Below are 53,415 nucleotides of genomic sequence, written 5' to 3' on the forward strand. Positions count from 1 at the left end.
TACCGGCTGTCCAAACAGGACGCCGCTGCGATCATGGAGCAAGTCCGGGCCGGGGTGCGCAGCTGGAAAGCTGAGGCCAAGCGGGTCGGCGCTTCCGGACATGATATGGGGATCATGGAGTCCGTCATCGACCCGGATCGCTAATCAAGGCTCCGCCCGTTAGCCCTGGACCACATCTGCTCCAAGCAAGCGCCTTTCGACCTCGCTGCGCACCTGGTCCGTCAATGCGACTGGTCCGGGATCCCGCGCTGCGGGGATCGTCGACCATATCCGCAAGGAGCTCCTCGAAATTGACGGGGACCCGGGCGACCTGCGCGGGTGGATCGACGTTGCCATCCTTTCATAGACGCTCTGGCCTCCAAGCAGGTCAAGAGCGAGGGTCGGATCTGACCGGATTGGCGAACCATGCCGGCAGACAAAGCCATTGAACACGATCGCAGCACTGCAGGGAGCAGCATTTCAGCATCGCCGGGAAAGTTGCAACGTTCCAAATTCATTCCGCGCGCCGAGATGCGATCATCAGTGCCCCAGCTCCTGATTCACGCGCCCAACCGAGATTTCAGAAACGTCCTCGCGCCCCCTATTCCTGCCGATTGACGCCAGGATGACCAACCCTTTCTTCCGTGATGGGCAGCTCCCCCCGTCCAGCATCGAGGGCGCAGCATTGATGGGCGCCATGACCCAGCTAGTCAGCCCCATGTCCCATGTGGCCCTTGAGCACATGATTGCCGCGGCTGCGCACCAATTCGCCGCGGAGCCAACATCCGGAGAGCATTACCTTGCCCAGCTGCGGGAGGTGGTCGAGCTAGTGCAGCCCCGGGAGGTCTTTGCGGGATTGGCAAAGTCAGGGATGACCTACGCGCCGGCAGACCTGATGGATCCACAGGCGTGGCGTGGGCCGAACGGTAGTTACGACTTCGGGTTTCAGGCCGCCTGCCGCGCGCAGATGCAGGACCGGGAGGCCCTGTTCGAGACGCTCTGAGCAACACAGGCCACCTTGGACGACGATGAGCCAGCCCGTAGCGGGTACAGGGCGTGGCCGCCAGCCTCACTGCCAGCGAATCGCAGGCGGCCGCCTGGAACAGCCTTTGTCGCACCCGGCCGACGCAACATCCTATGTCGAAATGTGTACTTATGAGCACTCAACGGCCAAATATTACCGATAAGTGTACTTTTCCGCGCTTAATGTGCAGTGAAGCCAAGGTGTGTATAATTGCACCCACCGAGCAGAATTGTCGCTTGTGGCTGGAAATACGCACATATGGACATAATGCCAATTCGAAGCCCCGATGAGATCCTTGCCGACCTTGGGGGGCGGATCAAGCAGCGCCGCCTTGCCGGTGGGCTGACCCAAAAAACCTTGGCCGATAAGGCCGGCGTATCGCGTCGCGCGTTGATCGAACTTGAAGCCGGCACCGGCTCCAGCCTGCAGACCCTGGCACGGGTACTGAAGGCGATGGGCTTGGGCGACAGCCTGTCCGCGCTAGTCCCAGTGCCACGCGTGAGCCCCATGGCAATGCTGCGCGAGAACCGCACCCGCAAGAGAGGGATCCGCTGATGGCGCAATTCAAACATGTGGATGTGATCGAAGTGACCATCTGGGGCCAGCGCATCGGCGCGGTCGCGGCCGATCCCAGCGTCGGCGCTTACGTGTTCGAGTACGACCCCAAGTGGCTGTCCAAGATGGTCGACCTAGCTCCGTTCACGATGTCGATCGACAGCTCAAGCCCGGCTTTCGTGTTTCCGGGGCTGCCGAAGGAAACGTTCATGGGGCTGCCAGGGATGCTGTCTGATGCCCTGCCCGACCGTTTCGGCAACCAGTTGATCGATACGTGGATGGCCCAGCGCGGCTATACCCCGGAGCAGATCACCACCATGGATCGGTTGGCATACATGGGTAAACGAGGCATGGGGGCGCTGGAGTTTCGTCCATCCCGCGGCAGCAACACGGCATCATCTGCACTGCTGCAGATGGCAAGCCTTGTCGAGATGGCGCGGCAGGCCGTTGAGGGCACGCTCGGCGATGACCACACCTCCGCCAATGCCCTGAACAGCATCATCTCCGTGGGAACCTCTGCAGGTGGCGCCCGGGCCAAAGCCGTCATCGGCTGGAACGAGGAGACCGGCGAGCTGGTTTCCGGGCAGTTCAATCTGCCCACAGGCTTTGAGCACTGGCTCCTGAAGTTCGATGGCATGGGTCTGGATCGTGCCCTGGGACCGAGCCAGCAGTACGGACGGATCGAATACGCCTATTCCCTCATGGCCGGTGCCGCCGGCGTCACCATGAGTCCTTGCCGCTTGCTGCAAGAAAGCGGGCGGGCGCATTTCATGACCAAGCGGTTCGACCGCGTGGGCAATGAGAAGGTGCACGTGCAATCGCTCTGCGCCCTTCGCCACATGGACTACAACGCCCGCCAGACGCACGCCTACGAATCACTGTTCCTGACCGCGGTGGAACTGAAGCTCGATGATGAGGCGATGACGCAGCTCTTCCGGCGCATGGCCTTCAACGTCGCGGCCCGCAATCACGACGACCACACGAAGAACTTCGCCTTTCTGCTCGCCCAAGGAGGGCAGTGGGAGTTGTCACCGGCCTACGACGTGACGTTCGCCTATGACCCAACCAATGCCTGGCTGTCGCACCACCTGATGTCCGTCAATGGGAAGAACGATGACATCAATCGAGCCGATCTGATGACTGTCGCTGCTCGGTTCTCGATCCCCGGCGCGAGTGCCGCTATCGATGACGTTAACCAGGCGGTAGACAACTGGCAGATATACGCCAACGAGGCCGGCGTTGGTGACGACGAAGCAAGGCGCATCGCCGAAGTGCATTTGGAGCTGTAGCCGCCCGCCCCTGCCACCCCGTCACTCACCGCAGATAGGACGAATTTGAATGTTGAGTGTGCGAGCCCCTGAACCGGATGCTTCCACCAAGGGCCCTGGCAATTCCCCGCTGCGAAGCCCTGCCGATCCGCCACACGCTGCGTCATGGTTGCGATGCGCCGATCCGCAGCCTTGGAAGCGCGCCTGACCGCCGGCCTCGCAACGGCACTCATCTTGGCAGGCTGTCACGCCCACGCCTCTCACAAGCCGCCCGTTGACCTCGCAACGCCGCAGCCCGTCATCCCCGCGCCGCCACCTACCGTCAAGATAAAGCCTCAGCCGGCCACTCCTGCCCCCGAACGCACCGGCAATGCACACGAACCAGCCGCGCCGGCTCACCCTGACTCACCAACACCTTCGCCTGCCCCAGGCAGCGCCCAATAATTCGATTCGGGCAATCAGCCGACGCACGGCTCACGCGCCGGCCCCCATGGGACAGCAGCCATTGTTCCGCAGCACCGCCTGCATTCCCGCCGCCAAGCGCCTCAGCTCCGGGAAAGTACGCAACCAATGCCGAAATACCTTGAGTTGGGGCGAAGGCCGGAGCGCCGCCGCCGATAGGCTCCACATCACACCTCAACGATAGGACGTGCCTGGCGGCTTTCTTCCACCTGCCACCCCTACCGTAAAGGCGCTAAATGAGCGGTCGGCATGAGCAAAAGCTAGAAACTTTGCGCAAGCAGCCGGCAGCTAGTTTCAATCATCGCTTCCAAGGCCAAAGTTGATGACCAACCTCCACCCGTCCGATACAGCCCGCCCCGGAGTGCTGCGCCTCACGTTGAGTCGCTTGCGCTCAGTTGTGTGGCCAACGCCGGCACGGCGGCCACGACCTCCCCAGATCCGCAGCTCCGCAGCTCCGCCAATATCAAATCCGAGCTTGAGCGCGTGCGCCATTGCCTTCGTCGGCCTGCAAAAGCACATGGCAGATAGAGCTTGCCATGTGCTTCGCTCCACTACGCGTCTCGGCTTTACTCGGGCGTTGGGCTTCACAAACAGGGCGTATAGTGGGTGAGTCTCAACCAGAGGAGACGTGCCATGGTCAAAGTCGCACTGTTCGTTCGCTTGGAAGCAAAGCCCGGAAAAGAGAAAGAAGTAGAGCAGTTTCTGCTGGGCGGGCTTCCGCTAGTCCAAGCGGAGCCTGCCACTACTGCATGGTTTGGCATTCGTTTGGGGCCATCCACGTTCGGCATTTTTGACGCCTTTCCCGATGAGGCAGGCCGTCAGGCTCATCTTGCCGGCAAGGTTGCCGCCGCCCTCATGGCCCAGGCAGGCGACCTTTTTTCTACACCGCCGTCTATCGAGAAAGTTGACGTTCTAGCGGCCAAGCTGCCTGGTTAGTGAAGCCCGACAAGGCACTCCAGCCGACCGTTTTGCCTTCGCTTCGCTACGGCAAAAAGGCGGCTGATTTTGAGCGTTAGGTCTATCATGAAATTATCTTGGCTATTGCTTGCAATCACTCCCGCACTTTGCGCAGAGGCTGGCGATTTGTGTGAAGACCCGATTACCACAGTTGAAATCAACCAATGTGGGCAATCCGCTTTTCTGGCGGCAGATAAAAAAATGAATGTCGCCTATCAAGCCGCACTTCAGCGCGTTTCGTCTGATCTACAAAATAAGCAGCAGCAAGATGAAATACGGCGTGAGCTGATAGATGCACAGAGACTCTGGGTCAAATTTCGCGATAAAGACTGCGGCGCTGTCTACGATCTTTGGCGTTACGGCGCAAAAGCAGAAATCCGCGACTCCATGTATCAGAATTGCTTGTTTGAACGTACGGAACAGAGAACTCAAGAGCTTGAAGATTTCGGACTTCAAGGGTGACAGACCTAACAATTCGTTCAAGCCGAGCCCGCTTCGTGGCTCCAGGAAAGACCGGTTCGTCTTGGGCGGGCCGGCTTAACTCAAGCGTTAGGCCTTTGGTTCCCGGCGCTGTTGTAGCTAGGTTCTGAGCGAACTTTTGCATTTCGCTCATCCGCTGCGTTTGCACATCGCACGCGCGGGAGCGGCATCGGCGATCACTCGTGGCGCAGCTCGGCTTCGGACAGACGCAGCTTCTGCACAAGTACGATCATCCTGAATCGGCCGCGTGCAGGTCGGCGGTGTGGGTTCTTGGCCGCGCAAGGGTGTAATGACCCACTGAAAACCTGCTCGAGTGTTACAACCCTCCAAAGGAGACACCGATGAGCGAAATGATGGAAGAAGAGATCAAGCGCTGGACCGCCCGGCGCAAGTCGGCGCTGGTCTTTTAGATCATCCAGGGCAAGACGACGGTCGCCGCCACCAGCCGGCAGTGGACCGCCCCGCCTTTCGTAGACACCCGCAAGCCAGGATTCTAGTCGTGGAGCGCGAGGGCAGTGTCTGATATTCCTTTCAAGCTGGAGCCGTTCCGGCTCTTGGCTTGATTTTGACGTTAGCGACTCTGAGGGTTGAATCATGACTTTGCCAACGCACAAGCAGATCATCGGTTTCGTTGCTTGGCTCGCGGTCAGCTTCACTGCCGCGGCCGTCGGTAGTGCCGCGTCCATACAGGCTGGCCCGTTCTATACGCAACTCATGCGCCCGGAGTGGGCGCCGCCGCCCGGGCTGTTCGGACCTGTGTGGACAATCCTTTACACGCTGATGGGGATTGCGGCATGGCTGGTCTGGCGTGTAGGAGGGTTTCGCGCTGCACGTACAGCCCTGACTCTGTTTCTGGTGCAACTGGCAGTCAACGCACTCTGGAGCTGGCTGTTCTTCGGGTGGCACCGCGGTGGACTGGCATTTGCGGACATCATCCTGCTTTGGACGCTTATTGTTGCGACATTTATTTTATTCTGGCGCATCCGGCCATTGGCATCCGTGCTGCTTATCCCGTATCTGCTTTGGGTTAGTTTCGCCTCCGCGCTCAACTATTCCGTGTGGCGACTCAACCCGCAGATTCTGGGTTGACAGGGTGGGCGCCCAACAGGTCGTCCAGGCCGATGCCGCTTCGCGGCGCTGCTTGACCAGGCAACTGTCTTGAGAAGCCGTCGCCCACGGCTCGGCTGGTTCCTCAGCACGCAGCCCATCTCGTCGCTGGACCTGATGAACCCCTGCCGCTTGGGTTGCATGCACGCTGCGTGGCCCTGCCCGGCTCCCCGTGCCCGCGCACGGTACGCTTCCACCAATGGATTCCATGCGTGCAGCCACCGGTGTTCTCATAGCGGGCCGCCGCCGTAACCGGTGGATCACAAGCCGACGGAACCCGGCGTCCGCCCCTCTCCGACCTCCACAGTGACGCGATGAAGCCCGATATTTCTTTCCGCCAGGACACGGTTCCCGGTTCCCTGCCCGCACGGTTGCTGGAGCTGGCCTACACACTGCTGCGCGGCATCAGCCAGGTGATGTTGCAGGACAACCGCCTTGCCGGCGCGCTGTTCCTCGCCGGCATTTTCTACAACTCGTGGCTGTTCGGTTGCGGCGTGCTGCTGGGAACCGCTGCCAGTACCGCCACCGCGGGGGTGCTGGGGGCGGATCGCACGCAGGTACGTGCCGGACTGTTCGGCTTCAATGGCGCACTGGTCGCCATCGCGCTGCTGTACTTCCTTGAACCCGGTGCGCTCACCTGGCTCTATGTGCTGTTGGCCGCGGCCTGCAGCACGGTGCTGATGGCGGCGTTGATGAACCTGCTGGCGCACTGGAAGTTGCCGGTGCTGACCGCGCCTTTCGTGTTCATCACGCTGCTGTTCGTGCTGGCTGGCGCGCGTTTTGGCCGCTTGCAGATCACCGGCCAGTTGCCCACCGCCGGACTGCCAAAGGCGACCGTGGTGGAAGGCGTGGTCGGCTTTTCCACAATTGCCGAGGGCCTGTTCAACGGCATCGCGCAGGTGTTCCTCCAGGGCAATGTGATCACTGGCGTGCTGTTCGCCACCGGTCTGCTGGTGGCATCGCGCAGCGCCTTCGCGGCCGCACTGGCCGGATCGCTGACTGGCGTGCTGGTGGCGTGGGGCATGGGCGCGGCGGAACCGGCGATCCGCGCCGGCGCCTTCGGCTTCAATCCGGTGCTGACCGCCATCGCGCTGTATGGCGTGTTCTTCAGCGCCAGTGCCCGCGCCGCTGCTTATGCGCTGCTGGGTACGGTCGGCACGGCGGTGGTGTATGCCGGCGTGTCGGCGGCGCTGGAGCCGCTGGGCATGCCGACACTGACCTTGCCGTTCGTGCTGGTGACCTGGTGCTTTGTCGCTGCCGGCCCGTTGTTTCCGCGACTGCGGATGGCGCAAGGCCGCTGAGCGACGCGGGGCATAGTCGCAAACCTCCGCTTCCGTCCTGCGCCTGCGTACCGCGCAGGGTCGGCTCTTACAGCCCGAGTTCGGCGAGCACCGCCGCGGTGGATTGACCCAGGTCGTCGATATGCGGGTTGATCCGCCCCGGTTCGTTGGCGAACTTGATCGGGATGCCCAGGTGGGTACCGCCGGTTTGATCGGTCCACACCATCTCGCGGGCGCGGGTGTGCGGATCGTTGAACGCTTCGGTCAGGGTTTTCACCGGCGCCCAGCAGACATCGAGGTCGTGCAGGAACAGCGTCCACTCCACCAGCGAACGGCGCGAGAAGGTTTCGGCGAGGAAGGATTTGACCGGGTCCTGTCCGAGGCCGGGCGGCAGATGGCACAGGTGGATCAGGTCCGGGCGGCCCAGTGCCATCAGCAGGTTCTCGGCGAACTTGTGTTCGGCACCGCCCAGCGCGATCCAGCGATCATCCGAACAGCGGTACAGCTGGTACAGGGCGTTGCCACCCCAGCTGCGCTCCTCCCGGATCACCGGGTCACGGCCCAGCGCGAACGGCGGGCCGAGCACATTCGGCAGCCATGCCATCAGCGCGTCCTGCATCGACAGGTCGATGTAGTCGCCCTCACCGGTGCGCTCGCGGCGGAACAAGGCCATCAGGATGCCGTTGAGTGCCATCAGCGAACCGGCCATGTCGGCCACCGGCATGTGCGGCATCGCCGGGGTGCCATCCGGTGCACGGTTAAGGCTGACCACGCCGCTGTCAGCCTGCATCGCCAGGTCGTGGGCGGGACGGTTGACCTTGGGTCCGGTCTGGCCGAAGGCGCTGATCGAGCAGTACACCAGCTTCGGGTTGATCGCCTTGCAGCGCTCGTAATCGATGCCCAGGCGCTTGGCCACGCCGGGGCGGAAGGCTTCCACCACCACATCGGCCCATTCCACAAGTTTGGCGAAGGCGGTCTTGCCGGTCTCGCTCTTGAGGTCGAGCACGATGCAGCGCTTGCCGCGATGGGTGTTGCGGAACCAGGTGGAGACACCGGCCTGCTTCAGCCCGACCTCACGCACCGGCTCGCCCGTGGGCGGTTCGATCTTGATCACGTCGGCGCCGTGGTCGGCCATCACCATGGTCAGGTGCGGGCCGGGCAGGAACAGCGACAGATCGAGAACGCGTACACCTTCCAGTTTCATCGTCGTACTCCTCCGCCGTTATGCGCCCAGCAGCCGTGCGCAGTCTGCATCGCTGTAGCCGAGCTCGCGCAGCAGCGCACCGGCATCGGCATTGAGCGGCGGGCAGACGTCACCGGACAGGCGCTGGCCGTCGAGCTTGATCGGGTTGCGCAGCAGGCGCTGGCTGCCTTGCGGATGGCTGACATCCTGCAGCATGTCCACTTCGCGCACATAGGGGTTGTCCAGCGCCTGGGCGATGTCCAGCACCGGCGCGATCGGAATGCGGCCGGCGAACAGCTGCGTCCAGTAAGCCGTGGGCTGTGTGCTGAGGATGTCGTCGACCAGTACGGTGAGTTCCTCCCGCACCTTGCGGCGTTCGGCGAAGTTGGCAAACCGCGGCTCGACGGCCCAGGCCGGATTGCCGATGCCTTCGACGAAAGTCTGCCAGAACTTCTCCAGCATGCACATCACCATCACCCAGCCATCAGCGGTCCTGTAGACCTGGCACGGCACGGTGGACGGATGCGCACTGCGCGACAGGCGCTCGGTGCGGTGGCCTTCGTTGAGATACCAGGTGGCCGGGTAGCTGAGCTGGTGCAGGGCCACGTCGAACAGGCTGACATCGACATCGCGGCCGATGCCGGTACGCATGGCGCCGATGATCGCGGCCAGCAGGCCCATCGACATCGTGGTGCCGGTCATGAAGTCGACCATCGACAGGCCGAAGCGCGCCGGCGGGGCGTCCGGTTCCCCGGTCAGCGCCATGAAACCGGCCTCGGCCTGCATCAGGTAGTCGTAGCCCGGCCACGCGGCGCGCGCGTTGTCGCGGCCATAGGCGGACAGATGCGCGCAGACGATCTTCGGATTGAGTTTTGACAGCGTGGCGTAGTCCAGGCCGAGCTTGCCCGGCTGGTCGCCGCGCAGGTTGTTGAGCACCGCATCGGCGCTGGCGACGAGCTTCTCGAAGACTTCGCGGCCTTCGGCGGCCTTCAGGTCCAGCCGCAGCGAGCGCTTGTTGAGGTTGAAGGTCTGGAAGAACAGGCTGTCGCCTTCGCCCAGGAAATACGGACCGGTAGCGCGCGAAACATCGCCGCCCGGCGGGGATTCGATCTTGATGACTTCGGCGCCGAGGTCGGCCAGGTGCATCGAGCCATAGGGGCCAGCACCGTACTGTTCGACGGCAAGGATGCGCAGTCCCTGCAGGGGAAGGTCTTTCATGTGTGGCCTCTGTTCTGTAAAAAACACCGCGGCTGGTTGAGGACCGCGGTGAAGGGATGCCGCCTTCCTTCTCCCGAGGGGAGAAGGTGCCCCGATGGGCGGGATGAGAGTGGACTCGCGGGTACCGCCGGTGCTTCGCCCTGCCCTCACTCCTCTCCCGGCGGGAGAGGGGCTTCAAGGCCTTAGATCTTGTTACGCGCCACCAGCTGCTTGGCGATGATGATGCGCTGCATCTCGTTGGTGCCTTCACCGATGCACATCAGCATGGCGTCGCGGTAGAAACGCTCGATGTCGTATTCCACCGAATAGCTGTAGCCGCCGAAGATGCGCATGCCTTCCTGCGCGCAGTACGCGCCGGTTTCGGTGGCGAAGTACTTGGCCATGCCCGCTTCCATGTCGCAGCGCTCGCCCTTGTCATAGGCGTTGGCGGCGCTTTCGATCAGCAGCTTGGAGGCCTCGACCTTGGCCGCCATCTCGCCCAGCTTGAGCTGGATGGCCTGGTGCTCGGCGATCGGCTTGCCGAAGGTCATGCGCTCCTGCGCGTAGCGTACCGACAGGCGCAGCGCGCCTTCGGCAATGCCACAGCCGCGCGCGGCGACGTTGATGCGGCCCAGCTCCAGGCCACCGACCGCGTGCTGGAAGCCCTTGCCTTCCTCTCCACCGAGCAGGCAGTCGGCCGGCACCTTGTAATCCTGGAATACCAGTTCGCAGGTATCGATGGAGCGGTAACCGGACTTCTTCAGCTTCTTGGCGACGATGAAGCCTTCGCCCTTCTCGGCGATGAACATGCTCATGCCCTTGTGGCGCGGCTGCGCCTCCGGGTCGGTCTTGACCAGCAGCAGCACCATGTCGCCGTGCAGCGAGTTGGTGATCCAGGTCTTGGCGCCGTTGATGACGTAGTGGTCACCCTCGCGCCTGGCCACGGTGCGGATCGCCTGCAGGTCGGTGCCGGCGTTGGGCTCGGTCAGGCCCAGCGAACCGCGCAGCTCGCCGGTCGCCATGCGCGGCAGGTACCTGGCCTTCTGCTCCTCGGTGCCGCAGCGCTCGATGGCCGCGGCCATGATCAGGTGCGAGTTGAAGATGCCGGTCGGTGCCATCCATACCGCCGAGACCTTGGTGACGATCTTGGCGTAGATGCGCGCCGGCAGGCCGAGGCCGCCGTATTCGGGCGAGATGGTGGCACCGAACAGGCCCAGGTCCTTCATCTCCTCGACGAGGTGATGCGGGTACTTGTCCTCGAGGTCATACTCCTGCGCGATCGGCGCGACGGATTTCTCCACCCAGTTGTCGATCGAGTCGAGCAGCGCCTGCTCCTCGTCCGGGCCCCACATCTGTTCCAGTTCGGTGCTCATCATCGGCTTCCTCAGTAGTTGACCTTGTCTTCCACCGAGTGGCCGCGCTTGGCGATCAGCATGGTGCGGCTGAAGCTGCAGACCAGCTTGCCGTCCTGGTTGAAACCGTCGGTCTGCACGGTGACGATGCCGGCGCCCGGGCGCGATTTGGATTCACGCTTGTCCAGCACCTTGGATTCGGCCACCAGGGTGTCGCCGACATACAGCGGGTGGGTCATCTTGATGTCGCTCCAGCCGAGGTTGGCCACGGCCTTCTGGCTGACGTCGGTGACGCTCATGCCGACCATCAACGCCACGGTGAACGGCGAGCAGACGATCACCTTGCCGAACTCCGAGGCCTTGGCGTACTCCTTGTCGAAGTGCATCGGATGGGTGTTCATCGTCAGCAGGGTGAACCAGGTGTTGTCGGTTTCGGTGATGGAGCGGCCGGGGCGGTGCTCGTAGATGTCGCCGACGTTGAACTCTTCGTAGTAGCGGCCGAAGGTTTCGCGGAAGCGGTTCTCGGAGATCTGCTTGACGTTCTGGACCATGGTTGGGTGTCCTTTTCGTGTGGATGGGGCTGGCGCCGGGCGCAGCTTGGTCAAAGAGGGTGGGAAATCAGCTTTGCGGAAGCGTGGTACTCAGCCGGCGCGGACGCCGAGTGCACCGAGCGCGATGGCACGCTCGGCTGCGATTTCGATGGGACGGTCCACCAGCTTGCCGTCGAGCTGGATGGCCTCGCCGCCGCTGGCCGCCAGTGCGGCCACGACGCGCTGCGCGCGGTCGTACTCGGCGGCGGTGGGCAGATAGGCGTTCTGGATGGGATCGACCTGGGCCGGATGGATCGCCGCCTTGGCGGTGAAGCCGAGGTCGATCACACGGTTGGTTTCAGCCACCAGTCCGGCTTCGTCCTTGATGTCCAGGTACGGCACATCCATGCAGCCGACGCCGGCCTCGGCGGCAATCGTTGCCAGCTGCACACGCGGATGGAAGAAACTCTCCCAGCCGGCACGGCCGCGCAGCGCGACGATGTAGTCGAACCCCCCGAACATCAGTGCCTGCAGGCGCGTGATGGCAGTGGCAAGCGCGCGTGCATCCAGCAGCCCCTTGGGCGTTTCGATCTGGGCGATGAACACGGTGTCGATCGCCGACAGCGCGGCGTCGGCCTGCTGCAGCTCGGCCACGGTTTCTACCTTGGGCAGCATCACGAACGCGGGCTTCAGGCCGGAGGCGGCCAATGCCTTCAGGTCAGCCTGGCCCAGTTCGGTGGACAGCGGGTTGATGCGCAGGCCGATCTCGCTGCGGGTTTGCGGCAGCTCGGCAAGAAAGGCGAACAGCGAGGCGCGCGCGCTTTCCTTGTCCGCCGGGGCGACGGCGTCTTCCAGATCGATGCAGACCTGGTCGGCACCGGTGGCCACGGCCTTGGCATACCGCTCAGGGCGCGAACCCGGCACAAACAGCAGGCAGCGGCGCGGATTGCTCGACGGCATGCTCATGGGGCGGCCACCTGCGCGGCGAAGTGCTCGGCGATCTGCCGGCGCGTCGCATACCAGGTGCCCGGCTTCTGCGCCACGTACTGCAGGAATTTCTCGAACGCGCGGATGCGGCCGGGGCGGCCGATGATGCGCAGGTGCAGGCCCAGCGACATCACCTTGGGGCTGTGCCCGCCCTCGGCGTACAGCGTGTCGAAGCTGTCGATGGCGTAGTCCAACCAGTCTTTTGGCAGGTAGGACGGTGCCACCCACATCTTCATGTCGTTGGTATCGAGCTGGTACGGCACCACGATCATCGGCTGTTCGCTGCCCTCGACCTCGCCCCAGAACGGCGCATCGGCCGAGTAGTCGTCCATGTGGTACAGGAAGCCTTCCTCCTGCAGCAGGCGACGGGTGGACGCGGTATGCAGGTAGCGCGACAGCCAGCCCACCGGACGCACGCCGGTGGTCTTCTCGATGCTGTCGGCGGCATCGCGGATGAACTGCCGTTCCTGTTCCTCGTTGAAGCGGAACTGGTGGATCCAGCGGTGCCCGTGCGAACAGGTTTCATGGCGGCTGCCACGCAGGTAGGCGGCGATTTCCGGCGCCCGCTCCAGCGACACCGCCGCGGCGGTATAGGTGGAGGTGACGTTGTACTTGTCCAGCAACGCGGCCACGCGCGCATGGCCTTCGTTGACGCCATAGCGGTAGTTGGACTCGTTGCCGTAGTTGCGCACCGGCTTGGACAGCGTCACATGCAGCTCGTCCACCGGCTCGGTGATCTTGTCACCCTGGCCGACGTTGTATTCGGACAGCTCCTCGACATTGACCACCACCGACAGGGCCAGGCGGGCGTTGTTGGGCCAGGTGTAGGCAGGCTTGCTCATTGCATGATCTCGATGAAAAGGGAGCCGGTGTCAGTGGTTTTCTTCGCCACCGGAGACGTTGATCGCCTCACCGGTGATGTAGACCGCATCGTCCGAACACAGGAAAGCGGTGGCCGCGGCGGTATCGGAGGGCAGGCCCGGGCGACCCAGCGGGATGCGGCCGCGCATCTCGGCCAGGTACTGCTCCACGCTCTTGCCCTGCTTTGCGGCGAAGTATTCGTTCTGCCACGCGCCCAGACCGGTGGTCACATGGTTCGGGCAGACCGCGTTGACGTTGATGCCATGCGCGCCCAGCTCCATCGCCGCCACCCGGGTCAGGCCGACCAGCCCGTGCTTGGACGAGCAGTACGCGGCGGCGTGCGGGAACGCCGACTTGGCCGCCTGCGAGGCGATGTTGACGATGCGGCCGCCGCCCTGGGCGATCATCTGCCGGCCGGCGTGCTTGATGGTCAGGAACGCGCCGCGCAGGTTCACGCCGAGCACGGCGTCCCATTCGTTGGCGTCGATATCGACCAGCGACTTCATCAGGTAGCCGATGCCGGCGTTGTTGACCAGGATGTCGAGCCGGCCGAAACGCTCGACGGTGGCCTTGACCACGGCTTCGACCTGCGACTCCTCCAGCACGTCCAGCGCCATCGCCACGCACTGCCCGCCGGTGCTGGCGGCCAGCTCGGCGGCAACCTGCGCCATTTCCTCATCGGTGCCCACGGCGGTGACCGGCATCTCGGCGCCACGCACGGTGCCGATATCGGTCAGCACCACCTTGCAGCCTTCCTCAAGCAGGCGGCGGGCAATGCCCTCGCCCAGCCCGGCACGGCGACCGGCGCCGGTGATGAGGGCGACCTTGCCCTGCAGTTCGGGAAATCGAGCCATGACCAAAGTTCCTTGTGCGTTTACAGCGCGCTGGTGAGGATGAACAGCGGATTGTCGGCGTACTGCTGGAACTGCGCCGCCCCGGCCTGCACCGTCGGGTCGGACAGGTCCTTGCCGAACGCGGCCATGTCAGGAACACGGATGAGCTCGACGTACTCGTACGGCGGATTGCCCTCGCCCATCAGCAGGCCACTGGCCTTGAGCACCTCGAACCGGTCCACCGACGGCAGCGCGTTGACTACCGGCAGGTCGCTGGCGCGCGCCCAGGCCTCGTATTCCTCACGGCTGACACCGGCTTTGAGGTTGAACAGGACGACGACGGTTTGCATGGCTTCCTCCCGGGTAAAAGACTGTGGCACACTTTGTCCGGACAAAGTGTAGGCATGCCATCCGTCCCCGGTCAACGCCGGCGGCGAAATCCCCCACCGGCGTATCTACCTGCCATAACCCAAACAAGCGAGGTCTCTGGATGAAGCGTTATTACCCGTGGTTGATGGCGGTGATGGGGATGCTGGTGTTGCTGGTCTCCAACGGCCTGATCGTGACCGGCCTGACCGCCTTCGACGAATCGCTGCTCAAGGAATTCGGTTGGACCCGCAGCGAGCTCAAGCTGCGCGACCTCATCACCCTGGTGCTGGCCGGCTGGCTGGCGCCGTTCCTGGGCGTGGTGATCGACAAGGTCGGCCCGCGCAAGCTGATCCTGGCCGGTGTCGCGCTGCTGGCCGCGCTGTACTACGCCTATGCGCACGTGCATTCGCTGGCGCACCTGTACCTGATCCATGTCGGCTTTGCCGCGGTGCTGGTCGCCGCCGGCCTGAATGTGGCGGTGATCTTCGTCTCGCAGTGGTTCGTCACCCAGCGCGGCACCGCCATCGGCATCGCCCTGGTGGGCACCAGCCTGAGCGGCATGTTGTTCCCCAAGCTGGGCGTGCAGCTGATGCAGAGCATGGACTGGCGTGCGGCGTTCCTGTGGGAAACCGCGATTCCGGTGCTGTTCCTGGTGCTGGCCTTCCTGTTCATGCGCAGCCCGCGTGCCGGCGGCATCCAGCCATGGGGTGCCGACAAGCTGGCTGCACAGGCGGCCGGCGGCAACGCCGCGGCAGCCAGCCACGGCGACCTGAGCTACGCCCAGGCCCTGCGCACGCGCACCTTCTGGGCGCTGGCGGTGGTGGCGATGACCACCTTCTTCTCGATCATGGCGGCCTCGGCCAACCTGTTCCTGCACATGCGCGATCTCGGCTTCGAGCCCGCCCAGGCCGGCAATGGGCTGGGGCTGATGTTCGGCCTGGCGATGGTCGGCAAGTTCGTGTTCGGCCTGCTCGCAGACCTGTTCCAGGCCAAGTACGTGTTCCTGTTCAACATCGCGCTGATGGCGGCCGGCGGCTTCTGCATGACCACCATGAACGCGGAACTGATCTGGTTCGCGCTGATCCTGTTCGGACTGGGTTGGGGCGGCCTGTACACCATGGTCCAGCTGCTGGCGGTCAATGCTTTCGGCCTGACCTCAGCCGGCAAGATCCTCGGCACCATCACCCTGCTCGATGCCACCACCGCCGGCCTGGGCGTGTGGCTGGCCGCCAAGATCTCGGACCTGACCGGCAGCTACGCCCCGGCCTTCCAGCTGATCTGCGCACTGCTGCTGGTCGCCCTGGTCGCGGCCTGCTTTGTGCGCGACGAACGCCGCGTCGCGGCCTGACTTCCACCTTCTGCCAGACGGAACAACCCTCATGCCTGTGATGGAAACCTCCAATCTCACCGCCCGCCAGTACTGGGAACAGGTCAAGGCCAACCCGAACCGCGCCAAATTCGGTTTCGGCACGCGCCCGGCCATCGTCAACATCGACGTGCAGCGCGCCTATACCGACCTGGCCGCGTTCAAGACCGCCTATGAGACCGACCCGCGCCAGATCGAACACATCAATGCGCTGTCGGCGCAGGTGCGTGCGCTCGGCCTGCCGGTGGTGTGGACCTATGTGGCCTATCTGGAATCGGGCGAGGACGCCGGTACCTGGGGCACCCGCACCAACACCCCGGACTCGCTGCAGAACATCAAGCACGGCTCCGCGCGGGCCCAGCTCGACCCGCGCGCCGATGTGCAGCCCGGCGACATCGTCATGCACAAGCGCATGGCCAGCCCGTTCTTCGAAACCAACCTGTGGTCGCTGCTGACCTTCCACAGGATCGACACGCTGATCATCACCGGCGGCTCCACCTCCGGCTGCGTGCGCGCCTGCGCCATCGACAGCCTCTCGCGCGGCTACCGCAGCATCGTTCCGGAAGAGTGTGTGGCCGACAAGCACGAGATCCCGCACTTCGCCAACCTTGCCGACATCATGCTCAAGTACGGTGACGTGGAATCCGTCGATTACGTGGCCGCGCAGTTGCAGGCGCTGCGCGCATGAGTACCGCAAGCAAGTCCGATCCGGGCCTGTTCGACTACTGGCCCTACGACAGCCGGCCGAAGATCCAGTGGCCCGGCGGTGCCCGCGTGGCGCTGTGGATCGCGCCCAATATCGAGTTCTACGAGTACGCGCCGCCGGCCAACCCGGCGCGCAAGCCGTGGCCGCGGCCGCTGCCCGACGTCCTCGGCTACGGCACCCGTGACTACGGCAACCGCGTCGGCCACCAGCGCATGATGCGGGTGCTGGACCAGTACGGCCTGCGCGGCTCGGTGTCGCTGTCCACGGCGATGCTCGAGCACCATCCGGAAGTGATCCAGATGGCGGCCGAGCGCGACTGGGAATTCTTCAGCCACGGCATCTACAACACCCGCTACACCTACGGTCTGGACGAGGCGCAGGAGCGGGAGATGATCGAGCACTCGATGGCGCTGATCGCGCAGCACACCGGCCAGCACTGCGACGGCTACCTGGCGCCGGCGCTGTCGCATTCGGAGGCCACCATCGACCTGTTCGCCGAGGCCGGCGGCCTGTACACCTGCGACCTGTTCCACGACGACCAGCCAACGCCGGTGAAGACCCGCTCCGGCAAGCGTTTCGTGTCGGTGCCGTACTCGCTGGAACTCAACGACACCATCGTCTACGTCACCAACAAGATCGAGCCGCGCCGCTACGGGCAGATGATCAAGGACGCCTTCGACCGCCTGTACGCCGAGGGCGAGCACTCCGGCACGGTGATGTGCGTGCCGCTGCACGCCTACCAGGTCAGCCACCCGCACCGGCTGGCGGCTTTCCACGACGCGATGGACTACATCTGCAGCCACAACAAGGTGTGGAAGGCCACCGGCCGCGAGATCGCCCGGCACTATCTGGACAACCATTACGACGACGCGCTGGCTTCGATGGCGGCGGTCAACGCGGAGGACGCCGCATGAGCCTGGACCGCAGCTTCCTGGAATACCCGCACCTGCGCCACGGCATGGACCATGACCGCTATGCGTGGTCGATGCTGGCGCAGCGCCCGGCCGTGCGCTGGCCCGACGGCAAGCCGCTGGCGGTGTGGATCAACCTGACGCTGGAGCACTTCCCGCTCAACCCGACCGGTGAGGGTTTCAAGCCGCACGGTTCGATGGTGATGCCCTACCCGGACCTGCGCCATTACACCCTGCGCGACTATGGCAACCGCGTGGGCGTATTCCGCGTGCTGGATGCGCTGGAAAAGTACGGCCTGCGTGCCAGCGCCGCGGTCAATGGCGAGCTGGCGCAGCGCTACCCGGCACTGCTGCGGCGGCTGAAGGCGCGCAGCGCCGAGCTGGTGGCGCACGGCTGGAACATGGACAGCGTGCACCACGGCGGGCTGTCGCCGGAGCGCGAAAGCGACTACATCCAGCGTACCCTCGATGCACTGGCGCCGTATGCGGAAGGTCCGATCCAGGGCTGGCTGTCACCGGCCCGCTCGCAGTCGGAAAACACCCCGGAACTGCTGCGGCAGAAGGGTCTTGCGTGGTTTGCCGACTGGGTCAACGACGAGCTCCCCTACCCGTTCCAGACCGCGCACGGCCCGCTGACCGCGCTGCCGCTGTCGCTGGAATTGGAAGATCGCTTCATCGTCGGCGAAAATCTGCACGCCGAGGCCGAGTATGCGGACCAGATGGTCGATGCCTGCGAATTCCTGCTGGAGGAAGCGCAGCGCAGCGGACACGGTCGCCTGCTCGCGCTCAACATCCATCCGTGGGTGATGGGCCAGCCGCACCGCATCAGGCATCTGGAACGCGTGTTCGCCCACCTGGCCGGCCGCGCCGGGCTGATCTGGAACGCGGCGCCTTCGCAGATCATCGCCGCCTCGTGTTGAGGTGGCGGTTCCAGGCAACCGTCGTCGCGCCCGCGCCGACCTTCACCCAAGAGCCCTTGCATGAACACTGAAGCCAATACCGCCCTGCCGCCGCGCGAAGCGATGGAGTTCGACGTCGTCATCGTCGGTGCCGGCCCCGCCGGCCTGGCCACCGCCATCCGCCTGCGCCAGCTGGCCGTGGAGAAGGGCCAGGAGCTGAGTGTGTGCGTGCTGGAGAAAGGCTCCGAGCCGGGCGCGCACATCCTCTCCGGCGCGATCATGGATCCGCGTGCGCTCACCGAGCTGTTCCCGGACTGGGCGCAGCGCGGCGCGCCGCTGAAGCAGGCCGTCACCCGCGACGAATTCCTGTTCCTGGACGAGACCGGCGCCAAGGCCACCCCGCACGCGCTGTTGCCGGAGTGCTTCCACAACGACGGCAACTACATCGTCTCGCTGGGCGAGGTGACGCGCTGGCTGGCGCAGCAGGCCGAGGCGCTGGAGGTGGCGATCTTCCCGGGCTTTGCCGCCGCCGAAGTGCTGTACGACGACACCGGCGCGGTGATGGGCGTGGCCACCGGCGACATGGGCATCCGCAAGGACGGCTCGCACGGTCCCAACTACGAACGCGGCATGGAACTGCACGCCAAGTACACCGTGTTCGCCGAAGGCTCGCGCGGGCATCTGGGCCGCCAGCTGATCAGCCGCTTCAAGCTGGATGAAGGCAAGGACCCGCAGTCCTACGGCATCGGCATCAAGGAACTGTGGCAGATCGATCCGGCCAAGCATGAGCCGGGCCTGGTAGTGCATGCCGCCGGCTGGCCGCTGGACAGCGACACCTACGGCGGTGCGTTCCTGTATCACGCCGACGGCGGCAAGGTGTCGATCGGCTACGTGGTCGGGCTGGACTACAAGAACCCGTGGCTGAGCCCGTTCGAGGAGTTCCAGCGCTTCAAGACCCATCCGGCGATCCGCAAGCATCTGGAAGGCGGCAAGCGCATCGCCTACGGCGCGCGGGCGCTGACCGCCGGCGGCATCCTGTCGCTGCCCAAGACCGTGTTCCCGGGCGGCGCGCTGGTCGGCTGCGAAGCCGGCTACCTCAATGCCAGCCGCATCAAGGGCAGCCACGCCGCGATCAAGACCGGCATGCTCGCCGCCGAAGCGGCGTTCGATGCGCTGGTCGCCGGCCGTTCGCGCGATGAGCTGACGGCCTATCCGGAAGCCTTCGAGGCCAGCTGGCTGAAGACCGAGCTGCTGCAGTCGAAGAACTTCAAGCAGTGGTTCAAGAAGGGCCGCACCCTGGCCACGCTGATGACCGGCATCGAACAGTGGCTGCTGCCCAAGCTGGGCATCCGCAATGCGCCGTGGACGATCCACCGCACCAAGGCCGACCACGAATGTCTGGAGCCGGCCGCCCAGCACGCGAAGATCGACTACCCGAAGCCGGACAACGTGCTGACCTTCGACCGGCTGAGCTCGGTGTTCCTGTCCTCGACCAATCACGAGGAAGACCAGCCCAGCCATCTGACGCTGAAGGATGCATCGATCCCGGTGAGCGTGAACCTGGCCGAATACGCTGGGCCGGAAGCACGCTACTGCCCGGCCGGGGTGTACGAGTTTGTCGGCGAAGGCGCCGACACGCGCCTGCAGATCAACGCGCAGAACTGCGTGCACTGCAAGACCTGCGACATCAAGGACCCGACCCAGAACATCGTGTGGGTGACGCCGCAAGGTGGTGGCGGACCCAATTACCCGGCGATGTGAGCATCGCCTTCAACCTGTAGGAGTTTCGATGAGCATTGCCAGTCCAGGCGCCCGCTTCCGCGCGGCGCTGAAGGAAGAACGTCCGCTGCAGATCCCGGGCGCGATCAACGCCAACCACGCACTGCTGGCCAAGCGTGCCGGCTTCCGCGCCATCTACCTGTCCGGTGGCGGCGTCTCCGCCGGCTCGCTGGGGCTGCCGGATCTGGGCCTGCTGACCATGGATGACGTGCTCACCGATATCCGCCGCATCACCGATGTCTGCGATCTGCCGCTGATCTCGGACATCGATACCGGCTTCGGGCCGAGCGCGTTCAACATCAGCCGCACCATCAGGTCGCTGATCAAGGCGGGCGCGGCCGGCTGTCACATCGAGGACCAGGTCGGCGCCAAGCGCTGCGGCCACCGCCCTAACAAGGAAATCGTGTCGCAGGGCGAGATGGTGGACCGGGTCAAGGCCGCTGCCGATGGCAAGACCGATCCGGATTTCTTCCTGATCGCGCGTACCGATGCCATCGCCGTGGACGGCGTGGATGCGGCGATCGAGCGCGCCATCGCCTGCGTGGAAGCCGGTGCCGATGCGATCTTCGCCGAGGCCTCCTACGACCTGGCCACCTACCAGCGCTTCCGCGATGCGGTCGATGTGCCGCTGCTGGCCAACCTGACCGAGTTCGGCCAGACCCCGCTGTTCTCCACCGAGGAGCTGGCCTCGGTCGGCGTGGACATGTGCATCTATCCGCTGTCGGCGTTCCGGGCGATGAACAAGGCCGCCGAAGCCGTGTTCACCGCGATCCGCCGCGACGGCCACCAGCGCAACGTGGTGGACACCATGCAGACCCGCGAGGAACTGTACGAGCGCATCGGTTACCACACCTTCGAGCAGAGCCTGGACAGGACGTTCGCGGCGAAGAAGTAACCGCGCAGGTGACTCGGTCACGTCTGCGCGACAGGCGTGACCGTACTGCCGGACAGGCCGGGCGCGTGACGCAACAGGCTCAGCCCTTCCGTCCGTCACGCAGCAGCCGCGCCGTGGCCTGCGCACGCCAGACGCCCAGCACGGCGACCGCGAACAGCAGCGCCTGGGCCGGCAGCGGCAGGCGGTAGAGCCCGAACAACGCCGGCATGATCAGCCCCAGTGCCGCAAACGGCAGCAGCAGCCAGCGCGAATTGGCAGCGGTACTGGCCACCCGGCCATCACAGTGCGGACACGCCAGTGCCGCGGCGGGGGTAAGCTGGTACCAGCGCATCGGCGCACGCGCTGGAACACGCAGAAGATCCCCCTGGCGCAATGGCAACGCACACCACGGGCAACGCTGCCGCAACCTGCCGTCGTGACGATGCCGCATCCGCTTCTCCCTGGAATCCCGGCCGGCGAGCATACCCTGCGACCGGGCCAGGATTCCGCGGCGATGCGTCCTTCCTTCTTCCTCCGCCCGCTGTTCCCGACCATGCCGTACCGCTTCATCCTGCTGTCCAGCCTTGCCCTGCTCACCGCCTGTGGCCAGCGCGACGCGTTCAACCACAACGCCGATGCCAGCCCGCACCAGCGCGAGCTGGAACGCGCCTTCGCCATCTGTGCCGGTTGCCACGACACCCGTCCCGGCCTCGGCCACCGCGTCGGTCCCAACCTGCACGGGGTGATCGGCCGCAAGGCCGGCACCGCACCGGGCTACCACTACTCCGAGGCGATGAAAAACAGCGGCATCGTCTGGGATGCGCAGACGCTGGACGCCTTCATCAAATCACCGACCCGGCAGGTGCCCTCCAGCAAGATGGTCAACGCCACCGCCGACCCGGCCCGCCGCCAGGCGGTGATCGAATACCTGTCCAGCCTGCCTGACTGAACCTGCATCAATCCAGTGCCTGCACACCGCTATCCTTGAGCAAGGTCTGCCCACTGACCCAGCTGTATATCCATGCCGCGAAGCATCGCATCGCATCGCATCGGCAATATGCTCGGCCTCGCCACGCGTTTGACCAGCATATGCAGCAGCATCCGTACCTCGATCTCCGGCACGAAAACTGTCGCCAACGGGTCCTTGTTGATCGTGCTCATCTACGACATGTGATGATCGAGCCGTAAACCACCTTCTACATGTGCAGCGCGTACAGCTTTGGCAAACGCGATGCACTGGATGCATTGACCTGGCGCGGCTACTAGAACTGCGCAAAGCTGATGGCGCACAGACTCTCATCGCTGGCACCGTCGCCGGTACTTTGACCAGAATGTGGTGCCACCAAGCTCATCGACCATGCGCTCCACCACCCGCATCAGATCCTCGGCCTTCATCTCGTTGCACAGCGCCGCCGGCCTTGCCGCCAGCATCAGCGATGCTCACGCAACCGTTGCCACCACCACTGGTAACGATGGCCACGTTTCAAGCCAGGTCGAAATACGCCTGCTGGTTCATGACAGAGTTTCTGCGGAGCCGATATCCGTCTGGTGCTCACCTGCACAGGCGACGCCGAAATGAAGATGCGCTACGGATAGGTCCTGCCGAATCCGCCTCCTTGCCAGAACCATGAAGAATTAGGTTGAGACCACACGATGCAACCTTGCAGCTTTTCTTATGGCGTCCGTTCTGATATTCCTTTGTCCGGACAAACATAGGCGCCACCATGCGGGCGAGGGACGGGACGGAACGTGGCTGCACTGCAGTATCCAATCCTGGTGTTCGGGCACCTGCTGCTGTTCGTGCTGTGGCTGGGCGCCGATGTCGGTGTATTCCTGCTTGGGCAGCACTTCCGCCGTCGCCAGGCCTACTCGCTGGAGCAGCGTATCGCGCTGCTGAAGCTGCTGGTTGAAGTGGACATGGTGCCACGCAGTGCCTGGGCGCTGATGGTGCCGGTGAGTCTGAGCGTGGTGCATATGGGCGGCTACTGGACGCTGCCGGGCTGGTCTTTGCTGCTGGCGTGGCTGGTCGGCGCGTTGTGGCTGTGGCTGGTATGGGACGCACATCGGCACGACCAGACTCCACGGGCAGCCCGCAACCGCCGCATCGAATCCGTACTGCGCTGGCTGTTGGCCCTGTTCTACCTGTGGTTGGGGCTTGCCTCGCTGCTGCAGGGCGCCCCTCTGGCCCCACTGTGGTTGGCCAGCAAGGCGCTGATGTTCGGCGTGATCTTTGCCGCCGCCATCATGATCGACATCACCTTCAAGCCGGTGGGTGTGCAACTGGGCGCGCTGCTAAGGCAAGGCAGCAGCGACACCACCGAGCTGCCGTTGCTGCGCACCATGAACCGCACCCGCATCTGGGTGTGGCTTGTCTATCTGATGTTGCTGACCACGGCCTTCCTCGGCGTGGTCAAGCCCTTCTGATACTCCACCAGAGACCTGTCATGCGCTCTTTGTCGATCATTGCGGTTTCACTGCTGGCCGCAGCCTGCAGCCAGCAGTCCGACCCGCTCCCCGCCGTTGCCGGTGCCGCTACCGCCTCGACCCCGGCAGCACCTGTCGCTACGGCACAGGCTGCAGCCCCAGGACCAAAGGTCAGCGGCGAGCAGGCCTTCACCATGTGTGTGGCCTGCCACAGTCGCGATGCCGGTGGACCACAACGCATGGGCCCCAACCTTCACGACGTTGTCGGCCGCAAGGCTGGCAGCAATCCCGGCTTTAACTACTCTCCGGCCTTGAAGGCCAGCAACATCACCTGGGATGCCGCACAGCTGGACGCCTATCTGGCCGCGCCAGCCAAGCACGTCCCCGGCACCCGCATGGTGATCGCGGTACCCGACCCGGCAAGACGCCAGGCACTGATCGAGTACCTGTCGGCACCCTGATCTTTCTCTCCATGGCAGTGCGGCTGCGGATACCGCTGCCGTTGCTGCCTACTGCGGCAACGAGGAGTGGCATGGAACTTCAGTTCGAGCGTTTCACCCTGTTCTGTCGTGACCTTGAGGCATCGTTGCGGTTCTACCGCGACGCCCTGGGTCTTGTGGTGGTGGAAGAAAAAACCCTGGAAGGCGCAATGGCCGGCGGACTGCTGCAGCTGCCGGCCTGCCGCATGCGCATCGCACTGTTGGCTGCCGGCGCGGATGCGCCGGTCATCCTGGGCCTGTTCGAGATCAGCCAGACCGTGCTGGAGACGCTCGCGCCACCGCTGGACAAGCCTGCCTACGGGCAGAGCGCGCTGGTCCTGTCCACCCGACGGTTCGATGCCCTGCACAGCGCCTTGCAAGCCGCCGGCCATCGTTTCCTGACCCCACCGCTGGCCTACCCGAAGCGTACCGCCAGTGCGCGCTCACCGGTCGGCCTGTACCGCGAAATGATCGTCTACGATCCGGACAACGTGCCGGTGAGCATCCTGCAGATCGACCCGCTTCCCGAGGAGACCACGGCATGACCGGCATCACCCGTTCCATCACCGGCAGCATCCAGTACACCAGCAAGCAGAGTCACCGTATGGATGCAGAGCGTGGCCGCGAGAGCTTCCGGCTGGATGTGCACCGAGACGGCTCGCGGGTATTGGCCGCGCATTGCGAGATCGATGACGCGCCGGCTGTGGTCCGCGACGTCAACCTGCGCCTGGACGCGGACAACCTGCCACAGGAGTGCTTCGTGCGGATCGCCGTAGGTGGGCAGTTCCGTGGTTCGGGTTGGTTCGTCTTCAATGCCAACGAAGCCCAGTGCGAATCCACCACCACGGTGGAAGGCCGCGTGTCGCAGCGCTTCCCGCTGCAGGCACCGCTGCTGGCCTTCGGCAACCACGCCATCATCAACGACGCTTACGCGATGTCGCTGTACGACCTGGCCCAGGGGCCCGGCAAGCAGACTTTTTCCATGCTGCTGTCCTCGCCGGATCACCGTGGCGCCACCGGGCCGATGATCTTCCCGGTGCAGTTGGCCATCGAGTACGTGGGCGAGGAGGACATCGAGGTCATTGCGGGGCGCTTCAAGGCCCGCCACTTCCGCATCCTCGACGTCGGTATGCCCGAGGAACACCCCGACTACGACCTGTGGGTCACCGCCGACGAGCACTACATCCTGCTGCGCGCTGCGGTCACCGGCTACATGCAGACCGCCTACGAGTTGAGCAGCTACAACGTGGTGGAGCACTGAGATGCTGCTGCAGATGCTGTTGGTGGCACATATCGCCGTGCTGGGCTACTGGCTGGGCTCGGAACTGGTTATCAACAGTACCTACCGCTATGTCTCCTACGGCAGCCACATCCCCTTCGCCGAGCGCAGCCGGTTGATGGAACACGTCATGCACGTGGACCAACATGTGCGCTATGCGCTGGTGCTGCAGGCCGGGTTGGGCTTCTCGCTGGCCGCGCTGTACGGCCTGATCCCCGGTGCCGAAACCACAGCGATGGTCGCCGGCGTGTTGTGCGTGCTGTGGCTGGCCTTTGTCGAAGCCGTGCACCGGCTGCGCCACAGCCGCATCGGCGCCACCCTGGGCGCGATTGATCGTGGCTCGCGCTATGTCTTCATGGCGTTGCTGCTCGCGCTGGCGACCGGCTTGCTTGGCGGCAGCTGGGAGATGCCGCTGTGGCTGCGCCTGAAGCTGGCGCTGTACGCAGGCGTGATGGCCTCCGGTGTCGGCATCCGCCTGGCACTGATCAGCCACTTCCGCACCTGGAAGATGATGGCCCAGGAAGGACCGAACGAAGTCACCAACGACATCATCCGCCGGACCTATGTGAAGGCAACCTCTGTTCTGGGTGTGCTGTGGCTGTTCATTGCGGCGATCGTTGTCGTCAGCGTCTTCAAGCCGACATGAGCATGACCGATCACGCCACACTGCTGGCCGATCTTCGTGCAGTACTGGGCGAAGACGCGGTACTGCGCGATGCAGCCACCCTGCGGCTGATGGCCGGTGATCTTTACAGCAGTGGACCACTGCCAGTTGCGGTCATCCGTCCCGGCGACAGCGCCGCGCTGGCACAGGCGGTCGCACGGATCACCGTTGCCGGCCTGTCGGTGGTGCCGCGCGGCGGTGGCCTGAGCTATACCGGCGGCTACCTGTGCGAAGACAACGGCAGCGTGCTGGTTGACCTGTCCGCGCTGAACCGCATCGAGCACATCAGCACCGAGGACATGTACGTGGTAGCCCAGGCCGGGGTGACCTGGAAACAGCTGCATGACGCACTCACGCCGCTGGGCCTGCGCCTGCCCTACTTCGGGACCTTCTCCGGTGCCGGTGCCAGCATCGGTGGAGGGCTCAGTCATGGGGCATTGTTCTTTGGCAGCGCGCGTTACGGCTCGGCTGCCGACAACGTGCTGGGTGTCGAGCTCGTCACCGCAGATGGCAGACTGCTGCGTACCGGGCAATGGGCCTTGAAGGTGGAGGCCGAGCCGGTCTTCCGCAATTTCGGACCGGACACTACCGGCTTGTTCATGCATGACGGCGGCGCCTTTGGCATCAAGACCCGCGCCGCCTTCCGCCTGATTCCCCTGCCGGCACACAATGGCTATGCCTCATTCGCCTTTGCCGATTTCGAGCGCGCCGCATTGGCCTTGTCGGCAATTGCACGTACAGGCATCGCCGAAGAAGCCTATGTACTGGATGCCGGTGCCGTGGCTGCCAATGTCGAACGCGATCGCAGCCTGGGCGCTGCACTGCGTGCGGTGCGCCAGGTGCTGCACACGGCTACCGGCATCGGCGGCAAATGCCGAGCCCTGCTGGGGATGGCGCGGGCCGGACGCCAGGTGGTGCCAGCCGATGCATTCACCCTGCATCTTGTGGCGGCGGGCAACAGCCAGGCTGCGGTGGCACATGACCTGGCCAGCGCACAGCGACTTGCCAGTGAGCACGGCGGTATTGCCATTGCCGCCACGGTGCCCCGCATCGCGCGTGCAGATCCTTTCCCCGGGCTCAATGCGGTACTGGGTGCCACCGGCAGTCGCTGGGCGGCGTTGAACGTGAAAGTGGCGCACTCACGCGCCAGCGCGCTGATCCGCGCGCACCAGCAGCTGATCGCAGCACAACGCGCCGCAATGGAGGCCTGCGGCGTGCGGGTGACCTACCTGTGTTCGGCACTGTGCAACTACAGCTTCAGCTTCGAAGCGGTCTTTCATTGGCAGGACAACTGGCAACCACTGCATGCCGCCAAGGTGGCGCCGGAAGTAGCGGCGAAGCTGGCCTGCGGCCCGGACAATCCCGCCGCGCGTGTGCTGGTGGCGGACCTGCGGCAACAGACCTGCAACTTGTTCGTGCAACTGGGCGGCGCCTCCAACCAGATTGGCCGCACCTATCCTTTTCTTTCAGTGATGGACGATGCGCCGAGCACACTGCTGCGCGGCATCAAGCAGCAGTTGGACCCGCAGGCAAAGATGAACCCAGGCGTTTTGGGGTTTTGACACAGAAGTTGCGGCAGGTTCCGCTTCCGGCGTCTCTTGTGAAAGAGCCGTCTTGACGCTGTATCACTCGGCACCTGTTTGCCACCGGGCTCTACGTACTGTCACCGTCAGCGCTGGCCATGGCTCAATGCCCGGAAGAGTCCGAGCTGAAATCCTCGGTGGCTTGGTGCTGTCATTCCTGACGTTCCGCATCATCCGCGTGGCCGCGCACGGCCACACCGGGAGCTGCGCATCGTCAGCATCCCGGCGATATGACTGCTTGGTGCCAACATTTTTCGGCCAGTTCATGCTGGCCTGCTGAGCCTCAGGCCGCCGGAAACCACCAGGGTGAAGCGATGCCGGTGTTGATCAGCAGCGCGCGGGCGCGCACGAAGCGGCGGATCGAGGCGGTGCCCATGCGCGAGCCACCCATGCCCGACAGCTTGAAGCTCTGCTTCTCGGCGGTCTGCACCATGCCGGTCAGGCAGGCATCGTTGATGGAGATGCCACCGGCCTGCAGCTGGCGCGCCACGCGTTGCGCGCGCTCCGGGCTCTGCGTGAACACGGCCGCGGACAAACCGAATTCGGTGGCGTTGGCGCGGGCGATGGCCTCGGCCTCGTCGGCCACTACCATCACCGGCAGCACGCTGGCAAAGCTTTCCTCGGCGACCACCGCCATGTCGTCGGTGACATCGACCAGCACCGTCGGCGGGCACCAGACGCCGCCGTGGTCGACCAGCTCGCCACCGGTCAGCGCGCGCGCGCCCTTGGCCTTGGCATCGGCCAGCTGGGCACGTACCAGTTCCACCTGCGAGGCGGCGATCACCGGCCCGATCTGGCCCTGCTTCGGGTCCGGCCAGGCCAGTTCCAGTGCGGAAGCTTCCTCCACCAGGGCGGCGATGAAGGCCTCGGCCACCGGCGCCTCCACGTAGACGCGTTCGATCGACATGCAGCTCTGGCCGCCGTTGACAAAGCTGCCCCAGGCCAGTGCACGCGCGGCATGTTCGATGTTGGCGTCGGACAGCACCAGCGCCGGGTCCTTGCCGCCCAGTTCCAGCGAGGCCGGAATGAAGCGGCGCGCACAGGCTTCCCCGACCTTGCGGCCGGTGGCGACCGAGCCGGTGAAACAGATCTGGTCGGCCGCCTCGATCACCGCCTGGCCGGTGCCGCCGGCACCGGTGACCAGCTTGAACACCTCGCCCAGGCCGGCCGTGTCCAGCGCTTCACGCAGCAGCGGCACGAAGCGCGAGGTGACCTCGCTGGGCTTGGCCAGGATCGTGCAGCCGGCGGCCAGTGCCGGCACCGCATCGATCAGGGTCAGCATCAGCGGGAAATTCCACGGGCTGATCACGCCCACCACCGCGTACGGCACCCAGGTCTGCTGGCTGTGGATGAAGGTAATGGCCTCCTCCACCGGCGCGGCATCCTCCAGGCAGGCCGGCGCCTGCTGTGCCCAGCGGCGGATCGCGCCAATGGTGCCGTCCACTTCGATCACCGATTCATGCCAACGGCCGGTATCGGCCAGCAACGCATCGAGGAACCCGTCGCGACGGGCGGCCAGCGCATCGGCCAGTGCATCCAGGCGCGTGCAGCGTTCCTCGATACTGCGTTCGGCCCAAGTCGATTGAGCCTGGCGCAAGCCCGCGCCGAGCGCGGCGACCTCGGCGGCGGCGGTGATCGGCAGCTGCCCGTCGGATTGGCCGGTGCGCGGGTTGCGCAGCGGCAGCGTGGTGGCGTCAGTCATTGCCCAGTACTCCAGCGCTCAACAGAGCTTCAAGGGTGGCTTTCTGGCGGGCGGCGAAGTCGGCCCGCTGCGGAATCTTCAAGCTGTCGCCCTGCAGCAGGGCGTTGGGCTTCAAGGCGGTGCTGGCCAGGCCGGCGTTGATCGCCGCCTGCGGCAGGCGCGAGAGGAAATTGCCCATGCCCGGGCGCAGCCGGCGGCGGCGCAGGCCGGCGATATCCAGGTCGGCATAGGCGGCCATCGACTCGCCGGTGCCGGCGGCGGACAGCACCCGGCCCTGGTCATCGACGATCTTGCTCATGCCATCGGCACTGCCCAGCGGGATGTCCACGCCGCTGATGCCGGCGGTATTGGCCGACACCACATAGGCCATGTTTTCCAGCGCGCGGGCGCGTTTGGCGATGTCCTTGGGGGTCAGCTCGGGGCTGCCGACTTCGCTGGTCGAGTGCAGGATCACCTCGGCGCCGCGCAGGCCCAGCGCGCGGGCGATTTCCGGATACAGGATTTCTTCCGAGGCGATGCAGGCCAGCCGCCCGATCGGCGTGCGCGCAACCGGAAACACGCCCTCGATGCCGTACACATCCAGATACTTGTCCCACACGTCGTGCGGGCTGGGCGCGTACAGCGAGATCAGCCGGCGGTAGCGCAGGATCTGGTTGCCGCTGTCATCCAGGATCACCGAGGACTGGAAGTACAGCCCCGGGAAGTTCGGGTCGCGCTCGTAGGCGTTGGCGCACAGGTACACGCCGTTGTCCTGGGCGATGCGGCCCAGCTGTTCGTACTCGGCACCGTCCATCGCGAAGCAGCCCTTGGCCGCCCAGCCGGGGATGGTGTCGCCCAGCGGGTAGCTGGTGGCGAAGTATTCCGGCAGCACCACCAGCTTCAGGTCGGCGCCGATGAACGCCTTGGACGCGCGGATCTGGCGGCCGATGCGGGTGATGTTGTCGGCCACCGCGGCGGCGGCGTCTTCGGGAGTGGCGCAGCTGTTGACCGCGCGGCAGGTGGTCTGCAGCGCAAGCGCGCGATAGGACTCGATCATGGGTCGTCGCCTCCGGTGGCGGTATCGGTGAGCGGATGGGTGGTCACGCCGTCGGCCAGCAGCACGCGGAAGCTGCCGGTGCCGTCGCGCAACGGTTTGAGTGCCGCATATTCGGGCGACTGCCAGAACGCCAGCGCGGCGGCGCGATCCGGCCATTGGGAAATCACGGTGCGGGCCGGGGCGTGCTCGCCCTCCAGGCTATGTTGCTCGCCGCCCATCACCAGGTAGCGGCCCACTTCGGGCGTTGCCCGAGCATAGGTGGCAAATCGCCGCGGATCGGTGATGTGGGCTTCGATGATCAGATAGGCGGACATCACGGCCTCAGCAGAAGCGCGGCGCGCGTTTTTCGAGGAAGGCGGCGGCACCTTCGACAAAGTCGCTGCTGTGGAAGGCATTGTTGAAGGCGGCATCGGCCTGCGCCACGCTGATGCCGGCATCGCCGCCGAGATAGCCGAGCACGGTCTTGATCGCCCGGCGGGCCTGTCCGGAGGTCCCCAGCAGCTGCTGCACCTGTGCCTGCGCCAGTGCCTCCAGCCCGTCTTCGGCGACCAGCTGGTTGACCAGCCCCCAGTCCAGCGCGGTGGCCGCATCCAGCAGGCGGCCTGTCATCAGCATCTCGCGGGCGCGGGCCATGCCCACGGCATTTATCAATCGGCGACTGTCATCGGCGCTGTAGACTAGGCCGAGTTTGGCCGGGGTGATGGCGAAACGGCTGCGGGCACTGGCCAGGCGCAGGTCGCAGGCCAACGCCAGACCCAGTCCGCCGCCGACACAGACACCGTCGATTACGGCCAGCGTGGTCTGTGGCAGGCGTTGCAGTTTCAGCTGGGTGCGCTGTACCTGGGCGTTGTTGGCGGCAAAGGCGTCCGGTGCGGTGAGCAGCTGCCCCAACTCGTCGATGTCGGCGCCGGCGCTGAATGCCCCGGGCACCCCGGAAACCACCACGATCTGCGCTTCACTGGCGGCGATGGCATCCAGTGCGGTTTCGATCGCGGCCCAGTGGGCGGTGGCCAGCGCGTTGCGCTTGTCCGGACGGTGGATGCCGATGCGGGCGAGCGCCCCGTCGCGGCGCCAGGAAACTACAGTGTCGTCAGTGCTCATGTTCTGCCCCATTTGTTCTATCGTTATAGCATTAAGCCAAAAAAGGGTGAAGCGACCATGTCCGAGGACACACTTGCCACACTGCTGAGTGCCAACGCGCACAAACTGCTGCGCAACGATCTGCCGACGCCGCTTTACCACCAGATGTTCAGCCTGCTGCGCGACCGCATCCTCAATGGCGAGATCCCGCGCGGGGCGCGCATACCGACCGAGTTCGACCTGGCCGACGGCTTCGGCGTCTCGCGCATCACCGCCAAGCGAGCGCTGGACGAGCTGGCCGCCGAGGGCCTGGTCGAGCGCCGCCGCGGCAAGGGCACCCACGTCATCCACCGCTCGCGGCCCAAGCCGCTGCACAGCCCGCTGACCGGGCTGCTGGAAAGCCTGGAAGTGCTGGCCGAGCATACCCGCGTGCAGTTGCTGCAGTTCCGCCGCGCGGTACCGCCGGAGCCGATCCGCGCCCTGTTCGATACCGGCCCGCGCGACCAGCTGGCCCACGCGATCCGCCTGCGCCTGCGCGGCGAAACCCCGTTCGGCCACTACAACAGCTGGACCCTCACCGACCACCAGGAGTTCAACGAGGCGCGGCTGGCCAGCACTTCGCGCTTGAAGCTGTTCCAGGCCGTCGGCATCCAGATCCGCCAGGTCGAGCAGGTGCTGTCGGCGGTCAATGCCGACGCCATCGCCGCGATGCACCTGAAGGTGGAGCCCGGCACCGCGCTGCTGGCACTGGAGCGCCGCTCCTACGACGGCGCCGGCCAGCTGGTGGACCTGTTGCAGGTGCAGTACCGCCCGGACCAGTTCACCTACCAGATGACGCTGGACGTGGACGCCAGCGGGCACGACTGATCGATCGTGCCCGCCCGGCACGATGCGTGCCCCGCGGATGACCAGGACGGCTGGACGCAATGTCCGGACATGCAGCAGGATCGGGGTGCCCCCACGCACCTTGCCACCTGTCACCGGAGTCCGCTGCATGTTGTCAGAAGTGAAACTGGTCACCCTGGGCGTCAGCGATCTGGAGCGCGCCCTGTCTTTCTACTCCCAGGCCCTGGGCTACCGCCTGCAGGCGCGTGGCGAGGTCGATCCGGCACTGGCGCCACTGTGGCGCTTCGATCCGACCCTGCGCGGGCGCTGGGCAGTCATTGCTGCCGATGACAGCGGCCTGGGCCGGATCCGCCTGCTGCAGTTCGATGCGCCCGGCCAGCGCCTGTGGCATGCCGGCAACCTGTACAACGGCAGCGGCTATTACGCACTGAACTTCCGTTGCCGCGATGCGCTGGCAACGATGCAGGCGGTCACCGCCGCCGGCGGCAGCAGCGCGCACGAACCCAGCTACTGGGAGGTCAGCGAGCAGGTCGCGGTGCGCGACTCGATCAACGACGACCCCGATGGCATCCGCCTGGACGTGTTCTCGTACGAGCGCGGCGGCGAGCTGCGTGGCGCGCTGGAGACCGAGGTCAGCGTGGTGCAGACCATCGCCATCGCCACCCGCGATGTCGCCCGCTCGGTCGCCTTCTACCAGGCACTGGGCTTTGAAACGCTGTTTGACCGGGTGCTGGATTTCCCCGAACTGCAGGCGCTGCTGGGCACCGACCGCCCGGTCAAGATCCACAACGTCAACCTGATCAAGGACGGCCATATCGTCCCGGGCCGGGTCGAGATGTTTGCCTACCTGGAAATGGAGCACCTGCCCGATGCGCCGCTGCGTGATGCGGCGGTACCGCCGAACATCGGCATCCTCTCCGCCTCGCTGCGCAGCGATGACCTGGACGCCGACGTGGCACGGGTGCTGACGCTGGGCGGGCAGCTGATTGCCCGCCAGACGCTGGACCTGCCCGGGCTGGGGCCCTGCGCGGTGGCCACGCTGTTCGGCCCGGATGGCGAGCAGCTGGAGCTGTACCAGCCGCAATAAACCCCTGCCCCTGCCCAGCATCACGCACGGGCAGGGGCAGATCGCTGAGTCTCAGCCGGCCAGGCGCTGGGCCAGCGCCGCCATGCGCTGGCGGTAGTCATCCTGCTCGGTGTAGACCAGCCGCACCGGTACCGGCAACGCGGCCACCGCCTCGGCCAGGCCGGGCACCGCCACATCGGCAAATAGCGCGTGCAGCTGGCGGCCCAGGCGCAGCAGCTCGACCACGTTGGCATGCACCTGCGCGGTCGGCGGGCCGGCGACCCGGCGGCGGGCCTCCATGCTCGGCGCCAGCCACGGCCAGAGCAGGTGACGCTCGCGCTCCCACTGCCAGGCCTCGGCCATGTGGCCACCGGCGCGGTGCACCTGCGGATCGGGCAACTGCTGCAGGAAGGTCTGGCACTCGGCCGCATCGAGCAACCACGGCCGGTGCAGCACCACCCCGCTGACCTGCGTCCCCAGCGCCGCCACCAGTGCCGGCACATAGCTGCAGGCGCCCTCGTGGGCATGGATTTCCAAAGGCTTGCCGGCGAGCAGCTGGGTGCAGATGGCCTGCAGCGCGGCCTGCATGGTGGCCGCATCGGGCAGCGCGCTGACCTCGCTGGAAGCACCGTGGCCGGGCAGCTCGACCAGCACCGTGGTGCGTGCATCGGCAGCGACCTGGTCCGGCTGCAGCGGGTGCTGCCCGGGGGCATGCACCTGCAGCACCGCCCCGCCCTCACCGGGGCACAGCCAGACGGCGATCTCGCCCACCGCGGTGGCCAGGATCCGCCGCTGCCAGCCCTCGACCTGGCGCGCCGCCAGGGTGGCCGTGCAGGCGCCCAGCACATCGGTGGTCTGCGCCAGGATCGCATCCATGCGCCGGTGCAGGCCGTCCACATCCTCGTGCTCGATCACGCAGGCCACGTTGTCCGGCAGCGCCGGCAGGCGCTCGTGGTGCGGCAGCAGCACATCGGTGATGCGGTAGACCAGCCAGGCCGGGCAACGCAGTTCGGCCACGCGCTGGCGCTGGGTATAGGCAAAGGCGGCGCCATAACCGATGCGGTAGTTGTCACCGACATCCAGGATGTCCATCGCCGCGTCATGCGTGCCTGCGGGCGTGTACGGCGGCAGCACGATCGCGCATTCGGCCGACGGGTCGCACCACGGGAAGAAGTACAGCTGCTCGCGCATGCGCGACCACAGCCAGCGCAGGTGGCCACCATCCCAGCTGGGCACGAACGGCGGCAGGTACTTGTCGGTGTAGCGCGCGCGCTCGGCATCGTTGAACAGTGCATAGCCGTCGATCACCAGCGCACTCAGCCGCTCCGGCGCGATCCAGCCCAGGTGCATGCCGATCAGGCCACCGGTGTGCATGCCGAACAGCGCGAACTTCCCGATGCCCAGCGCATCGGCAAAGGCCAGGGTGGCACGCGCAAAGCCATCGATGTCCTGCTCCCCCGGCAACGGGTCCGAATAGCCAAAACCCGGGGTATCGGGTGCGATCACCGTATAGCGGGTGGCGAAGCGCTCGATCATCGACAGCCACATCCGCGAGTTCTGTGGCGACTGGTGCAACAGGATCAACACCGGGCCGCCGCCGGCGTACCGGTAGTGCACATGCCGGTTGCCGATGCGTACGAATTGCCGCTGGATCATGCCTGCTCCTGGAGATGTGGGCGGTGGCGGAAGGTATTAGTCACGCTTTGACTATTGACATACCAATATGTCAATAAGGCAGACACCGCCAGCCCGGCATGTGACCTGCGCTGGCGGCTTCCTTCACTACGGAGAGTGCCGTGGAACACCACATGTACCTGGTTTATGCCCACCTGCTGCTGTTTGCGTACTGGCTGGCTCCGGACTGGGGCGTATATGTGACCTCGGCCTATGTCGCACGCGCAGACCTGCCGCTGGCCGAGCGCCGGCGCTTCCTGCAGGCGGCACTGCGCATCGACCTGGTGCCGCGCTCGTGCCTGATCCTGCTGCTGCCACTGGGCCTGCAGCTGGCCAGCAACCTGCAGCTGCTGGCGCTGCCGGCCGGCTCGATGGCGTGGATCTGGGCTGCCGGGATCGCCTGGCTGCTGCTGTCGTGGACGGTCTACCGCCATCCGGCCGATGCGCTGGGCCAGCGCCTGAAGCGGATCGACCATGGCATCCGCGTGGTGCTGGCGCTGGGCCTGATCGGCAGCGGCAGCTGGGCCCTGCTCACCGGCCAGGGCGTGTATGTCGGCTGGCTGGCGGCCAAGCTGGTCGGCTTCGGCCTGCTGCTGATCCTGGGCCTGGTGCTGCGCCGGATCATGGGCGGCTGGGCCAGCGGCTTTGCCCGGCTCGAAGCGGAAGGCTCGACCCCGGCCACCGAGGCGATCTTCCGCGACAGCCTGCGCCGCGCGCGGCCCATTGTCTGGGTGTTCTGGACCACCAGCGCGCTGATGGCCTTTGCCGGCCTGCTCAAACCCTTCTGAGGAAACCTGCCATGCATACAGCCAATCCCGCCAGCATCGTGCTGCCACCGCGGATGCACCTGGTCGTCGTCGGCGGCTGCGGTGGCATCGGCCATGCCATCGTCCAGGCCGCGCATGCCCAGCAGGCGCAGATCAGCGTGGTCGACCTGGCCCAGTCGCTGCAGCAGCGCCCACTGCCGGACGGCGTGCACGGCGTGGCTGCCGACATCCGCGACCCGGCCGCGGTCAGCGCCGCATTCGCGCAGGTGGCCGCGCACCACCCGCAGATCGACGGCCTGGTCAATGTCGCCGGCTACACCGGTGGCCTGCAGACCCTGGACGGGCTGGAGGCGGCAGTGTTCGAGGACATCCACCAGGGCAACCTGCGCGGCGCCCTGCACTGCTGCCAGCAGGCGCTGCCGTTGCTGCGCCAGGCGCCGCACCCGGCCATCGTCAATGTCTCCACCGGGATCGCCAGCATCGGCGCGGCCGGCTATGGCGCCTATGCCATCGCCAAGGCCGGCTTGAATGCACTCACCCGCGTGCTCGCCGCCGAGGCCGCGCCGCAGGTGCGGGTCAATGCGGTGGCACCGGGCGGGGTGGATACCGCCTTCCTGCGCGGCGGCTACGGCCGTGGCGGGCGCGAGGACGGTGCACCGCTGCGGCTGGACATCGATGCCTATGCGGCCAGGGTGCCGCTGGGCCGGATCGGCGTGGCCGCCGACATCGCCGCGCCGGTGCTGTTCCTGCTCAGCGATGCGGCCGCCTACATCAGCGGCCAGGTGCTGCACGTCAACGGCGGCGCGCTGATGCGTGACTGAAAACCCACATGTACTAATGACATGCCTTTAAAACCAATAGGTCATTGATGCACCACCCCGGTGCATCTTTTTTGCCCCAAAACAGGGAGAAACCATCAAATACCAATACAAATCATAAAGTTGCATCTGGCGCACACCTGCTGCAATGCAATGAAAATTTTGTCAATAGTCATGTTGCACGCAGCGCCGGCCGCGCCAATACTCAATTCACATATTGATATACCAATGTGACAGCCGTCCCCCGCGCAGTACCCCGGCTTTATGTTCATCCACCCCCTGTTCTGGAGCGTGTCATGAAGGAAGTTCTGTACCGCAGTGCACTGGCAACCGCCGTCCTGGTTGCCCTCGGAAATGGTAATGCCCTGGCCCATGGCAACGAAGGCACCGGGACCGAAAGCAATGACCCGCCCGTGCAGCTGGACCAGATCAGCGTGACGGCCCAGCGTCGCGAAGAGGCTGTACAGAAGACCCCGCTCAGCCTGAGCGTGATCGCCGGTCCGGAATTGGACCGTATGCAGGTGAAGCGCGTCGACGACGTCAAGTTCATGACGCCAAACGTCGTCATCGAGCAGAACACCGGTACCAGCTCGGGCGCGAAGATCATCATGCGCGGCGTCGGCGTCGAAGATTCGATGTTCACCAACGATCCCACCGTTGCGATGTACATCGACGATGTCTACATCGCCCGCCAGAACGGTGCGATGTTCGACCTGCTCGACGTCGAACGCATCGAAGTCCTTCGCGGCCCCCAGGGGACGCTCTACGGTCGCAACGCAACCGGTGGTGCGATCCGCTATATCACCCGCAAGCCAACGGGCGAGGATCGCCTGGATCTCGATCTGAACGTCGGCAACTTCGGCCGCCGCGACGCGCGGGTGATGGGCACCACCCGCCTCGGCGAAACCCTGGACGTATCTGCAGCGGTCCTGACCAGGAACCGCGACGGTTTCCTCTACGACCGCACCAACGACCGAAAGGTCAATGATCAGGACGTGCTGGCCGGGCGGCTCTCCCTCGCGTCGACCTGGGGGGAAGCCTCGTACGCGACACTGACCATCGACCGCTTGGCCGAACGGTCGACACCCGGCTGGGCAACACCAGTCGCGTTCGATGGCGACGAGGTCATTCCGCGTACCGGGAGCTTCTACGTCACAGAAACCGACATCCTCGGCTTCAGCGATCTCGACCAGTTCGGCGTGGCCCTGACCAACGAGACCGACTACGGTTCGTTCGGCCTCCGCCAGATCCTGCACTACCGCACGCTCGACCATCACGTCTACATGGACCTCGACGGCACCCGCAACCTGCTCTACCACGTCGAGCAGGACCAGAAACAGCGACAGCGCGGCTACGAGGCGCAGTTCACCTCGTACAACGAAGGCCCGTTCAACTGGGTCGCCGGGGTATTCGCTTTCCAGGAAAGCAACGACCAGCCCACGCGCGGCGATATCTTCGCCCGAGGCACGACCTACGATATCGAACAGGACACCACGGCCTATGCCATCTACGCACAGGGCAGCTACGACTTCACTGACCGTCTGGCCCTGACCCTGGGCGGCCGCTACAGCCGGGAAAACAAGGATTTCGACGTGCGCGCGGTACGCACCGATGGCTCGGTCGCCTTCACCAAGTCGATGGACAAGACCTGGAGCCGGCCCGACTGGAAGGTGCTGCTTGACTATGATTTCAGCGACAACGTGATGGGCTACGCCTCCGTGACCACCGGCTTCAAGAGCGGCGGCTTCAACGGCCGCGGAACGACCTACGAAACCATCACACCGGTCGACGAAGAAACGATGATCGCCTACGAGGTCGGCGTGAAATCCTCGCTCTGGCACAACCGGGTCCACCTCAATGCCAACTACTACCGGCTCGATTACGATGGCATCCAGCTCACTGCAGTCAATCCGCAAGGCGTCTTCGTGCTCGCCAATGCCACCGGCGCGCTGATCCAGGGCATCGAGGTCGACCTGCAGGCCCAGGTCACCCAGAAGCTGCGCGTGAACGCCAGCCTGGGCACCATCGACAGCGAGTACCAGAACTTCAGCGAGGCCAACGCCGCGACCTTCAGTGATCTCCCGATGAAGAACGCACCCGACCTGCAATGGACCCTGGGAGCCAGCTATACACAGCCGGTGGGCGACGCAGACCTGGTATTCAGCGGCAGCGCCCGCTACACCGACGACTATTTCCAGAACCAGGACGCCTCGCGCCTGATCATGACCCGGGCCAACACCGAAGTGAACGCCCGCATCGCCTATGAGCCGCGCAACGCCAACTGGTCGGTCGCTCTCTGGGGTCGCAACCTCACCGACAAGTACGCCTCTGCCGGCGGCTTCGACATCGCCGGCCTGGGCATCGGTGTGATCTACCCCAACGTGCCGCGTACCTACGGCCTCGAGTTCAAGTACCGCTTCTGGTAAGCACGGCCACATTGCCACACACATCGCTCCCGCACGGGAGCGATGTCTTTTTGAGACCACGATGGATTACCAATTGCTGTTGTTGTTGCACCTGTTGATCGCCGGCTACTGGCTGGGCGGCGACCTGGGCGTGTTCTACATCGCCGGCAAGATCGCCGACCCGGCGCAGCCGCTGCCGGTGCGCCTGTTCTCGGCCAAGGCGATGATGCTGTTGGACATGGTTCCGCGCACCTGCCTGATCATGGCACTTGGCACCGGCCTGACCGTGGCCACGCAGGCCGGCCTGCTGCCGCTGAAGGGCTGGCTGTGGCTGGTATGGCTGGGCACGCTGGCTTGGCTCGGCCTCGCTTGGGCAGCCTTCCTGAAGGAACACTCGGCTGCCGGCCTGCGCATCGCGCGTGTGGATTTCTACCTGCGCCTGCTGGTGCTGGTGGGCTGCGTGGCCGCCGGCATCGACGCGCTGGGCGACGGCGGCTATGTGCTGCAGAGCCGTTGGCTGGGTGCCAAGCTGATCCTGTTGGCCGGCATCATCAGCATGGGGCTGCTGGTACGCATCCAGCTGCGGCCGTTTGGCCCGCTGTTCGGCAAGGTGGTCACCGGCACCGCCAGCGATGCCGACCAGCAGGCGCTCAAGCAGCTGATAGCGCGGGTGAAGATCCCGGTACTGTGCATCTGGTTGATCATCCTGACCATCATGGTGCTGGGCAAACTCAAGCCGTTCTGAATCCTGCACTGTGACGTATACGACGAAGGCCCGCTTGCGCGGGCCTTCGTCGTATCAACTCTCCACCCAAGGCTCAGACCTTCAAAGTCCGGGCCTGTGCAGGGCACCCGGCAGCACTGGCTGACTTCGCAGGCGCGGGATGACGATGAAACAAGCGTGATCTTCACATGGCAGGGCTACCATCACGCCGGCACCATCGGCTTCGCGGTTTGCGCCACGCGTGCAGGCGTGAATGGCGGCTGCCGCCAGCAAGCGGCTCAGGCCACGCCGCGTACCGCCGCCGAATCCACGCCCGGCTCGCCTCCCTCGCCTGCCGTCGTCGCAAACGCCAAGCGCCGCTCATCACGGACGAAGAACGAAGCCAGCAGACCAATCGCTATCAGCACCGCGATTACGGTGAATGCCAGATGGTAGTTGCCAAAGTGATCAAACATCACCGCCGTCAGCCAGATGCCCAAGCCCGCCGAGGTGGCATCCAACAGCGAGATCGTGCCAAGGATCTTGCCCGCCGCGCTGAGCCCGAAGGCTTCGACAATCTGCAGCTGCAAGATCGCGTACAGCCCGCCCCAGCCCAAACCCATCACGATCAGGCCAGTCCACAACAGGCTGGCCTGCTGCAGCGCGATGATCACCGCACCCACCGCCATCAGCGCCACATTGCAGACAAATACCTTCTTGGACGTGGTCACATCAGCCAGAAAGCCGAACAGGAACTTGCCGGCCATGCCCAACCCGAACAGCAGGAACATGCCATCGGCCGCCTGCTTGCCGCTGAAACCCAGATCCTTCATGTTGAGGATCAGGTGCGAAGACAGCGACATGATTCCCCAGAACGTGGTCACTGCTACCAATGCCAACGCCCAGAAGGTGCGCGTGCGCAGGGCCTGGCGATAACTCAGGTCCGGCAGCAGGCTGCAGCGTCCCGGGCTGCTGGTGGCCACGGCCTGGCCCTCGCCCCAACGCCTCAGGCCCTTGCCATCGGGCGAACGCACCAGTGCCAGGCACAGCACGAACAGTGCCATCGGTATCACCGCCATCAGCAGGAAACTGCCGCGCCAGCCATGCTCGGGTAACAAGGCGACGATGATCTTCGGCACCAGCATGCCGCCCAGGCTGCTGCCCACCAGCGCGATGCCCAGCGCGGTACCACGGCGGGTCTGGAACCACTGCGAGACCATGATCACCGCAACGCTCAGGCCGCTGCTCACGACCACCGCGGCAAAGCCAACATGGATCAGGTAGACATGGGCGATGGAGTGCACCTGCGAGTAGGCCGCGTACAGAACCGCCAGCAGCACACTGCCGAACAAGGCCAGGCTGCGTACCCCGACGCGATCGATCAGGGCGCCGACGAACGGCGACATCAGCGCAGCCAGCAGCAGGTTGAACATGTCGCGGAACTTTAGCTGGCCTCGGCTCCAGCCGAACTCTTCCAGCAGCGAGGGATCGAAGGCGGTGATCCCGGTCATGGTCATGCCATTGGAAATCGCCAGCATCAGCATGGCCACGATGCAGATCAGCCACGGGTAGAAACGTTTCATCGGCACACCTGTTGCGAAAGGGTGAACGGGAACGCATGCCACTACAACAATGTCCGGACAAAGAATGGCACAGAGCGGATGCCGGATGTAGCCCACAGCGATGATTGCAGTGCCGGTCAAATATAGATATATAGATATAACATTAAGATCAAAGGTCTGGCCGACACCATCGTGAATCCGTTCACCACCCAATCCCTGGAGGGCATCCTCCGCCGCGACGTGCACACGCCGCTCTATCACCAGCTGCAGGGCTTCCTGCGCGGACTGATCGAGCGCGGCGAGGTCGCCGATGGCGAGCAGCTGCCGCGTGAGGAGGAGCTGGCCCGGCGCCTGCGCATCTCGCGGGTGACGGTGCGTCAGGCCCTGCAGATCCTGGCCGACGACGGCCTGCTGGTGCGCCAGCGGGGCCGCGGCACCCGCGTGGTCGGTGGCAAGGGACGCAGTTCGGCGATCCCGATGCCGCTGAAGACGCCGCTGGGCGAGCTGATCCACAGCCTCGACACGCTGGCCGGCAATACCCAGGTGCGCCTGCTCGGCTGGGAGCGTGTTGTGCCGCCGGAACCGGTCCGCGTGCAGTTCGGCAGCGGCCCGGACGAGCCGCTGGTGCGCTGCGTGCGCGTGCGTTCGCGTCATGGCCATCCGTTCGGCTACTACGCCAGCTGGACCCGCACTGCGCATCCGGACTTCAACGCCGAGAACCTGGCCTATGGCTCGCGGATCGCGCTGTTCCGCCGCTGCGGCATCCGCTTCGTCCAGGTCCGGCAGACCGTGTCGGCGTTGCGGGTGGGCGCGCTGACCGCGCTGCACCTGCAGATGTCACCCGGACAGGCGGTGATGACGCTGGAACGCCGCTCCTACGGCGATGAGCAGCAACTGCTGGACCTGCTGGAAATCCAGTACCGCCCCGACCAGCTGCGCTACCAGATGCGCCTGGACTATGAAGCCAACCCGGAGACTTCTGTTTGAGCGCAACACTTGCCGAAAAGATCCTCGCCCGCGCCTGCGGACGTGAAGCCGTGCGCGCCGGTGAGATCCTCACCGCGAAACTCGACCTGCTGATGATGCATGACTCCGGTGGGCCGCGGCGGGTGGCGTCACGGCTGGAAAAGCTCGGCGCCAGGGTGTGGGATCCGGACAAGGTGGTGGTGGTCTCGGACCACTTCGTGCCCGCGGTGGATATGGAAAGCGCGGACATCCTGGCGCTCACCCGCCGCTGGGCGCAGGCCCATGGCATCACCCATTACGACATGCTCGGCATCTGCCACGTGGTGCTGCAGGAACACGGCCACGTGCAGCCGGGCATGTTCTGCGTCGGTGGTGATTCGCACTCGCCCAGCGGTGGCGCGTTCGGCGCGTTCATGGTCGGCATGGGCGCCACCGACATCACCGGCGCACTGGTCACCGGCGAAGTCTGGCTGCGCGTGCCGCAGACCACCCGCGTGCAGCTGGACGGCACCCTCGCCACCGGCGTCAGCGCCAAGGACGTGATGTTGATGCTGTGCGCCGCGCACGGCATGGGCAACGAAGGCCAGGTGTTCGAGTACGGCGGCAGCGCGGTGCAGGCCATGCCGATGCACGAGCGCCTGACCCTGTGCAACATGGCTGCCGAACTGGGCGCGGAAACCGGCATCGTCGAGCCGGATGCGACAACGCTGGCGGCACTGGAGGCGGCCGGCAAGCCGTTCCACGGCGATCTGGCGCACTGGCGCAGCGATACCGACGCCCGTTACCTGCATCACTACCGCTACGACGCCGCGCACATCGCGCCGCACGTGGCCGCCCCGCACAGCCCGGCCAACAGCCGGCCGGTCGATGAGCACGGCAAGGTCCACATCGATCAGGCCTATATCGGCGCCTGCACCGGCGCCAAGCTGACCGACCTGCGCATGGCCGCCGAAGTGCTCAAGGGCCGCAAGGTCGCCAAGGGCACGCGCCTGCTGATCGCCCCGGCCTCGGTGGCGATGACCGCGCAGGCCGCCGCCGAAGGCACGCTGGCCACGCTGACCGAGGCCGGTGCCATCCTGCTGCCGTCTGGCTGCGGCGCCTGCGCCGGCATGGGCGCGGGCATGCTCAGCAGCGGCGAGGTGTGCATGTCCACCACGGCGCGCAACTTCAAGGGCCGCATGGGCTCGGCCGAGGCGCAGGTCTATCTCGGCTCGCCGTACTCGGTGGCCGCCGCGGCGGTGAAGGGCGAAATCTGCGATCCGCGCGAACTGCTGGGAGAAAGCGCATGAATGTCCGTGGCAAGGCCTTCGTCTTCGGCGACCGCATCGATACCGATGTGCTCGCGCCCGGCCCGTACATGCGCGAACCGCTGTCCGTGCTGGCCAGCCACTGCCTGGAAGCGGTCGACCCGGACTTCGCCGGGGAAGTGCAGCGCGGTGATATTGTCGTCGGCGGCGAATCGTTCGGCATCGGCTCCTCGCGCGAGCAGGCGGTGCAGGCGCTGGCCGAACTGGGCGTCGGCGCCATCGTCGCGCGCTCGTTCGCGCGCATCTTCTACCGCAACGCGCTCAACCTCGGCGTACCGGCGCTGGTCTGTACGGATCTGGAAGTGTCGCGCGGCGATGCGCTGGAAGTGCGACCGGTCGAAGGCCGCATCCTCAACCACACCACCGGCCGCGAATTTTCCTGCGAGAAGATTCCCGCCGAGCTGATGGACATCGTCGCCGGCGGCGGGTTGATGCCATGGCTGGAACGCAAACTCGCCACGGAAAGACGCACATGAAATCCGGAATCCTCCACGCCACCCTGATCGCCCCGCAGCTGCCGCCGGTGGTCGAGGCCTATGCCGCGCAGCTGTCGATGCGCGAACACGCCCGCAGCAGTCTCGCTGCCGACGATGCCGCCGCGCTGGACCTGCCCGAGCTGGCCGGTGCCCCATTCGTGTGGCTGGCCAACAGCCTCGGCGAACCGGTGCTGCGCGTCATCGAGGATCCGCAGGCGGTGATCGGCGAACCGATGTTCCGCCACGGCTGGCTGTCGCTGGAAGTGCTGGTCGGCGATGTCGACGCGCTGGCCGCCGGCCTGCAACCGCCGTTCACCGTGCTCGGCCCCGCCGCCAACCTCGAACTCAGCGACGCCATCCGCGCCGCGCAGGTGCTCGGTCCCTGCGGCGAGCTGCTCTACCTCACCCAGATCAAAGCACCGGTACCGCCGTTCGACCTGCCGATGACCGACACCACCGTCGCGGCCACCTTCATCGGGGTGATGACCACACCCGATCGCGACGCCTCGCAACGCGCCTGGTCGGCATTGCTCGGCGCCCCGGGCTGGGCCTTCGACACCAAGATCACCGTGCTCAACCGCGCCTATGGCCGGCCGCTGGAAGGGCGCTACCCGGTGGCGGTGGTGCCGATGCCCGGGCAGTGCATGGTCGAGATCGACCAGGTGGAACTGCCAGCTGCCCCCACCCGGCGCGCGGCCGGCACCCACAGCCTGTGCCTGCGCCTGCCGGCGGTGGACGACTCCGTCCTGCGTGCGGCCGGCTGGCAGCTGGCCGCCATCGGCAATCGCCGCAGCCTGCGCGGCCCGGCCGGCGAGCATGTGGAACTGCTCGGCGCGTAGCCACCGGTTGCCCGCGGTCCGCTATCACCCGGACCGCGGGCCGTTCGCGCTCAGCCGCCCAGCGTGGCGGTGTCGATGACGAAGCGGTATTTCACATCGCCCTTGAGCATGCGCTCGTAGGCGTCGTTGATGCCGTCGGCGCGGATCAGCTCGATGTCGGCCACCACGCCGTGTTCGGCACAGAAATCCAGCATTTCCTGGGTTTCCGGAATACCGCCGATCAGCGAGCCGGCCAGCGTCCGGCGCTTCATGATCAGGTTGAACACCGCCGGTGACGGATGCGGCGTGGCCGGTGCACCGACCAGCACCATCGCCCCATCGCGCTTGAGCAGCTGCAGGAACGCATCCAGGTTGTGCGGCGCCGCCACGGTGTTGAGGATCAGTTCGAAACTGGTGCCATGGGCCGCCATTTCCCCGGCGTTGCGGGATACCACCACCTCGTCGGCCCCCAGCGCCAGCGCCGCCTCACGCTTGGAATCGGAGGTGGTGAAGGCCACCACGTGCGCGCCCAGCGCATGCGCCAGCTTCACCGCCATGTGCCCCAGTCCGCCGATGCCGACCACGCCCACCTTCTTGCCCGGGCCGGCCTTCCAGTGCCGCAGCGGCGACCAGGTGGTGACACCGGCACACAGCAGCGGCGCCACTGCGGCCAGCTGCGCCTCGTCGTGGCGTACCCGCAGCACGTAACGCTGGTCGACCACGATCTGTTGCGAATAGCCGCCCAGCGTGTGGCCGGGTGCATCGGCGGTCGGCCCGTTGTAGGTACCGACCATGCCGTCGCAGTAGTTCTCCAGCCCGTCATCGCACTCGGCGCACTGGCGGCAGCTGTCGACGATGCAGCCGACCCCGACCAGATCACCCGGCTGGAAGCCGCTGACCTCGGCCCCGACCGCCGCCACCTTGCCGACGATCTCGTGCCCGGGCACGCACGGAAACCGGGTACCGGCCCATTCGGCACGGACCTGGTGCAGGTCGGAATGGCACACGCCGCAATAGGCGATGGCGATCTGCACATCGCGCGGGCCGGGCGTGCGGCGCTGGATCTGCATCGCCACCAGCGGCTGGTCGCCGGCATGGGCGCCGTAGGCATGGACAGTCATGGGAGGGTTCCTCGACGGATGGGATCGTCCCATTGTCCCGCACCGCCGTGGCCTGCGCGCAACCGCCCCGCATTTCGGCGCAATTGACCCTCGTCACAGGGCCGCCAAATAGCAAGCCGGGAAGTTCCCGCGAGCCACCTCTAATTCATGTACTGGTCAGTTTGATATTCAGGGCAGGTTGCATCGGCTAACGGATAATTCACATCAGTCGACCGGCAGACGATTCGTGCCAGGCCGATCAAACCAATAAAAAGGATCACTGTTATGAAGACCTCCCTGATCACCCTGGGCCTGCTGGCCGCCCTGCCGTTCGCCGCCTCGGCCACCGACGGCCTGTCCTACAACTACGTGGAAGGTGGTTACGTGAACACCGACGCCAAGGGTGGCGATGCCGATGGCTGGGCACTGAAGGGCTCGGTGGCCGTGCATCCGAACTTCCATGTCTTCGCCGACTACAGCGCGCAGGAAACCGACAAGCACAAGGTCGACGTCGACCAGTGGCGCTTGGGCGTGGGCTACAACTACGGCATCGCCCCGAACACCGACCTGGTGGCCCGTCTGGCCTACCAGAAGTTTGACCCGCAGTACGGCGGCGACTTCAACGGCTACAGCACCGAAGTCGGCGTGCGCACCGCGTTCACTCCGATGGTCGAAGGCTACGCGCTGGCCGGCTATGAGGATTACAGCAAGAAGCACGGCATCAACCCGGACGGCGAGTTCTACGGCCGTGTCGGCGCCACCGCCAAGTTCACCCCGAACTGGGGCCTGAGCGGCGAAGTGAAGCTGGCCAAGGCCGGTGACCGCGAGTGGTTCGTCGGTCCGCGCTTCACCTGGTAAGCAATCGCAACACCGTTTCAAAGGCGCGTGCTCTCTCTCCCCCGCGCCCCGGAGCCCGGTCTTACGACCGGGCTTTTTTCTTGTCCGGGCCCCAGCCTCCCCGATTTGCGGTCATCCGCTCCGATCGGGCACCCGTACTTTTGAGGTGTCGGCGGCATCCAAGGCTGGCGGGCAGTCCCGCCGCACTGCACGGGCGCATCCTGCCGGGCGGAATCATGCATGAAAAAGCCCGGCATCGCCGGGCTTTTTCTTGGAACGTCTTCGATAGTTACTTGAACAGCGTGTCGGGATATTCCGGCTTCTGCTCACGCGCCAGCAGCTGCTGCAGGCCATCACGCGGGCTCAGCTCGCCATGCAATACCGACTGCACCGCCTTGGAGATCGGCAGATCGATGCCGTGGCGGTCGGCCTGGCGCATGACTTCATCGGCGGTCTGCACCGATTCCACCACCTGGCCGATTTCCTTCACTGCGTCCTGCAGACTCTGGCCCCGACCCAGCGCCAGACCCAGCCGCCGGTTGCGCGACAGATCACCGGTGCTGGTCAGCACCAGATCGCCGAGACCGGCCAGGCCCATCAGGGTCTCGGGTTTCCCGCCGATCGCCGCGGCCAGCCGCAGCATCTCGTTGAGGCCGCGGGTGATCAGGCCGGCACGGGCGTTCAAACCCAGCTGCATGCCATCGGCCACGCCAGTGGCCACCGCCAGCACGTTCTTCATCGCCCCGCCCAGTTCGGCGCCGACCATGTCGTCACCGGTATAGGCACGGAACGCCGGGCCGTGCATGGCATCGGCCACCTGCTGGGAAAACGCCTCGTCATCACCGTGCACGGTGATCGCGGTGGGCAGGCCCAGGGTCACTTCCTTGGCGAAGGACGGGCCGGTGACCACCGCCAGCGGCACGTCCGGGCCCAGCACCTCGCGTGCGACCTCGTGCAGGAAACGGCCCGAGCCGGGCTGGAAGCCCTTGGTCGCCCAGGCCACGCCGGTCCCGGCCGGCCGCAACGGCGCCAACGCGCGTACGGTTTCGGCGAAGGCATGCGAGGGCACCACCACCAGGATCCACGACGCACCGTCAACGGTGGCCGCCAGATCGGTGCTGGCACGCAGGGATTCGGGCAAGGGAATCCCCGGCAGGTACCGGGGATTCTCATGACGCTGGTCGATCGCCTCGATGACAGCGGCGTCACGTCCCCACAGCACGGTCGGGTGACCGTGCCGGGCCAGCAGGGTGGCCAGCGCGGTGCCCCAGGAGCCCGCGCCGAGGACGGCGATCTTGTTCGCGTCGGTCGTACTCATACGCTACTGCGGACGCCGATCAGGCGTTGCCGGCCGGCTCGGAATCGGCCAGCGAGGCGCCTTCGGCCTGCTGCTGACGCTGGCGCAGGGTTTCGGCATACAGGCCTTCGAAGTTGATCGGCTGCAGGTAGAACGGCGGGAAGCCGCCGGCCTGGATCAGGTCCGACACCATCGAGCGCACGTACGGGAACAGGATGTTCGGGCACTGGGTGCCGAGCAGCACGTCGATCGCCTGCGGCTCCAGGCCCATCAGGCCGAACACGCCGGCCTGCTCCACTTCGGCCACATAGGCGGTCTTGTCGCCGGCCTTGCAGGTCAGGGTCACGCCCAGCACCACCTCGAACGCGGTGTCGGACAGGCGCTGCACCTTCTGGTTCAGGTTCAGCTGCAGGTCCGGCTGCACGTTCTCGTTGAAGATGGTCGGCGAGTTCGGGGATTCGAAAGAAACGTCCTTGACGTAGATCTTCTCGATGGTGAACGCCGGGCCATTGTTGGCTTCAGCCGGGACGACGCCGTTGCTGTTCTCTTCGGACATTTCTCAAGACTCCAGAACTGTTTGTTCGATAAATGGGATTGATACCAGACCAGCGATGGGGGCGCTCGCCCCCGTGCACAAGGCCTTGACGCGAAATCGACGGCTCAGCCGCGGCCCTTGACCAGCGGCAGATCGGCCGCCTGCCACGCCGGGATGCCACCGTCGAGCACGAAAACCTGCTCGTAGCCGGCCTTTTTCAGCGTTTTGGCGACGCTGCCTGCGGTATTGCCGGTGCGGCACACCAGCACCACCGGGGTCTGTTGGGCCGAGGCCAGCAGCTTGTGTGCGGGCGTCACCTGCGAGGCCTGCACATTGCGGCTGCCGGTGATGTGGCCCTTCTCGAAGTCGCTGCTGGTGGACAGGTCGATCACCACCGCATCACCGGCGTTGATCATGCGGGTCAGCTCGGCCGGCTTGAGCGACTTGTAACCGCGGAACAGGCGCGCGATCTCGGTGGCGATGATGGCCACGGTCAGGCCGACCAGGGCCAGCGACAGCATCGGATTTCGGCCGGCGAAGGCCAGCAACTCTTCGTAGTTCACTCAGGTCACAGGTCGTTTAAGCGGGCGGGGATTGTCGCATATGCCGGTCACGCGGCGCTGGCCGCGCTACTGGCCCTGCCACAGGTCCGGCAGGCCTTCGACCTGCCACCAGCGCTTGGCCTGCGGGTCCCAGCGCCAGCGCTCGGTCAGGGTGAGGGTGCGCTCGGCCTGGGTGTTGCGATTGACCACGCCCATTTCCACCCGCCGCTCGATGCTGCCATCGGCGGCCATGCTGCTGCCGCGCTCGCGGTAGCTGGACACCTGCAGCTGCCGGTAGCGTTCGCGCTGCAGGTCGCTGAGCGGATGGGCGGCCAGATATGCCGGATCGATGAAGCCCTCGGCCGCTTCGAAATCACTCCAGCGGATCGCCGCCACGTAGGCATCCTGGGTCGGCAGCAGCTTGGCGCGCTGGCTGCGGCTGGGGCCGTCGCCGGCCTGGGCGCTGGCGGCAACCAACAGCAACAGCATCAATGTGGACTGCAGGAGTCGTCGGTACATGGGATTCCCTCGCTGGAGGCCCATCCTAGCCTTTGCCGAGCGCGACGTAGCGCCCTTCCAGCTCCGCCGCACCGCCCTCCATCTGTACGCTCACCGTGGTCCGTGCACGTCCACGCTTGCCGAACTGCGCCAGGAACGTGTCCCAGTCCTGCTCCGGCGCCAGCCGTGCGGCGGCCAGCAGGTCGCCATAGACCGGCGCGCGGTAACGGATGCTGCTGTCGGCGACATAGACCTCGGCCTCGTACCCGGCCAACGCCAATCGCAGGCTGACCAGCGCCCAGCCCGCCAGCGTCATCACCGAGGCCAGGCTGCCACCGAAGGCGTTGCCCTTGTCGTTGACGTTGGCCGGCAACGGCGCCTGCATGCGCAGCACGCCGTTGTCGTAACCGGCGATACGGATGCCCATCGCCGCCACCGGCGGCATCGCGTCGAGGGTGGACTGCAGCCGGGCCAGCAGCAGGGAACTGTCGGAAGATTCAGGCATGACGATCATCGTGGAGCGGATAGCGCCCGCATAATGCATGCCATGAACCTCGACGCCTATGTGCCGGGCGACACCCCCTGGCACCTGATCTCACTGCGCCCGCAGGGACAACACGATCCGCTGCGCCGTGCCGCCGCGCGTTTTGGCGCCCGCACCGTCGCGCTTTCGCCCTGGCGCCTGCGCCTGCGTACCGATGCCGCCAGTCGCGCCTTGCTGGTCCAGGCGCTGGACTGCGACCGGATCGTGTTCACCAGTCCGGCCGCGGTGGATGCCGCCGCGCGCCTGCTGCCACTGCAGCCCATCCCCGCCGGAGTCGCGGTCACCGTCGGTGAAGGCACCGCGCGCCTCCTCCACCGCCACGGCGTGACGGACGTGCAGGCGCCCTCGCGCATGGACAGCGAAGGCCTGCTGGCATTGCCGGCGATGCAACGGCTGCAGGGCAAGCGCGTGGCGCTGGTCACCGCGCCGGGCGGACGCGGCATGATCGCCGCACAGGTGCAGGCGATGGGGGCACAGCTGCTGCGCGCCGATGTCTACGACCGCGTGCCGCTTGCCATCAGCCCGGCCACGCTTGCGCGGCTGCAGGCGTTGCCGGGGCCGACGGTACTGGCGGTCAGCAGCGGTGAAGCCTTGGAGCTGATCCTGCCGCAGCTGCCGGACATGCTGCTGCAGCGCTGGCGCCATGCTCCGCTGGTCACCGCCAGCGAACGGCTGGCGCAGCTGGCAACGGTGCAGGGCTTCGTACAGACCCGCGTGGCCGCCGGGCCGATGCCGGCGCAACTGGCCGCGGCCGCCCACGCCGCACTGTTTCCCATCCCCGCTGCGTAGCGGTACGCCGGCGGCTTGCGGCCCGCCCGCCCCGCCGCCATGCTTGCCTGGCATCCCTGTCGCCGTACCGCCACTGGCGACAGCATGCCTGCCAAGGACGCTGTGCCCCCATGAATGAAGTCTCCACTCCTCCATCGTCCCGGCGCCTGCCGCGCTGGCTGGCCGTTGTCGCCGTACTGGCTGCCATGGCCGTCACCGCGTGGTTCGGCTACCGGCACTGGCAGGCCCGGCTGTTGCAGGCCGACCAGACCCGGCTGACGACCCTCAACCAGCTGGCCGCGCTGGAGCAGAGCGTGGAAGCGCTGCGCCGCGACCAGCGCGCCAATGCCCGCAGCATCCAGGACGCCGCCGCCACCAACCGCGTGCTGCGCGACGAGGTGCTCGGCCTCGGCCAGCGCAACGCGCTGCTGGAAGAGAACCTCGCCCGTTTCCTCGCCGACAGTGCCCAGAACGGTGTGCAGGCCGCGCGCCGGGAGGAGGCCGAGCTGCTGCTCAGCCAGGCCCAGCAGCGCATGCTCTATGCCGGCGACCTGGAGGCCGCGCGCCACCTCTACGGTCTGGCCGCCGGCGTGCTGGAACAGCTCGACAGCCCCGATTACCTCAACCTGCGCCAGGCGCTGCTCCAGGAGCGTGCCGCCATCGACGCCCTCGGCCCGGGCATCCGTGCACAGGCCGCGCAACAGCTGACGCAGTGGGTCGATGCCCTGGACAGCCTGCCCGAACAGTCGCCGCCGGCCGCGGACACCACCGCACCGTGGTGGCAGCAGCTGCTGTCGCCGCTGGTGGAAATCCGTCCGGCCGATGCCACCGTGCTGATCGCACGCTCCGAGCGCATGGATGCCAGCGATGCGCTGCAGATCGAACTGAGCCTGGCCCGTGCCGCACTGGAGCGCGGCGACAGCCAGGCATGGAAAGAGGCGCTGCAGCGGGTGGACAACTGGCTGCAACGGCTGTGGCCCGACTCGCTGGCGCGCCAGACCCTGCGCAGCCAGTTGCAGCAGCTGCAGGCTATCGACCTGCGCCCCACCCTGCCGGAACTGGGCAGCACCCTGCAGCAGCTGCGCAGCCTGCGCGCGGCCAAGGAGTCGCCATGAAAGCCTTCCGCTCCCTGTTGATCACCCTGCTGGTGGCCGCCGCCGGCATCCTCGGCGCGCAATGGCTGGGGCAGGAATCCCTGCGTGACCTCGGCGAAGTGGTGGTACGCGCCGGCGGCAACGACTACATCGCCACGCTGCCCCAGGCGCTGCTGGCCGTGCTGATCGCCGCGCTGCTGCTGTGGCTGCTGTGGCGGCTGCTGAGCATGCCGTTCCAGACCTGGCACCGCTATCGGCGCCGGCAGGGGCGTGCGCGCCTGCTCGACGGGCTGCATGCGCTTGATCGCGGGCAATGGCAACGCGCGGAAAAACTGCTGCAAAGCGCAGCCGCCGAACCCGAGGTCCGCGCGATCGCCCTGGTCGCGGCGATGCGTGCAGCCGAAGCGCGCGGCGACGCCACCAGTGCCGGCCAGCACCTGCAGCAGCTTGGTGAAAACGAGCCGACCCTGCACGCGCTGCACAGTGCCGAACGCTGGCTGCAACGGGACAAGCCACACGAGGCGCTGGAGGCACTGGACCTGCCCGCGATCCAGCCGCTGCCACCACGCGGCCTGTGGTTGCGCAGCGAGGCGCTGGCCCGTGCCGGCCGCGCCGAAGACGCGTTCGGCCAGCTCGGTGCGCTGCGGCAGACCCAGGTGATGCCGGCCGAGACGCTGGCCACGCTGGAAACCACGCTGGCCCTGCAGATGCTCGACGAAGCCAACGACGTCAACACGCTGGCCGCGCACTGGGAGGTGCTGCCCAAGACGGTGCGGAGCCAGCCCGCCGCAGTGGCCCACTACGCCCGCCGCGCGGTGGCGCTGGGCTGGGTCGACGCGGCCCTGCGCAGCATCGAGCAGACGCTGGACAGCCACTGGGACGAATCGCTGCTCAGGCTCTATGCCGAGCTGCCGGTGGACAAGATCGATTCACGCCGCGCCAGTGCCCAGCGCTGGCTGCAGGCCCATCCGGCCAGCCCGGCACTGCTGCTGGCGCTGGCCCGCTTCGCCAGCGCGCAGCAGCAGTGGTCGCAGGCCGAAGACTTCCTGCACCGCGCCATCGCCCAGGACGCCGGTGCGGAAGCCTGGGAGATGCTGGGCGAATGTTTCGCCGCACAGGGGGAAGATGCGTTGGCCCGGCAGTGCCTGCTCAACGCGGTGCAGCAGCGGCGTGGACAGCTCCCGCAGCCGCTGCAGCGGCGCAACCTGCGCGAGCAGATCCAGGACCAGGCGGTGGCCGAGGAGCGTGATGAACACGGCTTCCCACGCCTGCCCGGCTGAGCCCGTAGAATCCAGCGCCCCGCTACCGCCCCCGCCGCAATGAAAATACCTGCCGACATCCACCAGCGCGTCGTCGAGCTGACCGACGCGATCCTCGCCGCCGGCCAGTCCGGTGATGCCGGGCTGGCCGGATCCCGCTATCAGGCGCTGCTCGCCTATTGCCAGGCCACGGCCGCCGCAGGCCGCGACCATCCGTTCCTGTGGGAAACGCTGGCCGACTTCACCGGCGATGACCATCTCGCCATCGGCCACTACCGGCACGCGCTGGCGCTGGCGCTGGCCGGGGCCGACGCCGCCGCCGATTAC

60 protein-coding genes (2 of these 60 cut by a window edge) are annotated in these 53,415 nt (G+C 65.9%); 38 read left to right on the forward strand and 22 right to left on the reverse strand.

The genetic code is table 11. The features are described from left to right. The 9 genes from ACSBPQ_RS14720 to ACSBPQ_RS14760 form a co-directional block, all read left to right on the forward strand. Nucleotides 1–144 carry the final stretch of a type II toxin-antitoxin system HipA family toxin gene (locus ACSBPQ_RS14720; RefSeq protein WP_442682823.1) on the forward strand. 1,134 nt of this gene lie to the left of the window's left edge, so the window shows 144 of its 1,278 coding nt (coding positions 1,135–1,278); its start codon lies off the left edge, out of view; it ends in the stop codon at nt 142–144. Nucleotides 145–268: 124 nt separating this feature from the next. After that, entirely contained in the window at nt 269–346 is a 78-nt protein-coding gene (locus tag ACSBPQ_RS14725) for a hypothetical protein (RefSeq protein ID WP_442684605.1), read from the forward strand. A 258-nt stretch (nt 347–604) separates the two neighbouring features. Next, entirely contained in the window at nt 605–982 is a 378-nt protein-coding gene (locus tag ACSBPQ_RS14730) for a hypothetical protein (RefSeq protein ID WP_442682824.1), read from the forward strand. A 378-nt stretch (nt 983–1,360) separates the two neighbouring features. Further along, a complete protein-coding gene (locus ACSBPQ_RS14735; RefSeq protein ID WP_442682825.1) occupies nt 1,361–1,558 on the forward strand; it encodes a hypothetical protein in 198 nt (65 codons plus the stop codon). Then, nucleotides 1,558–2,847 carry a type II toxin-antitoxin system HipA family toxin gene (locus tag ACSBPQ_RS14740; protein ID WP_442682826.1) on the forward strand — a complete coding sequence of 430 codons (1,290 nt, stop codon included), beginning with the start codon at nt 1,558–1,560 and terminating at the stop codon, nt 2,845–2,847. The genes ACSBPQ_RS14735 and ACSBPQ_RS14740 overlap by 1 nt, the downstream gene beginning before the upstream one ends. Before the next feature lie 1,074 nt (nt 2,848–3,921). Further along, complete coding sequence (locus ACSBPQ_RS14745; RefSeq protein WP_230358615.1) at nt 3,922–4,224, forward strand: putative quinol monooxygenase; 303 nt, start codon at nt 3,922–3,924, stop codon at nt 4,222–4,224. An 87-nt stretch (nt 4,225–4,311) separates the two neighbouring features. Continuing rightward, on the forward strand, nt 4,312–4,707 hold the full coding sequence (locus tag ACSBPQ_RS14750; protein WP_442682827.1) for a lysozyme inhibitor LprI family protein: 396 nt from the start codon (nt 4,312–4,314) through the stop codon (nt 4,705–4,707). A 612-nt stretch (nt 4,708–5,319) separates the two neighbouring features. Continuing rightward, on the forward strand, nt 5,320–5,814 hold the full coding sequence (locus tag ACSBPQ_RS14755) for a TspO/MBR family protein (protein WP_442682828.1): 495 nt from the start codon (nt 5,320–5,322) through the stop codon (nt 5,812–5,814). Between the two features lie 332 nt (nt 5,815–6,146). Continuing rightward, nucleotides 6,147–7,133, forward strand: a complete 987-nt coding sequence (locus tag ACSBPQ_RS14760) for an urea transporter (protein WP_442682829.1) — start codon at nt 6,147–6,149, stop codon at nt 7,131–7,133. Between the two features lie 67 nt (nt 7,134–7,200). Here the strand turns inward: ACSBPQ_RS14760 and ACSBPQ_RS14765 are convergent, their stop codons facing one another. The 8 genes from ACSBPQ_RS14765 to ACSBPQ_RS14800 form a co-directional block, all read right to left on the reverse strand. After that, nucleotides 7,201–8,316, reverse strand: coding sequence for a CaiB/BaiF CoA transferase family protein (locus tag ACSBPQ_RS14765; protein ID WP_442682830.1), 1,116 nt, complete (start codon nt 8,314–8,316; stop codon nt 7,201–7,203). An 18-nt stretch (nt 8,317–8,334) separates the two neighbouring features. Further along, nucleotides 8,335–9,513 carry a CaiB/BaiF CoA transferase family protein gene (locus tag ACSBPQ_RS14770; RefSeq protein WP_442682831.1) on the reverse strand — a complete coding sequence of 393 codons (1,179 nt, stop codon included), beginning with the start codon at nt 9,511–9,513 and terminating at the stop codon, nt 8,335–8,337. A 182-nt stretch (nt 9,514–9,695) separates the two neighbouring features. Continuing rightward, a complete protein-coding gene (locus ACSBPQ_RS14775; RefSeq protein WP_442682832.1) occupies nt 9,696–10,865 on the reverse strand; it encodes an acyl-CoA dehydrogenase family protein in 1,170 nt (389 codons plus the stop codon). Nucleotides 10,866–10,876: 11 nt separating this feature from the next. Then, the gene (locus tag ACSBPQ_RS14780) at nt 10,877–11,395 is read right to left on the reverse strand and encodes a MaoC family dehydratase (RefSeq protein ID WP_442682833.1); all 519 of its coding nucleotides are present in this window, start codon (nt 11,393–11,395) and stop codon (nt 10,877–10,879) included. A 90-nt stretch (nt 11,396–11,485) separates the two neighbouring features. After that, entirely contained in the window at nt 11,486–12,340 is an 855-nt protein-coding gene (locus ACSBPQ_RS14785) for an HpcH/HpaI aldolase/citrate lyase family protein (RefSeq protein WP_442682834.1), read from the reverse strand. Next, a complete protein-coding gene (locus ACSBPQ_RS14790; protein WP_442682835.1) occupies nt 12,337–13,203 on the reverse strand; it encodes a polysaccharide deacetylase family protein in 867 nt (288 codons plus the stop codon). The genes ACSBPQ_RS14785 and ACSBPQ_RS14790 overlap by 4 nt, the downstream gene beginning before the upstream one ends. Before the next feature lie 30 nt (nt 13,204–13,233). Next, complete coding sequence (locus ACSBPQ_RS14795) at nt 13,234–14,076, reverse strand: SDR family NAD(P)-dependent oxidoreductase (protein WP_442682836.1); 843 nt, start codon at nt 14,074–14,076, stop codon at nt 13,234–13,236. A gap of 20 nt (nt 14,077–14,096) precedes the next feature. Continuing rightward, a complete protein-coding gene (locus ACSBPQ_RS14800; protein ID WP_442682837.1) occupies nt 14,097–14,405 on the reverse strand; it encodes a hypothetical protein in 309 nt (102 codons plus the stop codon). Nucleotides 14,406–14,545: 140 nt separating this feature from the next. Here ACSBPQ_RS14800 and ACSBPQ_RS14805 point away from each other — a divergent pair, with 140 nt between their 5' ends. From ACSBPQ_RS14805 to prpB, 6 genes are read left to right on the forward strand one after another with little or no spacing between them, the layout of a single operon-like run. Beyond that, the gene (locus ACSBPQ_RS14805; RefSeq protein WP_442682838.1) at nt 14,546–15,772 is read left to right on the forward strand and encodes an MFS transporter; all 1,227 of its coding nucleotides are present in this window, start codon (nt 14,546–14,548) and stop codon (nt 15,770–15,772) included. 31 nt (nt 15,773–15,803) lie between these two features. Further along, the gene (locus tag ACSBPQ_RS14810) at nt 15,804–16,478 is read left to right on the forward strand and encodes an isochorismatase family protein (protein WP_442682839.1); all 675 of its coding nucleotides are present in this window, start codon (nt 15,804–15,806) and stop codon (nt 16,476–16,478) included. After that, on the forward strand, nt 16,475–17,410 hold the full coding sequence (locus ACSBPQ_RS14815) for a polysaccharide deacetylase family protein (RefSeq protein ID WP_442682840.1): 936 nt from the start codon (nt 16,475–16,477) through the stop codon (nt 17,408–17,410). Before ACSBPQ_RS14810 ends, ACSBPQ_RS14815 begins: the two co-directional genes overlap by 4 nt. After that, nucleotides 17,407–18,327, forward strand: a complete 921-nt coding sequence (locus ACSBPQ_RS14820; protein WP_442682841.1) for a polysaccharide deacetylase family protein — start codon at nt 17,407–17,409, stop codon at nt 18,325–18,327. The genes ACSBPQ_RS14815 and ACSBPQ_RS14820 overlap by 4 nt, the downstream gene beginning before the upstream one ends. A 60-nt stretch (nt 18,328–18,387) precedes the next feature. Next, complete coding sequence (locus ACSBPQ_RS14825; protein WP_442682842.1) at nt 18,388–20,067, forward strand: electron transfer flavoprotein-ubiquinone oxidoreductase; 1,680 nt, start codon at nt 18,388–18,390, stop codon at nt 20,065–20,067. A gap of 28 nt (nt 20,068–20,095) precedes the next feature. After that, nucleotides 20,096–20,980 carry a methylisocitrate lyase gene (gene prpB, locus ACSBPQ_RS14830; RefSeq protein WP_323032703.1) on the forward strand — a complete coding sequence of 295 codons (885 nt, stop codon included), beginning with the start codon at nt 20,096–20,098 and terminating at the stop codon, nt 20,978–20,980. Nucleotides 20,981–21,059: 79 nt separating this feature from the next. Here prpB and ACSBPQ_RS14835 read toward each other — a convergent pair whose 3' ends face one another. Continuing rightward, nucleotides 21,060–21,410, reverse strand: coding sequence for a hypothetical protein (locus tag ACSBPQ_RS14835; RefSeq protein WP_442682843.1), 351 nt, complete (start codon nt 21,408–21,410; stop codon nt 21,060–21,062). A gap of 63 nt (nt 21,411–21,473) precedes the next feature. On the opposite strand from ACSBPQ_RS14835, the gene ACSBPQ_RS14840 reads away from it, so the two are divergent. After that, entirely contained in the window at nt 21,474–21,908 is a 435-nt protein-coding gene (locus tag ACSBPQ_RS14840; RefSeq protein ID WP_442682844.1) for a c-type cytochrome, read from the forward strand. A 29-nt stretch (nt 21,909–21,937) separates the two neighbouring features. Here ACSBPQ_RS14840 and ACSBPQ_RS14845 read toward each other — a convergent pair whose 3' ends face one another. Then, nucleotides 21,938–22,120 (reverse strand): hypothetical protein, encoded by a 183-nt coding sequence (locus ACSBPQ_RS14845; protein WP_442682845.1) that lies wholly within the window; start codon nt 22,118–22,120, stop codon nt 21,938–21,940. 196 nt (nt 22,121–22,316) lie between these two features. On the opposite strand from ACSBPQ_RS14845, the gene ACSBPQ_RS14850 reads away from it, so the two are divergent. The 7 genes from ACSBPQ_RS14850 to ACSBPQ_RS14880 all read left to right on the forward strand — a co-directional run bounded on the left by ACSBPQ_RS14850 (nt 22,317) and on the right by ACSBPQ_RS14880 (nt 27,367). Further along, nucleotides 22,317–22,538: a hypothetical protein gene (locus tag ACSBPQ_RS14850; protein WP_442682846.1), complete on the forward strand. Its 222-nt coding sequence runs from the start codon at nt 22,317–22,319 to the stop codon at nt 22,536–22,538. A gap of 170 nt (nt 22,539–22,708) precedes the next feature. After that, nucleotides 22,709–23,383 carry a hypothetical protein gene (locus tag ACSBPQ_RS14855; RefSeq protein WP_442682847.1) on the forward strand — a complete coding sequence of 225 codons (675 nt, stop codon included), beginning with the start codon at nt 22,709–22,711 and terminating at the stop codon, nt 23,381–23,383. 20 nt (nt 23,384–23,403) lie between these two features. Next, nucleotides 23,404–23,844, forward strand: a complete 441-nt coding sequence (locus ACSBPQ_RS14860) for a c-type cytochrome (protein WP_442682848.1) — start codon at nt 23,404–23,406, stop codon at nt 23,842–23,844. 71 nt (nt 23,845–23,915) lie between these two features. Next, entirely contained in the window at nt 23,916–24,407 is a 492-nt protein-coding gene (locus ACSBPQ_RS14865) for a VOC family protein (protein WP_442682849.1), read from the forward strand. Further along, complete coding sequence (locus ACSBPQ_RS14870; protein WP_442682850.1) at nt 24,404–25,123, forward strand: hypothetical protein; 720 nt, start codon at nt 24,404–24,406, stop codon at nt 25,121–25,123. The genes ACSBPQ_RS14865 and ACSBPQ_RS14870 overlap by 4 nt, the downstream gene beginning before the upstream one ends. A 1-nt stretch (nt 25,124) precedes the next feature. Next, nucleotides 25,125–25,787, forward strand: coding sequence for a hypothetical protein (locus ACSBPQ_RS14875; protein WP_442682851.1), 663 nt, complete (start codon nt 25,125–25,127; stop codon nt 25,785–25,787). Next, on the forward strand, nt 25,784–27,367 hold the full coding sequence (locus ACSBPQ_RS14880) for an FAD-binding oxidoreductase (protein ID WP_442682852.1): 1,584 nt from the start codon (nt 25,784–25,786) through the stop codon (nt 27,365–27,367). Before ACSBPQ_RS14875 ends, ACSBPQ_RS14880 begins: the two co-directional genes overlap by 4 nt. Before the next feature lie 304 nt (nt 27,368–27,671). On the opposite strand, the gene ACSBPQ_RS14885 is transcribed toward ACSBPQ_RS14880, so the two are convergent. Genes ACSBPQ_RS14885 through ACSBPQ_RS14900 form a run of 4 tightly spaced genes read right to left on the reverse strand, consistent with a single transcriptional unit; the run spans nt 27,672 to nt 31,227 of the window. Then, nucleotides 27,672–29,090: an aldehyde dehydrogenase family protein gene (locus tag ACSBPQ_RS14885; protein WP_442682853.1), complete on the reverse strand. Its 1,419-nt coding sequence runs from the start codon at nt 29,088–29,090 to the stop codon at nt 27,672–27,674. Next, on the reverse strand, nt 29,083–30,126 hold the full coding sequence (locus ACSBPQ_RS14890) for a nitrilase-related carbon-nitrogen hydrolase (RefSeq protein WP_442682854.1): 1,044 nt from the start codon (nt 30,124–30,126) through the stop codon (nt 29,083–29,085). Before ACSBPQ_RS14890 ends, ACSBPQ_RS14885 begins: the two co-directional genes overlap by 8 nt. After that, nucleotides 30,123–30,440: a DUF1330 domain-containing protein gene (locus ACSBPQ_RS14895; RefSeq protein ID WP_442682855.1), complete on the reverse strand. Its 318-nt coding sequence runs from the start codon at nt 30,438–30,440 to the stop codon at nt 30,123–30,125. The genes ACSBPQ_RS14890 and ACSBPQ_RS14895 overlap by 4 nt, the downstream gene beginning before the upstream one ends. 7 nt (nt 30,441–30,447) lie before the next feature. Continuing rightward, complete coding sequence (locus ACSBPQ_RS14900; protein WP_442682856.1) at nt 30,448–31,227, reverse strand: enoyl-CoA hydratase/isomerase family protein; 780 nt, start codon at nt 31,225–31,227, stop codon at nt 30,448–30,450. A gap of 57 nt (nt 31,228–31,284) precedes the next feature. On the opposite strand from ACSBPQ_RS14900, the gene ACSBPQ_RS14905 reads away from it, so the two are divergent. Together ACSBPQ_RS14905 and ACSBPQ_RS14910 are read left to right on the forward strand one after the other, a co-directional pair. Continuing rightward, nucleotides 31,285–32,073, forward strand: a complete 789-nt coding sequence (locus ACSBPQ_RS14905) for a GntR family transcriptional regulator (protein ID WP_442682857.1) — start codon at nt 31,285–31,287, stop codon at nt 32,071–32,073. A gap of 127 nt (nt 32,074–32,200) precedes the next feature. Beyond that, entirely contained in the window at nt 32,201–33,139 is a 939-nt protein-coding gene (locus ACSBPQ_RS14910; RefSeq protein ID WP_442682858.1) for a VOC family protein, read from the forward strand. 51 nt (nt 33,140–33,190) lie between these two features. Here ACSBPQ_RS14910 and ACSBPQ_RS14915 read toward each other — a convergent pair whose 3' ends face one another. Beyond that, a complete protein-coding gene (locus ACSBPQ_RS14915) occupies nt 33,191–34,774 on the reverse strand; it encodes an alpha/beta fold hydrolase (protein WP_442682859.1) in 1,584 nt (527 codons plus the stop codon). Between the two features lie 152 nt (nt 34,775–34,926). Between ACSBPQ_RS14915 and ACSBPQ_RS14920 the strand changes: the two genes are divergently transcribed. From ACSBPQ_RS14920 to ACSBPQ_RS14935, 4 genes are all read left to right on the forward strand, one after another. Continuing rightward, a complete protein-coding gene (locus ACSBPQ_RS14920; RefSeq protein WP_442682860.1) occupies nt 34,927–35,580 on the forward strand; it encodes a hypothetical protein in 654 nt (217 codons plus the stop codon). An 11-nt stretch (nt 35,581–35,591) separates the two neighbouring features. After that, the gene (locus tag ACSBPQ_RS14925) at nt 35,592–36,380 is read left to right on the forward strand and encodes an SDR family NAD(P)-dependent oxidoreductase (protein ID WP_057665132.1); all 789 of its coding nucleotides are present in this window, start codon (nt 35,592–35,594) and stop codon (nt 36,378–36,380) included. A 293-nt stretch (nt 36,381–36,673) separates the two neighbouring features. Continuing rightward, nucleotides 36,674–38,803 carry a TonB-dependent receptor gene (locus ACSBPQ_RS14930; RefSeq protein WP_442682861.1) on the forward strand — a complete coding sequence of 710 codons (2,130 nt, stop codon included), beginning with the start codon at nt 36,674–36,676 and terminating at the stop codon, nt 38,801–38,803. A 61-nt stretch (nt 38,804–38,864) separates the two neighbouring features. Continuing rightward, nucleotides 38,865–39,527 carry a hypothetical protein gene (locus ACSBPQ_RS14935; RefSeq protein WP_442682862.1) on the forward strand — a complete coding sequence of 221 codons (663 nt, stop codon included), beginning with the start codon at nt 38,865–38,867 and terminating at the stop codon, nt 39,525–39,527. Nucleotides 39,528–39,784: 257 nt separating this feature from the next. Here ACSBPQ_RS14935 and ACSBPQ_RS14940 read toward each other — a convergent pair whose 3' ends face one another. Further along, nucleotides 39,785–41,068: an MFS transporter gene (locus ACSBPQ_RS14940; protein WP_442682863.1), complete on the reverse strand. Its 1,284-nt coding sequence runs from the start codon at nt 41,066–41,068 to the stop codon at nt 39,785–39,787. A gap of 171 nt (nt 41,069–41,239) precedes the next feature. Here ACSBPQ_RS14940 and ACSBPQ_RS14945 point away from each other — a divergent pair, with 171 nt between their 5' ends. Genes ACSBPQ_RS14945 through ACSBPQ_RS14960 form a run of 4 tightly spaced genes read left to right on the forward strand, consistent with a single transcriptional unit; the run spans nt 41,240 to nt 44,635 of the window. After that, nucleotides 41,240–42,034: a GntR family transcriptional regulator gene (locus ACSBPQ_RS14945; protein WP_442682864.1), complete on the forward strand. Its 795-nt coding sequence runs from the start codon at nt 41,240–41,242 to the stop codon at nt 42,032–42,034. Further along, nucleotides 42,031–43,302: a 3-isopropylmalate dehydratase large subunit gene (locus ACSBPQ_RS14950; RefSeq protein WP_442682865.1), complete on the forward strand. Its 1,272-nt coding sequence runs from the start codon at nt 42,031–42,033 to the stop codon at nt 43,300–43,302. Before ACSBPQ_RS14945 ends, ACSBPQ_RS14950 begins: the two co-directional genes overlap by 4 nt. Then, nucleotides 43,299–43,796 carry a LeuD/DmdB family oxidoreductase small subunit gene (locus ACSBPQ_RS14955; RefSeq protein WP_442682866.1) on the forward strand — a complete coding sequence of 166 codons (498 nt, stop codon included), beginning with the start codon at nt 43,299–43,301 and terminating at the stop codon, nt 43,794–43,796. The genes ACSBPQ_RS14950 and ACSBPQ_RS14955 overlap by 4 nt, the downstream gene beginning before the upstream one ends. After that, a complete protein-coding gene (locus ACSBPQ_RS14960; protein ID WP_442682867.1) occupies nt 43,793–44,635 on the forward strand; it encodes a hypothetical protein in 843 nt (280 codons plus the stop codon). Before ACSBPQ_RS14955 ends, ACSBPQ_RS14960 begins: the two co-directional genes overlap by 4 nt. A gap of 50 nt (nt 44,636–44,685) precedes the next feature. On the opposite strand, the gene ACSBPQ_RS14965 is transcribed toward ACSBPQ_RS14960, so the two are convergent. Then, complete coding sequence (locus tag ACSBPQ_RS14965; RefSeq protein WP_442682868.1) at nt 44,686–45,735, reverse strand: NAD(P)-dependent alcohol dehydrogenase; 1,050 nt, start codon at nt 45,733–45,735, stop codon at nt 44,686–44,688. Between the two features lie 264 nt (nt 45,736–45,999). On the opposite strand from ACSBPQ_RS14965, the gene ACSBPQ_RS14970 reads away from it, so the two are divergent. Then, complete coding sequence (locus ACSBPQ_RS14970) at nt 46,000–46,572, forward strand: OmpO family porin (protein WP_442682869.1); 573 nt, start codon at nt 46,000–46,002, stop codon at nt 46,570–46,572. A 268-nt stretch (nt 46,573–46,840) separates the two neighbouring features. On the opposite strand, the gene ACSBPQ_RS14975 is transcribed toward ACSBPQ_RS14970, so the two are convergent. From ACSBPQ_RS14975 to ACSBPQ_RS14995, 5 genes are all read right to left on the reverse strand, one after another. Further along, nucleotides 46,841–47,869: an NAD(P)H-dependent glycerol-3-phosphate dehydrogenase gene (locus ACSBPQ_RS14975; RefSeq protein ID WP_442682870.1), complete on the reverse strand. Its 1,029-nt coding sequence runs from the start codon at nt 47,867–47,869 to the stop codon at nt 46,841–46,843. Nucleotides 47,870–47,888: 19 nt separating this feature from the next. Beyond that, nucleotides 47,889–48,404, reverse strand: a complete 516-nt coding sequence (gene secB / locus ACSBPQ_RS14980) for a protein-export chaperone SecB (protein WP_442682871.1) — start codon at nt 48,402–48,404, stop codon at nt 47,889–47,891. A gap of 104 nt (nt 48,405–48,508) precedes the next feature. Further along, nucleotides 48,509–48,946, reverse strand: a complete 438-nt coding sequence (locus tag ACSBPQ_RS14985) for a rhodanese-like domain-containing protein (RefSeq protein WP_442682872.1) — start codon at nt 48,944–48,946, stop codon at nt 48,509–48,511. Between the two features lie 66 nt (nt 48,947–49,012). Next, the gene (locus ACSBPQ_RS14990) at nt 49,013–49,444 is read right to left on the reverse strand and encodes a hypothetical protein (protein WP_442682873.1); all 432 of its coding nucleotides are present in this window, start codon (nt 49,442–49,444) and stop codon (nt 49,013–49,015) included. A gap of 25 nt (nt 49,445–49,469) precedes the next feature. After that, on the reverse strand, nt 49,470–49,928 hold the full coding sequence (locus tag ACSBPQ_RS14995) for a YiiD C-terminal domain-containing protein (protein WP_442682874.1): 459 nt from the start codon (nt 49,926–49,928) through the stop codon (nt 49,470–49,472). A 42-nt stretch (nt 49,929–49,970) separates the two neighbouring features. On the opposite strand from ACSBPQ_RS14995, the gene ACSBPQ_RS15000 reads away from it, so the two are divergent. From ACSBPQ_RS15000 to ACSBPQ_RS15015, 4 genes are all read left to right on the forward strand, one after another. After that, a complete protein-coding gene (locus tag ACSBPQ_RS15000) occupies nt 49,971–50,756 on the forward strand; it encodes a uroporphyrinogen-III synthase (RefSeq protein ID WP_442682875.1) in 786 nt (261 codons plus the stop codon). Nucleotides 50,757–50,866: 110 nt separating this feature from the next. Then, nucleotides 50,867–51,850 carry a uroporphyrinogen-III C-methyltransferase gene (locus tag ACSBPQ_RS15005; RefSeq protein WP_442682876.1) on the forward strand — a complete coding sequence of 328 codons (984 nt, stop codon included), beginning with the start codon at nt 50,867–50,869 and terminating at the stop codon, nt 51,848–51,850. Beyond that, nucleotides 51,847–53,109, forward strand: coding sequence for a heme biosynthesis protein HemY (locus tag ACSBPQ_RS15010; RefSeq protein WP_442682877.1), 1,263 nt, complete (start codon nt 51,847–51,849; stop codon nt 53,107–53,109). The genes ACSBPQ_RS15005 and ACSBPQ_RS15010 overlap by 4 nt, the downstream gene beginning before the upstream one ends. Before the next feature lie 39 nt (nt 53,110–53,148). After that, on the forward strand, nt 53,149–53,415 hold the 5' portion of the coding sequence (locus ACSBPQ_RS15015) for a hypothetical protein (RefSeq protein ID WP_442682878.1). It continues 177 nt past the right edge of the window; 267 of the gene's 444 nt are visible here — the first part of the coding sequence; it begins with the start codon at nt 53,149–53,151; the stop codon falls past the right edge of the window.

Origin of the sequence: Stenotrophomonas sp. JC08 (genome assembly GCF_052180205.1) — a bacterium.
GTDB lineage: Bacteria > Pseudomonadota > Gammaproteobacteria > Xanthomonadales > Xanthomonadaceae > Stenotrophomonas.

Bases quoted from the DNA above. Each gene is read 5' to 3' on its own strand.
- ACSBPQ_RS14730 (WP_442682824.1), top strand. From the start codon at position 605: ATGACCAACCCTTTCTTCCGTGATGGGCAGCTCCCCCCGTCCAGCATC.
- ACSBPQ_RS14780 (WP_442682833.1), bottom strand. From the start codon at position 11,395: ATGGTCCAGAACGTCAAGCAGATCTCCGAGAACCGCTTCCGCGAAACC.
- ACSBPQ_RS14860 (WP_442682848.1), top strand. From the start codon at position 23,404: ATGCGCTCTTTGTCGATCATTGCGGTTTCACTGCTGGCCGCAGCCTGC.
- ACSBPQ_RS14935 (WP_442682862.1), top strand. From the start codon at position 38,865: ATGGATTACCAATTGCTGTTGTTGTTGCACCTGTTGATCGCCGGCTAC.
- ACSBPQ_RS15010 (WP_442682877.1), top strand. From the start codon at position 51,847: ATGAAAGCCTTCCGCTCCCTGTTGATCACCCTGCTGGTGGCCGCCGCC.
- ACSBPQ_RS14805 (WP_442682838.1), top strand. From the start codon at position 14,546: ATGAAGCGTTATTACCCGTGGTTGATGGCGGTGATGGGGATGCTGGTG.
- ACSBPQ_RS14850 (WP_442682846.1), top strand. From the start codon at position 22,317: ATGCGCTCCACCACCCGCATCAGATCCTCGGCCTTCATCTCGTTGCAC.
- ACSBPQ_RS14975 (WP_442682870.1), bottom strand. From the start codon at position 47,869: ATGAGTACGACCGACGCGAACAAGATCGCCGTCCTCGGCGCGGGCTCC.
- ACSBPQ_RS15000 (WP_442682875.1), top strand. From the start codon at position 49,971: ATGAACCTCGACGCCTATGTGCCGGGCGACACCCCCTGGCACCTGATC.
- ACSBPQ_RS14865 (WP_442682849.1), top strand. From the start codon at position 23,916: ATGGAACTTCAGTTCGAGCGTTTCACCCTGTTCTGTCGTGACCTTGAG.
- ACSBPQ_RS14840 (WP_442682844.1), top strand. From the start codon at position 21,474: ATGCGTCCTTCCTTCTTCCTCCGCCCGCTGTTCCCGACCATGCCGTAC.
- ACSBPQ_RS14760 (WP_442682829.1), top strand. From the start codon at position 6,147: ATGAAGCCCGATATTTCTTTCCGCCAGGACACGGTTCCCGGTTCCCTG.
- ACSBPQ_RS14820 (WP_442682841.1), top strand. From the start codon at position 17,407: ATGAGCCTGGACCGCAGCTTCCTGGAATACCCGCACCTGCGCCACGGC.
- ACSBPQ_RS14965 (WP_442682868.1), bottom strand. From the start codon at position 45,735: ATGACTGTCCATGCCTACGGCGCCCATGCCGGCGACCAGCCGCTGGTG.
- ACSBPQ_RS14930 (WP_442682861.1), top strand. From the start codon at position 36,674: ATGAAGGAAGTTCTGTACCGCAGTGCACTGGCAACCGCCGTCCTGGTT.
- ACSBPQ_RS14910 (WP_442682858.1), top strand. From the start codon at position 32,201: ATGTTGTCAGAAGTGAAACTGGTCACCCTGGGCGTCAGCGATCTGGAG.
- ACSBPQ_RS14765 (WP_442682830.1), bottom strand. From the start codon at position 8,316: ATGAAACTGGAAGGTGTACGCGTTCTCGATCTGTCGCTGTTCCTGCCC.
- ACSBPQ_RS14785 (WP_442682834.1), bottom strand. From the start codon at position 12,340: ATGAGCATGCCGTCGAGCAATCCGCGCCGCTGCCTGCTGTTTGTGCCG.
- ACSBPQ_RS14800 (WP_442682837.1), bottom strand. From the start codon at position 14,405: ATGCAAACCGTCGTCGTCCTGTTCAACCTCAAAGCCGGTGTCAGCCGT.
- ACSBPQ_RS14955 (WP_442682866.1), top strand. From the start codon at position 43,299: ATGAATGTCCGTGGCAAGGCCTTCGTCTTCGGCGACCGCATCGATACC.
- ACSBPQ_RS14960 (WP_442682867.1), top strand. From the start codon at position 43,793: ATGAAATCCGGAATCCTCCACGCCACCCTGATCGCCCCGCAGCTGCCG.
- ACSBPQ_RS14740 (WP_442682826.1), top strand. From the start codon at position 1,558: ATGGCGCAATTCAAACATGTGGATGTGATCGAAGTGACCATCTGGGGC.
- ACSBPQ_RS14885 (WP_442682853.1), bottom strand. From the start codon at position 29,090: ATGACTGACGCCACCACGCTGCCGCTGCGCAACCCGCGCACCGGCCAA.
- ACSBPQ_RS14925 (WP_057665132.1), top strand. From the start codon at position 35,592: ATGCATACAGCCAATCCCGCCAGCATCGTGCTGCCACCGCGGATGCAC.
- ACSBPQ_RS14970 (WP_442682869.1), top strand. From the start codon at position 46,000: ATGAAGACCTCCCTGATCACCCTGGGCCTGCTGGCCGCCCTGCCGTTC.
- ACSBPQ_RS14790 (WP_442682835.1), bottom strand. From the start codon at position 13,203: ATGAGCAAGCCTGCCTACACCTGGCCCAACAACGCCCGCCTGGCCCTG.
- ACSBPQ_RS14995 (WP_442682874.1), bottom strand. From the start codon at position 49,928: ATGCCTGAATCTTCCGACAGTTCCCTGCTGCTGGCCCGGCTGCAGTCC.
- ACSBPQ_RS14875 (WP_442682851.1), top strand. From the start codon at position 25,125: ATGCTGCTGCAGATGCTGTTGGTGGCACATATCGCCGTGCTGGGCTAC.
- ACSBPQ_RS14990 (WP_442682873.1), bottom strand. From the start codon at position 49,444: ATGTACCGACGACTCCTGCAGTCCACATTGATGCTGTTGCTGTTGGTT.
- ACSBPQ_RS14815 (WP_442682840.1), top strand. From the start codon at position 16,475: ATGAGTACCGCAAGCAAGTCCGATCCGGGCCTGTTCGACTACTGGCCC.
- ACSBPQ_RS14940 (WP_442682863.1), bottom strand. From the start codon at position 41,068: ATGAAACGTTTCTACCCGTGGCTGATCTGCATCGTGGCCATGCTGATG.
- ACSBPQ_RS14770 (WP_442682831.1), bottom strand. From the start codon at position 9,513: ATGAAAGACCTTCCCCTGCAGGGACTGCGCATCCTTGCCGTCGAACAG.
- ACSBPQ_RS14870 (WP_442682850.1), top strand. From the start codon at position 24,404: ATGACCGGCATCACCCGTTCCATCACCGGCAGCATCCAGTACACCAGC.
- secB (WP_442682871.1), bottom strand. From the start codon at position 48,404: ATGTCCGAAGAGAACAGCAACGGCGTCGTCCCGGCTGAAGCCAACAAT.
- ACSBPQ_RS14905 (WP_442682857.1), top strand. From the start codon at position 31,285: ATGTCCGAGGACACACTTGCCACACTGCTGAGTGCCAACGCGCACAAA.
- ACSBPQ_RS14890 (WP_442682854.1), bottom strand. From the start codon at position 30,126: ATGATCGAGTCCTATCGCGCGCTTGCGCTGCAGACCACCTGCCGCGCG.
- ACSBPQ_RS14755 (WP_442682828.1), top strand. From the start codon at position 5,320: ATGACTTTGCCAACGCACAAGCAGATCATCGGTTTCGTTGCTTGGCTC.
- ACSBPQ_RS14810 (WP_442682839.1), top strand. From the start codon at position 15,804: ATGCCTGTGATGGAAACCTCCAATCTCACCGCCCGCCAGTACTGGGAA.
- ACSBPQ_RS14775 (WP_442682832.1), bottom strand. From the start codon at position 10,865: ATGAGCACCGAACTGGAACAGATGTGGGGCCCGGACGAGGAGCAGGCG.
- ACSBPQ_RS14845 (WP_442682845.1), bottom strand. From the start codon at position 22,120: ATGAGCACGATCAACAAGGACCCGTTGGCGACAGTTTTCGTGCCGGAG.
- ACSBPQ_RS14880 (WP_442682852.1), top strand. From the start codon at position 25,784: ATGAGCATGACCGATCACGCCACACTGCTGGCCGATCTTCGTGCAGTA.
- ACSBPQ_RS14825 (WP_442682842.1), top strand. From the start codon at position 18,388: ATGAACACTGAAGCCAATACCGCCCTGCCGCCGCGCGAAGCGATGGAG.
- ACSBPQ_RS14900 (WP_442682856.1), bottom strand. From the start codon at position 31,227: ATGAGCACTGACGACACTGTAGTTTCCTGGCGCCGCGACGGGGCGCTC.
- ACSBPQ_RS15005 (WP_442682876.1), top strand. From the start codon at position 50,867: ATGAATGAAGTCTCCACTCCTCCATCGTCCCGGCGCCTGCCGCGCTGG.
- ACSBPQ_RS14795 (WP_442682836.1), bottom strand. From the start codon at position 14,076: ATGGCTCGATTTCCCGAACTGCAGGGCAAGGTCGCCCTCATCACCGGC.
- ACSBPQ_RS14750 (WP_442682827.1), top strand. From the start codon at position 4,312: ATGAAATTATCTTGGCTATTGCTTGCAATCACTCCCGCACTTTGCGCA.
- ACSBPQ_RS14835 (WP_442682843.1), bottom strand. From the start codon at position 21,410: ATGCGGCATCGTCACGACGGCAGGTTGCGGCAGCGTTGCCCGTGGTGT.
- ACSBPQ_RS14915 (WP_442682859.1), bottom strand. From the start codon at position 34,774: ATGATCCAGCGGCAATTCGTACGCATCGGCAACCGGCATGTGCACTAC.
- ACSBPQ_RS14745 (WP_230358615.1), top strand. From the start codon at position 3,922: ATGGTCAAAGTCGCACTGTTCGTTCGCTTGGAAGCAAAGCCCGGAAAA.
- prpB (WP_323032703.1), top strand. From the start codon at position 20,096: ATGAGCATTGCCAGTCCAGGCGCCCGCTTCCGCGCGGCGCTGAAGGAA.
- ACSBPQ_RS14920 (WP_442682860.1), top strand. From the start codon at position 34,927: ATGTACCTGGTTTATGCCCACCTGCTGCTGTTTGCGTACTGGCTGGCT.
- ACSBPQ_RS14895 (WP_442682855.1), bottom strand. From the start codon at position 30,440: ATGTCCGCCTATCTGATCATCGAAGCCCACATCACCGATCCGCGGCGA.